The organism is Methylomonas sp., from assembly GCF_023228165.1.
Taxonomy (GTDB): domain Bacteria; phylum Pseudomonadota; class Gammaproteobacteria; order Methylococcales; family Methylomonadaceae; genus Methylomonas.
This window is the reverse complement of sequence record NZ_JALOBS010000013.1, coordinates 1-57,671: the sequence shown is the minus strand read 5'-3', so window position 1 is coordinate 57,671 and position 57,671 is coordinate 1. Positions and strand designations below refer to the sequence as shown.

Below are 57,671 nucleotides of genomic sequence, written 5' to 3'. Positions count from 1 at the left end.
TGATTTTTAAAATGGCTCTATCCAGCATCTCGTTGACCATGCCGGCAAAACCGATTACTACCATGGGCAGCGAATAGCGCGCCATCGGGCCGAGAATATGCAGCTTGAATTGCACAGGTACAGCCCGAAACTCCGGCAGCAATAAAGCCAGTTTGCAGATACTGGCCAGCAGATTCGATAAAAAGATATAACCGACGCCTACGTCCGGGTTGTAAATTTCCGCAATGGCCGAATCCGGCCACAATGCCAGCCATTTAGGACACAGTAGCAGAAAGAACAGATTTAAACCGATGGTGATAAAAATCTCCGCCATCCGAATGCCGGCAAAACGCCAAGCCTTATTTTCCGCGCGCAGACGGGCGAACGGTAGCGCGGTGATGGCGTCCAGTGCCAGAATGCAGGCAAACCAGAGCAGATATTCAGGATGGTCCGGATAGCGTAAGGCATTGGCTAAAGGCTGTTGCCAATAGAAAGCCGCCCCCACAAATAGCAGATTGAGCAAGAGTAAAAAACTTAAGCCGTTACTGTAAACAGCTTCGCCGGCGTATTCCGGCTTTTGCCTAAAACGGAAAAAGCCGGTTTCCAGACCGCATACCAAGACCACGGCAAAAAAACCGGCATATGCATAAAACTCCGAAACCACGCCATATTCGCTGGCGCTGAAGGTGTAGGTATACAGCGGCACCAGCAGATAATTCAAAAATCGGCCGAGTATGCTGCTCAGTCCGTAAATGGCTGTTTGGGAAATCAGTTGGCGTAAGGGATTCAAGCGGGTGGCTTCCAGTAATTGCGGCTATGAAAAGTCAAAACGCATCGGAGTACAAACCAAGATGTACGCCAGCTAACAGACCGGATTAGCGAGAGCGTAACCTCGACCTGTTTACCGAGGCGATGCAGGGCGTTCCAGTTTAAAGCTTGGTGAAAATCAAATCCCACACACCGTGGCCTAAATTAAGGCCGCGATTTTCGAACTTGGTCAAAGGCCGATAATCCGGGCGCGGACAATAGTCGCCGGTCGGGCTGGTGTTTTTCAGGCCGCTATCGGCGGATAAGGTTTTCAACATGTCCTTGGCATAATCCTGCCAATCGGTAGCTGCATGGAAATAGCCGCCAACCGCCAGCTTTTTGTTCAACAAATCCAGAAAGCTGGGACGTACGATGCGGCGTTTATGATGGCGGCGCTTGTGCCAGGGGTCGGGGAAAAACAAGTGCAGGCCGGCGAGGCTTTGGTCGGGAATTTTCTGCTCTAAAATCTCGACGGCATCGTGGTGAAAAATTCGCACATTGCCGATGCCGCGCTGCTCCAGCAGCATGATTAAATGCCCTACGCCTGGCCGGTGTACTTCAATCCCGAGGTAATTTAACCCGGGATGGGCTTCCGCCATCGCCGCCAGACTGTCGCCGTTGCCGAAACCGATCTCGACTATCAGCGGCGCTTGCCGGCCGAAGGCTAGTCCCGTTTCGAAATCAGCCTGCGGCGACAGGCAATATTTGTCCCAATGGCTCTCAAGCGCCTGCTTCTGTCCGGCCGTGGCGCGACCTTGGCGGCGGATGAAGCTACGGATGCGGGTGGGGTCGATTTTTTTGAGTTCAGTCATGGAAATGGGTTGCTTGCAAGCCGGTATAAATAGACCAGGCCAAAGTTATGGTGATCTATACGCTGCTGTATTATTCTGGCTTAGCTTGTTATTTATGGCATTAGCAATAGTTAATGCTAGAAGATTTCGACCTTCTTCGCTTAAATGGATTAAATCTGAATTAAAAAGATTTTTAGTGCTTTTGTAATCAGTCGAGACATTATTGAACCTAATAATGACATACTCATCTTTTTTGAACTTTTCATGTAATGTTGTTTCCAGAGCTAGCCTATAGTCATTAATTACATCAACTTTTCCTGAGTGATATGCGATTCGCATTAAACGTCTTCTGATATAGCCTATTGGGTTTTTTGATTCGGCTTCTTCAATACCAAATTCAGGAACCTCAAGAATGAACGGAAATATACCGCGTTTTCGTAAGCTCTTGACAATTAACGCCACATGGTATGCATAAAAGTCAGCGCCAATATAAGATGAGCTATCGTTAACGCCTGCAATAACTACACATATATTGATTGGATCACCAAAAAGGACATCGTAACTAGAGTTTATTTGGCTATTGGATTTGAAAAGATTTTGATAAATGAATTTCGATCTGGCTCCTTTTTGGCCGAAGCTAATTATTTCAGTATTCCATCCCCGCTTCGAAAGATGTAAGGCTAGGAAATCATCAAGCTTTTTTTCAGCAACCCAACTATCTCCGATTAGCGCAACCTTAATGTTATTTGAGTTTCTTACGTTAGAAAAATATCTTGTGCTGACTTGATATTCTGTAGAAAATTCGCGGGATTTTAACCAAAAATTAACGAACCAGATAATTGAAAATACAAGAGCTATAAAAAGAACTAAGCTGATAAAATTGAGCCGTTTTTTTGTCATTTTATATCCTGTTGGTTAGTCCGTAGAGGCTAGAATAATTGCTAGTAAGTCGCATGGATGACTGCCTGAGTAATCATCCACCTCTAATTGCATCCGAGCTAAAGGGCTAAAACATCCAAGCGTGCCTTTGCTGCCAACCCAAACGTCGACCCCGGCTCTTTTTGCAGAATCTGTTGCAACACTGGTTTGCTGGGTTTTTCCAGTAAATCGATAGCTTTTAATCTCACTGCGGCATGATGCGCCCGCAACGCCGCCAATTCGGTCAGATAAGCGTTGCTGGTGTTCAACAATTTCAGAATGACCTTTTCCGGGTCTTCGGTAAATAAATCCCGCACCAGATCGCCGTATTGCTCCTGTAAGCGGATCAACTCACGGCGATCCATTCTTGGCAATTCGGTGGGATCGTCACAGCAGCCCATTTCAGTTTTCCGTTGCTTTGTAGTTGTCTACCAAGGCTTGCAAGTCGAATTCACAACCGCCGCAACCGGAAAGTGCGCCGGTAATGCGGGAGATCCGGTCAATATCGACCGTACCTTGTTCCAGCAGTTTTTTGATTTGCCCGGTTGTGGTACCGCTGCAGTAGCACAGCACTTCAGTGTCGTCGTTCATAAGCGACTTTTATCATATTCAGCTAAACCTGATAACGAGAAAAACCAAAAATCCAATCACTATAGCGAAACTTATCCAGCTCAGGCGATTAATGAATTCAGCGCTGCGGGCATCCGAGTAGCCCGAGCGGCGCAATAGCAACGTCAGGCAAGCCCGGACTTTTTCAATTCACAGCTCGGCTAGCGAGATGGCTAAATCCAGGATTATGGTACCGGCTTCAAACACTGGCCCGATTGCTTACAAGAACAACCCGTCGATCGGCGAAGACGCGGATGCAAAACGCTTGCGCGGCATGCGGCCGGCTAAAAACGCTTCGCGACCGGCTTCTATACCTTTTCTCATTGCCGAAGCCATTAATATCGGGTTTTTTGCCGCGGCAATAGCGGTGTTCATTAATACGCCGTCGCAACCCAGTTCCATGGCAATCGCCGCGTCCGAGGCGGTGCCGACGCCGGCGTCGACCAAAATCGGTACTTTGGCGTTTTCGACGATGGTCAAAATGTTGTAAGGATTACGAATCCCCAGGCCTGAACCGATCGGCGCGGCCAATGGCATTACCGCCACGCAACCGATCTCTTCCAAACGTTTGGCAGCAATCGGATCGTCGTTGGTGTATACCATTACGTCGAAGCCATCCTTGACCAGTAATTCGGCGGCGACATAGGTTTCGGCCACGTCGGGGAATAAAGTCAGCTGGTCGGCCAGCACTTCCAGTTTCACCAGCTTATGGCCGCCTAGCAGTTCGCGGGCCAAACGGCAGGTGCGTACCGCATCTTCAGCGCTGTAGCAGCCGGCGGTATTAGGCAAAATGGTGTATTTGTCCGGGGAGATGACATCCAACAAATTGGGTTCGCCGGGGTTTTGGCCGATGTTGGTACGGCGGATGGCTACCGTGACGATTTCCGCGCCGCTGGCCTCTATCGCCAAACGGGTTTCTTCCAAATCGCTGTATTTACCGGTGCCTACCAGCAGGCGAGATCGGTATTGTTTGCCGGCCAGGGTGAAATAATCATCTTGTCCGCCGCCGATAGCCTGCACGATTTCCAGTCTGTCGCCGTCGTTGATCGGCTGGCTGTTGTGCTGGGTAAACGGCAAAATTTCCTTGTTCAATTCCACGGCAATACGTTTGCCGGTCAAGCCCAAATCAGCGATTACATCGGCAACGGTGCAGTTGTCCCCATATTCCCGGCTATCGCCATTAACCTGTATTTTCATGCTGTTAAACCTTGCTTTATCTTATTCCCTGTGTGGGTGTCGGCGGCGCGGCGACGTTGCACGGCGCCGGCCAGATCGTGTAGTAATTTGACGCTATCGTCCCAGCCCAGACAGGCATCGGTGATGCTTTGTCCGTAGTTCAACGGTTTGCAGTCTTCCACATCCTGGCGGCCCGCCACTAAATGGCTTTCCACCATGGCGCCTATGATACGGTGGTCGCCCTGGCGAATTTGTCCCGCCACGTCTTGGGCTACCAGCATTTGCCGTTCGTATTTTTTCATGCTGTTGGCATGGCTGAAGTCGATCATGATATTGGGGCGCAGACGTGCTTCCATCAAGCCTTCGGCTACTTGTTCGACGCTGACCTCATCGTAATTGGGTCTGTCATTGCCGCCGCGCAAAATGATATGGGCGTCTTCGTTACCTTTCGAGGAAAATATCGCGGTGCGGCCTTCCTTGGTAACCGACAGGAAGTGATGTGGGCTCATGGCGGCGTTAATGGCGTCGATAGCGATTTTGACGCCGCCGTCGGTAGCATTCTTAAAACCGACCGGACAGGACAAACCCGAGGCCAGCTCGCGGTGCACCTGGCTTTCGGTGGTTCTGGCGCCGATAGCGCCCCACGAAATCAGATCGGACACGTATTGCGGCGTAATCAAGTCCAGATATTCGGTAGCTGCCGGCACTCCCAGATCGTTGACATCCAATAATACTTGACGAGCCATGTGCAGACCCTTGTTGATATTGAAACTGGCATTTAAATCGGGGTCGTTGATCAGGCCTTTCCAGCCCACGGTGGTGCGCGGCTTTTCAAAGTAGACCCGCATCACAATCACCAGATCGTTTTGCAGTTCATCGATCATGGTTTTAAGTTTGCCGGCGTACTCTACGGCGGCTTTAGGATCGTGTATCGAACAAGGGCCGATTATGACCAGCAAACGGTCGTCCGCACCGATGAGAATATTGTGAATCGCCGCCCTGGCATGCAAAATGGTTTCTGCCGCCTTTTCGGTCATCGGGATTTCTTCATGAACCCGAATCGGCGGGACCACGTCCGTGGTTTCGCAAATTCTTAAATCATCGGTGTTATAGTTAGTTTGCATGGCACAAAGCGATCAGCGTTATTGATAGAATAAAAACCGTTATTTTAACTCTTTTGCCAATCAGAGTTACAAACTAATACCGAAACCCAAACCAGAAAACACTATCATGTCAAACAATAGGGCTATCAAACACTGTCTAACGGTATGCTTGGCACAATCGTTTCAGTTTGCAACGCTGCGTGAAAAACTGCTGGACAGTGCCCGCACTCAAGTCTTCAGAAACGCCTTAATTGTCGACTACAAAACCGGTGTTTCAGCGGTGTTTTCCTATGGCGTGGTGGTGCACTGGAATGTCAATCTGGATGATCGGCAAAGTTTGCGCGAAAATTTGCTGGATTATGCTAACAATCCCTATGCCGACCCGCAGGAAGACAACTTCAGCTACGAGATAGGCTGCGAACAAGACCGATTTCAACATGATCACATCGAATTGCAGTCCGGTGACGTTAAAGTGTTGCTGGCGCTGTCGCATGCGATGGCCCAATCCATTAAATTGGCCGCGTTTGAAGGGCACGCCATAGATACTATTCGCGCCACCAGCTATTTACCGCGGGCGCTGGCGCGGGAAGGCATTATCAAACTAAATCGCAAAGCCATGGCCAAAATACGCGGCCAGCTGTTTTTGACTAAGAGCGATATTATTTTGAATTACGATTTGCTGGATATTCCGGAGTTTTTTTGGGAGCATCCCGAATACCAGCAGATCTATTCCATGGCCGCCAACTATCTGGAAATTCGCCAACGCACCGATGTGCTGTCGAAAAAACTGGAAACCATCCATGAGCTGTTGGAAATGCTGGCCGACGAACAAAAACACCAGCATTCATCGGCATTGGAATGGATCATCATCTGGTTGATTGCCGTGGAGATTGTGATGTCGCTGGTGGATAAGTTGTTTTGACTGCGTTCGGTCTAAATCAATTGATGCATCACTTGCCATCCGGCAAATATATTCGTACCAAATTAACCCAAGTTAGATCGCGTTCTCTAATTAATCGCGCTACTTTGATTGCCTGTCTGCAGTCAATTGCGACATTCAAAGATTTCAGGGTATGGCAGGACCAAAACCGAAAACGGCGTTGTCGATGGTTGACTCAAGTCGCGGCTCAAGGCGTGTCATGGGACGTCTAGGCTGCAGTTAGCCTTCAATCATTCGGCGTATTACGCTGTTGCTAATCAGGTAGTTTATTGTCGCAACTGAATTTAAAAGCTTACGCGCTAAAATGAATATGGAATCGGACAAGCAGCAGGTAACGGTCCCTATACTACAGCCATCATCGAACCCCACCCCTAAACGACCGGCGGCAACAGGCTAAGGCATTTACCCAGCACCATGCCGGCTTTAATCTAGAGCAAACGTTGAATCAGGCGCTGCGGATGATAGAAGCGCTATTGCCGGAAACTAAAGCAAGCGAGCAAACCGATGCGCCGTAATATCAGTCATAGCGCTACCCGGATAGTCAGCCGGCGACCTGAATCACCCCGCCTCGACAGAATAAAATCGCAGAAAAACAGGATAAGCTTCACAAAATTGTGGTCGGCGGAAAAAATCGTAAGGCAGAATCACGCCCAATTTCACCTCATAACCGCACGTAACCGACGATCGACAGGGGGGATGCCGCACTATCGGTGGAATTAACCAGCCGCATCGGCTCCATTCAAGACAGTGGGATACTGACAGTGATTGTCATGCCGTGATTCGGCGTAGATTGCAATGTTAACTCGCCCGCCAGGGACTGTATGCGTTCTTTCATGCCGAGTAAGCCAAAACCCCTGGTAATGCTGCTCAGATCGCAGCCTAGGCCGTCATCCTGTACTTGAATCTGCAAGGTATTTTCCGGATCATCGGCCATCTCCAAGGCTATATTCACTCGCCGCGCCTGTGCATGACGCACTACATTGGTCAAACATTCCTGGATCACCCGAAAAATCTGTATCGTGACATTTTTTTCCAGGTAATCCACTTCGTCGCAGCACCGCAAAGACAGACACAGGTCCGGGTTGCGCTCGGACCAGTGATTAACCATATCCTCCAAGGTCGCTTTCAGGCCTAGCTCAGTTAAGATCAAAGGATGCAATTGCTGCATCATGGACCGCACCACGCCCATCAGATGGTCGCAAATATCGGTTATGGATACCGAAATCTTACCCGGATCGGCTTTTTTATGAGTGGCGGCAACTGCCATTACTTTAATCGCAGTGAGCGATTGTCCTAACTCGTCATGCAGTTCCTGCGATAGGCGTTGTCTCTCATCTTCCTGAATTGCCAGGGAGTTCTGAGCGAGCGAACGGTTCTGGTCTTGCGCTTTTTCCAGTTCGCTGGTCATTTGATTGATGGCTTTGGCGATGATGTCGAACTCGGGGGTTTCGAAACACGGCAACTGTTGCCGGTATTGACCTGTTTCTATCATGCGCAAGGCATCGACAATCAACCCGATCGCTTGAAACGATTTGTTCAATACCAAGTTCACCGCCAAGAAACTGAGGACGGTCAATAGCGAAATCGACAGAAAAAAAGCCACGCTTTCTTCCCATACTTCGGTGATTTCATCCAGGGGTTGCGCTTTTATCAGCAAAGTGACTGTTTGCCCGTCGCTGGTATGAATTTGCTTTTTTACTTCCGGATACTGATCTAGAACAAAACGAATAAACCACGTCGGCGGCATAGCCTCGGGTTCTCTAGTTGTCTGATCCTCAGTCAGTTGCCGCAAATCGCCATTGGATTTCTGCAATTCGATCGTCAGGTGGCGGGTTTGACGCAAAGCCCCTAAAGGGCTGAGATCGTCTAGCTTCAATGAGGTGTTTTCCGAACCGCCCAGCGTAATGAATTGCAAAGCAGAGCTGATCGAGGCATCCACTTCTTTATTCACCGCTTGGCGCGCCTGCCAAATGGCAATCGCCCCGCCTAAAATCAGAATGCAAAGCGATGACAACAAGATACGAATGCTGATTTGGTAGCGAATACTCATACCAGCCGGCTTCCTGGCGTAGAAAATGCGTTAGGGTTTAACCGCAACACCCCAGGGATAACGCCCCACAGCAATCGATTTTGTGACTTGCTGTTTGTCCAGATCGATGATGGAAATGTCGTTACTGGCGCCGTTAGTGGTGTACAAGCGTTTTTGATCCGGAGAAAAAGCCAGATTCCAAACCCGTTCTCCCACTAGAAAATACTTTTCCACCTCTAACGTCTGCGCATTGATCATCGCCACCCGATTTGCGGGACCCAAAGCCACATAGGCTTTTTGGCGCTGCTGATCGATGATCACGCCGACTGGCTGAATCAGGTCTGTCGTAATGCCGGGAATTTCGAATTTAATCGTTTTGATAATCTGCCGCGTATTGGCATCCAGCACCATCGTGGTCCCTGCCATCTCCGAGCTTACCCAAAGTTGTTGATTATCAGCCGTGAAGCTTAAGGCGCGCGGCCTGGGATCGACCAGCGTGTTATCAACCACTTCCAGGGTTTTGCGATCAATCCAATGCAGCATATTGGTAGCTTCGGTCGCGCTCACCAGCCAGCGATCATCCGGGCTCACGGTAATGCCTTCCGGCTCCACGCCCACCTGCACCGTTTTACTGACCTCACCTTTTTTCAAATCAATCGCAGTGACCATACTGTCGTCCTCATTGGATACGAACAGCGCTGTGCCGTCAGGACTCAAGGCAAACGTTTCCGGGTCTTCTCCGGATGGTAATTTGCTAGTGATTTTTAGCGTTTCGCTGTCGATGACCTGAATAGTGTCGTCGTCACTGGTAGCTACATACAAGGTTTTGCCATCGGGGCTGATAGCAATGCCGCGCGGCCGCTGTCCAACCGGTACAGTGGACAATAATTTCCCCGTCAGCGGATCGACCACAGCCAGAGCGTTATCTTTTTCCAAGGTCACAAACAAGGTTTCGGCGCTGGCTGTCACCGTATGGCAAATAAGCAGTGCAGTAAGGATGGATGATTTCATTGGCTTAGAAGAGAAAGATCAAAAACCAAACCTTACCATGAGCCTTCCGAGCCTCAGCCGCTGCCCGTCAAAATAAGAATTTTTCCTATAGTCTGCTTGTTCAGGCAGTCTCGCAAGGAATTGTTCGTCTATGCAAACGGGCTTTATTCCCAATGTTTAAAAATGTTTTCAATCGATAATATGACTCTTTTGACGATACTAGGTTAACGTTATGCGAAATATGATACTCATGATAGGTCTTTCTCTGGTGAGCATATCCACATTGGCCCATGGCCCTACACCGCAAAAGGCCAAAGAATCCATTATCATAAATGTCGCGCCGGATAAGGTTTGGGATTTAGCGAAACGATTCGGCGATATTGCCGAATGGCATCCCGACCTCAGCAAGAGCGAAGGCGACGGCCTTAGCCAATCGGGTGGTAAACGTACTTTGACTTTCCAAAGCGGTCAGACTTTATTGGAAGAGTTGGACTATTTCAGCGAGCAAGATCGTGAATACAGTTATCGATTGAAATCCGAGAATACCCAAGCCTTTCCGGCCAGTTCCTATACTATCGAGTTGAAAGTAACGGCAGGCGAACAAGCTAGTCAAAGCGTAGTCACTTTAAAAAGCCGGTTTTATCGTGGCGATACGGGTAATTCCCCCGCCGATTCCTTAAGTGACGCAGCGGCCGTCAAAGCCATGAACCAATTCCTCATCAACGGGCTGACCGGTTTAAAAAACAAATTGGAGCCCTGAGCTTTAAAGGCAATGACCGTCTATCGTCTGTGGCTGCTAGTCATGCCGACCGCGATTCGCAAACAAAATTCAATCCCTCAGGAGCAGATATGACAAATATAAAATTTATCACCGGTTCTATCGCTGCACTATCCTTGCTAGCAAATTGCGCGCTTGCCGAAACGGTATACGAACCGGCTGAATATCAACCCCAGAACAGCTACGCCGCTTCAGAATTTAAAATCACTCCCGCAAACCGGCCGCAGAATTCTCCGGCTGCGTCAGCGACATCAATAACACAGGTTGAGCCGTCATCTCCCCAAATACGCCCATCAGCCACAGGCGACAAAGGTAAGTCGAACAGGCCCGGCATTGCTGTGGAAACCATGGATCAACAGCCAGAGTTGGCAACCAGCAAAGCAAGTGCTCCAGCGAGCACTTCGTCCAATTCGCCCAGCTATGATCTTCTCTACCCGGGTATTGTGCTGTTGGGCGTTTTGATGTTGTGGCTGGTTAGTAAAAAACGCTTACGGAATGCCAGTTTTTTTACCACCGGCAAGCCCGCCACGCCTGAATCCAGCGCAACTGTCTTAACAGGGGTGGAAAGATACCTGCGGATGTCGAATGCCGAGAAAACCGGTGTGGAAAAATACTTGGAAAAACATACCAAGGCTACAAAACCGACCGGTGTTGCAAAGTATCTGGCAAAACAGGTGATTCGAGACAAAGTCGCCGCAAAAGTCTGAGCGGGTTGGTGCCGGGCTGGCTGTTGCCGCGCCCGGCCTGTTCAACGGGAATACCGTCTTTACCGGTCACGGTTGACTACGATTAACGATTCCGTGCCTGTTCGCCAGTAAAGCTAATTCAGACAAGGTTTTGATGCCTAATTTTTCCTTAACCGAGGTGTTGTGGTTACAAACCGTCTTATAACTTAAGCACAAACTCTCCGCCGCTTCCCGCGTACTCATGCCGGTGGCCAGCAAGCGAAAAATATCAAACTCGCGCGGCGACAAGGATTTTATTCTGGCTGATTCGTCCATCTCCGTTGCCACACTGACCGCCAATTGCTGCGCTATGCTAGGCTCCACAAACGTACCGCCCTCCGCAATCAGGCAAACGGCTGAAATCAAGGTTTCCGGCGCACTGCTCTTAGTAATGTAACCTTTGGCGCCGGCTTTTATGGCTCGAGTGACATAGACCGGCTCGTTATGGATGCTAAATACCAAAATCTTGCAATGCGGATGTCTATTTATCAGTCTGCGTATGCTTTCCAAGCCGCCAAAACCCGGCATGGAAAGGTCCATAACCACCAAGTCCGGCTCCAGTTGAGCATAGAGCTGACAAGCAATTTCACCACGCTCTGCCTCGAATATGTCGCTTATACGTTCCGAAAGCGATAAATAGGTTTTGTAGCCGGCTCTGACTACCGCGTGGTCATCGACCAATAACACTGATATTTTTTTGGACACTTGAAGTATTAAAAGCAAGAAATATTAACGTGTAATGCAATGTATTCGGCATTGCATTGCCCCTGCGTAAGCTATTCCATTGTCCTTGCTTTATGCCGGCTTAACCACGGGATATTTTCCTTTATTTCATTTCAAATATTTGATCTTTAACGGGAAAGTTTCCTTGTGCTTTTCTTGTAGAATTCCCGAAGCCTTCGTGATTTCTTCCGTAACTGTCGTGACGAGTGTTTCTATAACATGCTGATCAGCGTGGCCTGAGCGGTTGCTTACCTGTGATGCGGTTATGATCAAGAAAGCTGATTTGCAATTAATGCTTTCAATCGGCAGTGCCACGCCTCTTTTAAAGAATAAAAATCCTGGAGGAAACATGCAACAACTCGATTTGCGCATAGTGGGGAAAGCTGCTGCTTTAGTGGCGGGAGGCGTCTTAAGTATGGCTCAGCCAGCGCAGGCCAACAAAGAACTGGAACAGCTCGCCAAGCAGAATACCAACTGGGTGATGCAGACCAAAGATTACAGTTCGACTCATTTCAGCGAAATGATCGACATCAATGCCAACAACGTGAAGAACCTGAAAGTGGCTTGGTCATTCTCAACCGGCGTCTTGAATGGCCATGAAGGCGGACCGTTAGTGATTGATGGCATTATGTATGTGCACACGCCTTATCCAAATAATGTATTTGCCATCAGCCTGGATGAGCCAGACAAAATCATGTGGCAGTACAAGCCTAAGCAGAATCCGGCAGCGCGTGCTGTAGCGTGCTGTGATGTCGTCAATCGCGGCCTGGCTTATGCGCCCGCTGGCAAAGACTACCCGGCAACCATTTTTATCAATCAATTGGACGGCCATGTGGTCGCCGTTAATGCTAAAACCGGCGAATTGCTATGGAAAATGGAAAACTCGGATATTGCCATGGGTTCCACATTGACCATGGCGCCGTTCGTGGTTAAAGACAAAGTCATCGTGGGTTCGGCGGGTGCCGAGCTGGGGGTGCGTGGTTATGCGACGGCTTACAACATTAAGGACGGTAAGCAAGCCTGGCGGGTTTATGCCACAGGTCCGGATGAAGACATCAAGCTGGCAAAAGATTTCAACAGCGCCAATCCGCACTACGGACAGTTTGGCTTGGGCTTAAAAACGTGGGAAGGCGATGCCTGGAAAATAGGCGGCGGCACCAACTGGGGTTGGTATGCCTATGATAGCGACTTGGAAATGCTCTACTACGGCTCCGGCAATCCGGCGCCCTGGAATGAAACCATGCGTCCAGGCGACAACAAATGGACTATGACCATCTGGGGTCGTGACGTCAATACCGGTGAAGCCAAGTTCGGCTACCAAAAAACCCCGCATGACGAGTGGGACTACGCCGGTGTTAACTACATGGGGCTGTCCGAGCAAATGGTCGACGGCAAAATGACCAAGCTATTGACGCATCCTGATCGTAATGGCTTGGTGTATACCCTCAACCGTGAAAACGGCGATCTGGTTAATGCTTTCAAAATTGACGACACCGTCAATTGGGTGAAAAAAGTTGACCTGAAAACCGGTTTGCCGGTGCGCGATCCCGAGTATTCAACCCACATGGATCACCAAGCCACCGGGATCTGCCCGTCGGCGATGGGTTATCACAACCAAGGTATCGAATCCTACGATCCGAACAAGCAACTGTTCTTCATGGGTACCAACCATATCTGTATGGACTGGGAACCGTTTATGTTGCCATACCGCGCCGGTCAATTTTTCGTCGGTGCGACTTTGAACATGTATCCAGGGCCTAAAGGCACTTTGGGGCAAGTAAAAGCCATGAATTCAGTCACCGGAAAAATGGAATGGGAAGTTCAGGAAAAATTTGCGGTTTGGGGTGGCACCATGGCCACTGCGGGCGACCTGGTGTTCTACGGTACCCTGGACGGTTATATCAAGGCTCGCCATTCCAAAACCGGCGAAGAGTTGTGGAAGTTCAAATTGCCATCCGGCGTTATTGGTCATCCAATCACCTATAAACACAATAACAAGCAATATGTGGCGATTTATTACGGTGTCGGCGGCTGGCCCGGCGTAGGACTAGTGTTCGATTTGGCGGATCCAACAGCAGGTTTGGGCGCTGTAGGTGCGTTTAAAGAGCTGGCGCATCATACCCAAATGGGCGGCGGTGTCATGGTGTTCTCTTTATAAAAACGTAGGTCGGGTTAGCGATAGCGTAACCCGACATTGATGATCAATTGTTGGGTTACGGCATCGCCTAACCCAACCTACAAATTAATTCAAAAAAATACCCATGAAAACAACGACGCGCATTTTTACCGCTTTAACGCTGGGCTTGGGCATGGCATCCGTGCACGCCGAACAGCCAACTCTGAAAGTTTGTACGGCCGAAAACGAAATGCCGTATTCCAATCAGGCCGGCGAGGGTTTTGAAAACAAACTGGCGCACTATGTTGCCGAGCAATTGGGGCGCAAGCTGGAATCTATTGCCTGGAAGGATCCGCGCTATTTCATTCGCGATTACCTCGATAAAGGTTTGTGCGACGTGGTAATGGGCGTCGATTACGGCGATACCAGGCTGTACACCACGGTGCCTTATTACCGCTCCGGCTACGTATTTATCAGCCGGGAACAGGACGAACTGGATCTGCAAAACTGGAATAGTGACGCCTTGCAAACAGCCAAGCGCATTGCCTTTATCCCCGGAACACCGGCGGAAACCATGCTGCGGGCCATAGGTCGTTACAGCGACATGTTCAACTACCAGCAAGAGTTGGTCGGCTTTAAGTCTAAACGTAACCAATACATCAAGTACGACACTGAAAAGCTGGTTAACGAGGTGGCGTCTGGCAAAGCCGAAGTGGCTGTGTTGTGGGGGCCGGCTGCGGCGCGTTATGTTCAGTCATCCACAACGCCGCTGACCATGACGGTCATTCCGGACAACAATCAACGGGCAGATGGTGAAAAAGTCGGTTTCCATTACAGCACCTCAATGGGTGTACGTAAGGGAGACGTAGCCTTACTGGAACAGCTGAATACGTTGATCAGAAATGCAGAAGACGATTTCGCCGAAATCTTGGAAGCGGAAGGTATTCCTCTCTTGGATGAACCCGATACCGCCCTCTCCATGAACTAACAGGAAAGACAAAAATGACATTTAAATCTTTTATAAACGCTGCAACCCTCGGCATTGGAGTGCTGGCGATGTCTACGGCTCATGCCGACATTACCTTGCGCAATTCCATCACCGGGGAAGTACTCGATTTAAGCTTCGCCAAAAAAGGCGGTAATACCGAGGTCTTCAAGCAGTTTATGCAGACCGGTAAAAACCCCTACAACGGCAACGAAGAGGCAATCAAAAAAGGTGAAAGCCTGTATATGACCGGCTGTTCCGGCTGCCACGGTCATGAGGCGGAAGGCAAACTCGGGCCGGGGCTGGCTGATGACTATTGGACCTATCCGCGTAACGCTACCGACCAGGGCTTATTCGAGATTTTGTTTGGCGGGGCCAACGGCATGATGGGGCCGCAATACGTCAACTTTAGTACCGATGAACTGTTACACATCATGGCTTTTATTCGGCATATCTACACAGGCGACCCTAAAAAAGCCGATTGGTTGAAATAATTTACCAGGAGATCAACATGAAACAAATATTGACAGTAGGTGTAGCCATATTAGTGGCTGGATTGTCCTTTTCGGCTGCCGCTTATGACGGCACCAAGTGCAAAGAACCCGGCAACTGCTGGGAACCCAAACCCGGCTATCCCGATAAGGTGGCCGGTAGCAAATATGACCCCAAGCACGACTCTAACGAGTTGAACAAACAAGCACAATCGATTAAGGAAATGGAAGCGCGGAACGCCAAACGCTCGGCTATGTTGAGTAAAACCGGCAAGTTTGTCTACGACGTGGACTCGGAATAACCCGAGCAGCGTGGTTAGTTTTTAGCTTTCAACTGGGATGATAAAAGCTAAATTTAAGCCGAAATTAGATGGCTTATGTTTCTACCGGTAGTTCTAATAACGGAGCTTGTTATAGCTACCAACCGTTAAGACTAATAACCCTCACAACTCCGACAAAGCGATGCGTCGGAGTTTTTTTCTGCATATGAATATAGAACATCATCTTAATGATTGGCGCGACAAGGCGTTGCAATTTGAACAGCACATCAACTGTACTGTGATCGGTCAAAACCAGGCTGTACGTGAATTATTATTAACGGTATTTGCTCGCGGTCATGTGCTGCTGGAAGGTCAGGTTGGTGTCGGAAAAACCACACTGTTGCGTGCAATGGCGCAAGGCTTGGGTGGACACTATCAACGCATAGAAGGCACCATCGATCTGATGCCATCCGACTTGATTTATTACACCTATTTGAACAACGAAGGCAGACCTTGCGTCGATCCGGGGCCCTTATTGAAACAGGGCGAACAGTTGTCGATTTTTTTCTTCAATGAAATCAATCGTGCCCGCCCGCAAGTACATTCCTTATTGCTCAGGGTCATGGCGGAACGCAGCGTTAGCGCTTTCAACCGCGAATATCAAATGCCGCATGTGCAAGTATTTGCCGATCGTAATCGGGTGGAGCGCGAGGAAACTTTCGAATTACCGGCAGCGGCTCGCGACCGTTTCATGATGGAAATCAGCATCGACACGCCGACTGAAGACGCGGTGCTGGATACCTTGATGTTCGATCCCAGATTTCATGATGTCGATACGCTGGTATCGGGCATCGACAATAGCATTGCCTATTACCAGCTCAACCAGTTGGCCATGCAAATCCAGCAAAGCATACAGACCAGCCCGACCTTGCATCGTTATGCCTTGGCCTTGTGGAAAGCCAGCAGTAATCCAGGGCAATTCGGCGTTCAGCTCAGCGATGTGGATATGAGTCAGCTGGTTCAGGCAGGCTCCAGCCCCAGAGGTATGAGCTATTTCATCCGGGCCGCTAAAGTAAGAGCCTGGTTGGAAGGCAGGGAGATGTTGTTACCGGAGGATATGCAGTCGATATTTAAGGTGACGATGGCACACAGGATTTTCTTGAATCCAATTTATGGCTATAGGCGAGAGGAATTGATGCCGGATTTGCTTAACGGGATTTTGCAGGGGATTGCAGCGCCCTGATAGCCATTTCAAGCTCTCGACAAACACCGACTACAACATCTCGTTGATATAGCCCTGTACTGATGAACCTAAAAACTCTATTTGCGCAAATCATCCCCAAATCCGGCTTAAACCACTTCGCCGAAACCTATTTGATCTGGTGTGGCGTCGGTCTGATCGGCTCATTTATCGCCACAACCTTGGATAGCCAGGCCGATCTGGCCTACGCGGCCTATTACACCAATGCCGTCAACGACGCCGTCGGTTACAACTTCTGGGTATTACTGGCCGCCATCGGCCTGCTGCTGTTCTGTTTCAGCTTGCCGGTACTTTATTTATCGCGCTATTTTGCGCAGGCTTCGATGCTGGCAAATCCGCTTAGACGCTTAAGTTACACATTTTTTTTGGTCGCTTTCGATGAGGGCGGCTTGATGATAGGTATTCTGTTCGCAAACTTACTGCATACCAGCGACAAGACGGCGTTGCTGGCAGACAAATCGTTCTTATTCAGCGATGTCGGCTTGCTGCCTATTCTGGCTTTGGCCCTCGTGAACTCTTGCTTGTGGCTGCTGGGGGAATCCATTTATCACCGCGACGACAGAACCTATTCGGGAATAGTCAGCCTGTTAATGGCTGCACCAATCAAATATCTGGCACCCGCTTACCTTGGTATGGCAACGCTGATCATTTATCTGATAGTTGCGCAGTAAAATCATGAGTCACGCAATAACCACTTTTCAGTACCACTTGACGCATCCTGGCTATAGCGTTTTTCCGGGCGCCCATCCCGGGCAAATGGCTGGAAGCGGGCATTTGTTCAAACGACACCAACTGCTGTTGGCGAGTCCCGATCCGCGCCGTATCGATTTACGCGCCAGCTTGCTGGATCCGTTTCAGCAATATCGGGTGCGGGTGTTTCAGCAGCACAGTAAGCTGACTGTGTATGTGGTAGCCGATATGTCAGCCTCAATGCATGGTCAACTGCCAGCGGTTAGCGAATTTGTGCTGTCGGCTGCGCAATCGGCAGTTCAAATGGGTGATAGCTTCGGCTTTATAGGCGGTGGCCGTAGGCTGGAGCATCGCTGGCTACTGCCGGCAGGCAATACCCTGCAGCCGGTTAGGGAATTAGCAGACAGATTGGCACGGTTTCGAACTGAAAACAGCGCAGAGAGTTTGCCGAAAATTGCGCCTCTTTTACCCAATAAACGTTGCTTGGTGTTCCTGGTATCGGATTATCATTTTTCGCTCGTACAATTACAGACGATTTTGCAACCATTGACATCCCACGCTGTAGTGCCGATGGTATGGTGGAATACCGCCGAATATAGCAGTCTGCCGGATTGGGGTTTGCTGCGTTTTAAGGACGCTGAGAGTCGCCACAGCAAAACCTTGTTGATGCGGCCGGCGCTGAAGCAACGCATCATTCATGCGTATGCGAATCGCCGGGCTCAATTGCGGCAGGGTTTCCGCGCTTTCGGCATGGAACCGCTTTTCTTGACTGACGGATATCGGGCTGAAACCGTGAACAACTATTTTCAACGGCAAGCGCTATGAAACGCTGGATACTGCTATGCCTATTCTCACAGTTTGTGAGCGGTTGTAGTGCGCTGTTGCCGTCTCCCATCACTCGCTTCGAACAGCAAACTCCACGGCCTTTTGGTTATGTGATCGGTGATGAAATCCAACATCGGATTGTCATCGAAACCCGTCAGGACGTAAAACTTATTCTCGACAGCCTGCCAAAACAAGGCGAACTGAATCGCTGGCTGAATCTAAATCGGGTAAGCGTTGTATCCGATGCTAACCCTGGTGAGACGGTGGTCGAGTTGTTGTATCAAGTCTTTTATGCCCCGAATGAAGTCAAAATGCTTAGCGTGCCTGCTTTTACTTTACGCTTCGATCAGGCTGGTAAAACCTTAGAGAAGTCTGTACCGCCATGGCATTTTACCTTGTCGCCGCTTAAAGAGTTGGCGGTCAGAAAAGACGAGAGCGGCCTGGATTACATGCGACCGGATGCCCTGCCGACACCGTTGTCGACTCGTCAGCAATGGCTGGCAGTGTATGTCGGCCTGAGTCTGGCGCTTTGCATCAGCCTCTATCTGGCTTATTTGCACGGTTTATTCCCGGTCTGGCCAAAGCAGCGAATATTCAAACGTGCGCTGCGCGAATTGTCAGATCACTCGCAACAGGATATGGGTCGCGGTTTGGCGGTTGTTCATCACGCGTTTAATGTGCTGAATGATCAACCCTTATTCAAGCACCGCTTGCAGACGTTTTATCAAGCTCATGCAGAATATAGAGTAGCTGCCGAACAGATCGAGCGTTTTTTCGAGTTCTCCGATAAAGTATTGTTTGCCGGCAAGCAGGATGTAGACGCTGACGATTGGCATAATTTGCTTGAATTATGCCGCGTGTGCAGAGAAATTGAGTGCGGCAGGCGATGAATAATCTGGCCTTCGAAACACCTTGGGCTCTGATGGGTTTGATCCTGCTGCTGGTGCCAATATTTCGCAGCAACATGCGCGCTACGACCTACCCCTGGCTGGATATGTTGCCGAACGATCCCTGGTCGGAACTGCTTAATCTCTTGATTCGTCTGTTGAGCATGGCCGCTTTGGCAGCCTTGTTTTTGGGATTATCCGGCATCCATCTCAAGGAGCAGCAAGTCGAACGTATCGGCCGCGGCGCACACATCGTCATGCTGCTGGATCGCAGTAACAGTATGGACAACAGTTTTGCCGGCAGAGCACCCGACAGCAACGAACAGTCCAAGGCCGATGCCGCCCGCCGTTTGCTAAGCCAATTCGTTGATCAGCGGCCGCAAGATTTAATCGGCGTCGCCACCTACAGTACATCGCCTCTATTCGTCATACCGCTGACCGACAACCGCGCAGCTATCCATGCCGCTATCGAGGCTACCAATGCGCCGGCCCTGGCCTATACCAACATCAGCAAAGGCCTTGGTATGGCCTTATCGTTTTTCGACCATCAGCCGATTAGTGGTTCTCGCATCATATTACTGGTTTCCGACGGCGCGGCAGTGATCGATCCTGACAGCGAAGCTGCGTTGCGGGTGTTGTTCAAACAGCAGCAAGTGCGATTGTATTGGTTGTTTCTGCGTACCGATAACAGCCCGGGCATTCTCGCCGAGCCGGAACACCCGCGCGACGATAATGCCCAGGCCATGCCGGAACTTTACCTGCATCGCTTTTTTTCCAGTTTGAAGATTCCCTACCATGCCTACGAAGCCGAAAATCCCGACGCCATGCAAAAAGCCATTGCTGATATCGATCGCTTGGAGAAATTGCCGTTGCATTATCGGCAAGCCATTCCGAAACAGGATTTGTCAGGCGCGTTCTACGGTTGGGCAAGTTTTTTCATGCTGTTGCTGGTAGGCGTGAAGATATGCGAGGCGCGAACAGCATGAGAGCATTAAGACATAAATTAATTTGGGCCGCATTGCTGGCCAGTGTGTTAATGGCGGTTACGCAACTGTGGCGTGTTTACGCTATACACCACGAAAACCAATGGCTAAGCCGATTGCAACAGGGGCATGAGATCAGTATCGAAAAGGTCATGACTGCGGCGCCGGAGATTCGCTTGGCGCGTGCGGTGTATCTGCACAACAAGCAGCGTTTCAGTGAGGCAATCGATACTCTGAGTCTAATTGTCGAACAGGGTGATCGCGAGTTTCAGGCCAAAAGCCGTTACAATCTGGGCAACACCTATCTAAGCCAGGCGCTGGCCGAGCTGGAGGCGGGACGCATCAACCAAGCCATGCCGCTGTTAATGCTAGCCAAACAAGCTTTTCGGCAGGCGCTACGCTTGGATAGCGGATTCTGGGATGCCAAATATAATCTGGAACTGGCAATGCGTTTGTTGCCGGAATTCGACCGTATCAGCCAGAGCCAACCTGACGATGACGCAGTCAAACCCTCGCAGCTTTGGACTACGGTGCCGGGATTTCCGCGAGGTTTGCCATGATGCGTTTCAATAGCCATGGTTTGAAAACGGTTTACTTAAAGGACTACCGCACCTGGTGCCTGCTTCTGTCGCTGTTGGCCATGGCGGCCTTATTTGTCTTTCCGACCCATAAGCGAAACGCCGAGATCTATAATCTGACCTTTGTTATCGACATCACCCGCAGCATGAATGCAGAGGACTACCGCATTGCAGGGCAACCGGTCAGCCGGCTGACGTTTGTCAAACTCCGTTTGCGCGAATTTGTCCGCAGCCTGCCGTGCCAGTCTAAAGTCGGATTGGGCGTATTTACCGAACGCCGTTCTACAATTTTGTTCGAACCGATAGAGGTTTGCAACGGCTATCCGGAATTGAACAAAAGCATAGCGGCCTTGGATTGGCGTATGGCATGGGCGGCGGACAGCCGCATCGCCGGCGGATTACTCGATGCAATGCAGTTACTAAAGGCCAAGGAAACCGCGCTGGTATTTGTCAGCGACGGACAGGAAGCGCCACCGCTCAATCCACGCTACCGCACGGATTTTTCTGCGCTGAACGGTAAATTAAAAGGGCTGATTCTGGGGATCGGCGGCCTGCAGCCGGTGCCGATTCCTAAATTCGATCCTAAAGGACAGCGTATCGGGGTTTATGGGCCGGACGACGTCCCGCACCGCTCCTATTTTGGCGACTCCGCCCTCAATCCTGAAAAAATCGAAGGCTACGATGCCCGCAACGCGCCTTTTGGGAAACACGCCGCAGTTGGCGACGAGCACATGAGCGCATTACGGGAAAGTTATTTGCAGCAATTGGCAGCGGAAACCGGACTATCGTACCAACGCCTAAAAAACGAACAACCGATTATCGAATTTTTCGAAACTGTGTCGCTTGGTGCGCAGCAAACTATCGATGCGGATCGACGCTATGTGTTTGCGCTGTGCGCACTTGCTTTTTTTCTGGCGATCTTCCTGCTTTAATTTCATCTCGAGCAGGAATATTTCGGCTGTAAAGTCATGAGCCAATTCAAAGCAATCTAGCCGGGACAGACAGTAATAGTCTAATAAAAATAGACACTCGACTAGGTTGGTAAACACCACTTATCAAAATGGCGGGTAAAAATTCATGGGTTGAGTAAGAGATAAATTCGACGCCAGCTTCAAGTTACAAGTGGTCAAAATGAACCAGGTACAAGGGCTGACGGTTGCGCAAGCCTGCATAGACTGGAGTTAGGCAAAACAGCGGTATGGCTGGTTAAAGCAAGCACAAGCAAAACAAAGCGGACAATTAGGTATCGGCAAGCCGTTGGCGCCGGAACAGCAACGGATACGGCAGCTTGAAGCCGAGAACCGGCACTTAACACAGGATGTTGATTTACACGCCTCACCGTTTCGGGAAATATGCACCGCTATCCGTAATCCAGTTGGGCTTGCGGAAGATATGCCGCGGCATCCAGCGCCGTTTTCTCTAGCCGTTCGATCAGCAACACGATTTGCTGGTCCAGCATGAAGCGCATCTCCCATTCCATGGCCAGATCATCCGGCAAGTTTTTGATGTCGTGGTATTCGGTATAGCTTTGTTGCAGGCGCGCCTGGCTGTCTGCGATATCCACGCGCATCTCGGGCCGATTGCCTTGCAGGATGCCGGCTATATGTTCCAAAGCGGTAGTTAACGCCTTGTCGAAAGCGCCGCTGTGTTGTTGCAGATCATCCGGAAAACCGCCGAATTGCTGGCCGCTCAGCAAGCGGTAACGCTTTCTTACTTGCAGTAAACCGGATAAATGGCCGGCGTTTTTGATGATCACCCTTAACGCAGCTCTTTCGTGCGTTTTATCGGCTAGGCGCGCATCCGGTTCCAATATGGCGTGAGCGATCAAATCCTGGGCCGTCGCCAGGTCTTTTTCCGCCGATAGGCGCAACGGCAAAGTGAATTCAAGCAGCTGGCGGGGGTCCGGTAGCCGAGTGGTGAATTTGGACAGCATGCGCAATGCCGATATGCTGTGGTGGCGGGCAAGCACTATCGAGCGCCGCGGCCACAGCGCGTAATCGAGCACCCCCATGACCGCCAGTCCGAGCAGAATACCGATCACCCGGTCGCGCGACAGATAGAGGTCGGTGACGGCGCCGAAATCGTGCAATACGAACAAGGCAAAGGAAAAACCAAGCTGGCGGCCCAGATAGGCGATGCGTTCGCTACCCGCGGTTATCCAGGCAGCCAGGGCCCAGAACGGGGTTGTCGCCACTGCGAAGCCGATGATCGTATCGAGTTGGGATTGGAATACCAACACATAAAAATAGGCGCAGACTCCGCCCAAGGCTGCTCCCGACACGCGCAACAGCGACAAACGGTAATCCGCGCCCAGGCTGGTTTGCGCGGCTACCAGGCAGGTTGGGATCGCGGTATTGATGCCGGGCCATTCCAAGCTGTCCACGATCAGCATGCAGAGTATGGCCCCCAGGGAAAATTTGATCCCGAATTGCAGGCTGTCGGCGTGGGTGGCCCAATAGTCGTAGCCGAGCCAGGCCGGCAGCCAACTGCCCGATTCGGGATTATCGGTATTCGCCGCGGGCTTGTTGTTTTCGGTTGCCGTTACCGGCTGATGCAAGTCATGCATCAAATCGGCGATGCGCCGCAATGCACGCCAGAGGGCGGTTAACAGCGTGGGGTTGGTGTGCCCGGAATAGTCGTGCAGCACCTCGTCGTCCAACAAGCTGTTGATTAGCGGGGAGACGTCGCGGGATTGTTCGATGCCTTCCCGCAACGTGGCGCAGGCGTTTTGCATGGCCAGGTAGACATTCAGTTTTTCCCGAGTCATCGGTTGCGCACGGTACTCCGCGGCCAAAACCTGATCCAGCCAGTCGGTCAATTGGCGTAAACCGTCGATTTCCGATAATAGTGCCTGGTAACTCCGATGGCGCTTGTGCAGGTCGGGATGAATCAGTTCCGCATTTGCCTGCAACAATAACAATTTGCCGAAGCTGCCCACGTTTGGGGGCTTAATGGCTTCCTGTTTGTGGCTGTGTACGCCGCTGTCGGCCATGCGGACATGGAAGGTGTGCTCCACGGCGGCCAGCTGTTCGGCAATGCTGGCTTTAAGCAGTTTCAGCGGATCGCGCGGTTTGATGGTCAGGTGCACTACGGTCCACGAGCATAGCGCCAGTACCCCGATGATGGGGATGGTCCATAGCGCGTTGTGGATAGCCTCGTCCGGGTTGCCCGGGGTATACATTACCGATACCGAATACCAGAGGGCGACGCCGGTAGGCCAGGCAATCAGCCTGGCGTGAAACAGGGCCAGGGCCAATATGACAATGGAAAGGGTGAGCAACAACCAGGCGTCGTTGCCGGCAAACATTAGCGTCAACACTGATATCAGGGTGGTGACGAGCAGATAGCCGAGCTGGCGCAGGCCGAATGCCAGCGATTGGCCCGCGTTGGCATAGGCGTCGTAACTCAAGCTGACCAGCAGGGCAATCGCACCAAGCGGCGGTACGTGCAGGGTTTGGCTGACCAGGGCGATAATCAGCGATACCGCGAACAATCGGGCCGCGGCGATCCGCCGTTCCGGAAAGTCTCTGAGTTCGGCTATCAGGAATTGCGTCAGGCCGCGCCCGAACCAGAACCTGCCGTGGCTTTGATGCGGCGCCGGGCTCCGGATGTCGGCATTTTTCATTGCGGCGGCAAGGAATTGTTGGCTTTTTCGCCGCCGGCTGGCGGGTATCCGGGGATATCTGCCGGACGGTCCAGCACGGTGACGAAAGCGGTCATGCCCATCCGGAGCGGATGCTCGGGGTCGCGTTCCGGTATCTCGATACGTACCGGAAAGCGGGAGGCCAGTACCACCCAGTTCAAGGTGCGCTGAACTTCCGGCAAAACGCCTTGTTGCTTGATATTGTCGGGAGAGTTGGCCCAGCCTATGCCGGTGACCACGCCGCGGAATCGCTTGCCCGGATAGCCGATCAGAAACACCTCGGCTTCCTGGCCGGGTTTGATGGACTTCAGATAGGTTTCCTTAAAGTCGGCGATTACATACCAATGTCGGTCGTCGACCAGGGCGAACATTTGACTGCCGGCTTTGGCATATTCGCCTTCCCGCGTATTCAGATTGGTCACAAAGGCGTCGAAGGGGGCTCGCACGTAGCAGTATTCCAGGTCGAGTTCGGCGCTGGTAACCTCCGCTTTGGCGGCTTCGATGCGGGCGTTGACATTGCCGACTTGGGCGATCGAAGATTCCGCGCGCATGCTTTCGCTTTTGGCTTCGTCGATCGCGCTGCGGGCGGAAAGCTGCTTGGCTTGAGCGTCAGCCAGCGTCGCGCGCGAGGCCGCATATCTGGAGCGAGCCTGCTTGAGCTGGTCAGCGGTGACGTATTGCTGCTCTGCCAGCGGCTCTATGCGTTGCAGATAATTGTGCAGATAAGTGTCTTCGGCCTCTATCCTGGAAACTTCCGCGCTGGCGGCGGCGTACTGGTGACCCAAGCGCTTGATGGCGATATCGGCCGAATCGCTGGATGCGCGCCGTGAATCCACGTCCTTTTCGGCCAGCATCAAGTCGGCCTTGGCCTTGTCGAGTTTGGCTTGATAGGGGCGGGGATCTATGACATACAGCAGGGTGCCCTGTTTGACGTATTGGTTGTCTTCGACATGCAGTTCTACGATGCGGCCGCTGACTTCCGGAGCGATGCCGACGATATTTGCCCGCACCATTGCATCGTTGGTTCGCGGTTCTTTGTAGTTGATGTGCCAGACCATGGCGCCGCTCAGCACCGCGCCCAGCACGATAGAAAGGCCGATGATGCGTCCTATTATTTCGCGACGTTGGAGACTGACGGCAGGGTTATCGAGTTGATTGTTTTCCATGGGAGGGTGTGCCTGCGGTTATATTGAATAAAACAACAACCAAATGACAAAGGTGCATAAGGCCCACAGACTGGGAGCAATCAACAGCGGCGGTCCCAAATGCGGCGCCAGGCGGTAACGCACCAATTGCCACATCAATACCATGCTGGTCGCCAGCCCCGCCAGGATGCAGATAATCCAGGCCGGCCAGAACGAGCCTTCGATGCTGAGCATGGGGTCGCAGGCGGCCAAGAAAACGGCGGCAAGCGCCAATATTAAAGTATTGCGTAATCTGGCTATGGACATCATGTTCGTTGCAGTATTGTCGAGTTTAAACGTACGGCTATCATTATGCGGTCCGCCGCTATCAATCATCGGCGGATTCTCCGCCGCTATCGCCGCGCGCGGCGTTTACCGCTTGGTACAACCTTACCAAATCCGCCTCCAGCTTGGCGACATCCTCGGCGGTGTAATCATCGAACAAACGGCTGATATAGGCTAAATGTTCCGGGAAAGTTTGCTGGTATACCGCGCGACCCGCCTCGGTCAGGCGGATGATCTGGCTGCGGCCGTCATTTTTCGAGGCTCGCCTTTCCACCAGCCCTTTATCCTCCAGCCGACCGATAACGCCTGTAAGCGTGCCTTTGGTAATCAGGGTTTCTTCGCCGAGCTTCTTCGGCTGCATGCCGTCGGTATTGCCCAAAGTGATGATTACGTCGTATTGCGGCAAGGTTAAATCAAGCCTGTGAACGTGTCTGGCCGCATAAGACAAGAACATCTGGTGCGTGCGCAATAATTGCCGCAGTACTGTTGGAAACGTAGCTGGAGATGACATAATTTAAAGTGTTTGTTCTAGTTAGGACATGATCATAGCCGCAAGCCGTCTGTTCATCAATGCGCGGGACCGCTGCCGTATGTTTGGTTATCGGTGTTTGAATCCGTCTGGTTTTGCCCGCCGGCAACATAAACCAGCGTTGTCGCGGATTGTAATAAGGCGGCCCGGCTTTCGATTTCGGTAAAACGCGCCCGAGCTAAATCCTTTTGCGCCGATAGCAACTCTATCACCGTGGAAAAGCCGTGGCTGTAGGATTCCTGAGTAGCGGCATAGGATTCTTCGGCGGCTTGCAATAAAGCCAGAGCAAACGAGCGTTTTTCCAGCGCGGTTTTGGTGTCGGCATAGGCTTTCCAGATATCGCGTATGATTTCCAGGCGCAGGGCTTCGAGCTGGGCTTCGGAGCTCGCTTTTTTTGCCTCCGCTTCACGCACGGCATTGTTGCGCTCAAAGCCGTCGAACAAGGTCCATTCCACGTTCAGCATAGCGGTATCGACCAGATTGCTTGCCGAGTAATGCTCGTTACCGGGTGGATTGGTATGCACACCTCCCCAGTATTGGTTGCCGATCATGCCGCGCAAGGAGACTTTGGGCCAGAACTCGGCCCTGGCTTTTTTTACCTCGGCTTCTCGAGCGCGTAATTCGGCCAGGCGCGCCATCAAATCCGGGCGCTGCTCCAGGGCCTGGTCGGCAATCGTTTCGACCGATTGTTCCAGCCCGGCCGGTAAAGGTAGTTTGCTGAGATCTATCAGATGCAGGGAATAAGCCGGAGAAATACCCAAATTCGCGGTCAGGTCGGCCCGGGTCTGAGTGACGGAACCACGGGTGTCTTGCAGGTCGTAACTGGCTTTGGCCTGCTCTTGAATCGCCAACAGCAAATCGGGCTTAGTTGCCAACCCATGCGCAAGTTTCGCTTTTACCGAAGCCGCGTTGGCCTTGGCCGCTTCCAATGTTTGTTCCGCGGCGGTGACTTTGGCCAAGGTGGTTTGGTAGCTGAAAAAGCTGCTGGCGACCCGGTAGGCGATTTCCTGGTGTTTACGGTCGAAGGCGAAATTCGCCGCGTTGAGACGTTTCTCGCCCGCGTCGACCAAGGCTTCGCGGCGGCCGAAATCGAACAGCGTCCAGGCCAGATTCAAGCTGCCAAACGCGCCGTAACCGTTGCTGACCAACGCACTGCCGGGAATGGGAATGCTGGTTTTAAAGTGTTGTCCAAAAGCCATCGCAGTCAAAGTTGGATACCAGGTGCTGCGATCCCTTTCCAGTCGGGCCGCGGCGGCTTTTGCCTCCTCCCAGCTGATTGCCGTTTCCGGATGCGTGCGCAAAGCCAGATCCACCAAGGCGGGCAAGTCGTAGGTTTGTACGGTATCGATTGCCTCGGTTACAGTTGTATTGGATACGGCCATTGGCTGGGTCGCGGCCTTGGCCCGAGAATTATGCCCATAAACGGCATATTGAGCTGAGGCCGAATAGATTTGTTCGCGCGGTATCCGGTTCTGCGACGCGCAGGCAGTCAATATTATCGAGCATGATAGAAGCAATAAGTTGCCATCACGCGGGTATCGCAATGCCGGTAAGTTTAAAAAAAACTTTTTCAAAATTGGATTGAGTTGTGGAATCGCACGGTTTCGGAAAAAAGTAAGCGCCGTAACGCCAACATCGTTGGATAGTTTAAACCAGTGAGGTCTTGAAAAAGAGAGATTAATTCGAAATTTACCATTTACTGCAATAGATGTCGGAAAGCGTTATCCGCCTAGCGGATGGGACAAACGCGCGGCATTGTCAAGATTTTCCGTGCAGAGGTTTACAGACCGGTAATCAATAATGCATTGCTGATATTTACCCCGCAGTAGGCTATGACGGCCAAAGCCAGCGCAACGGTGCCCCAATCTCTTTTAATCGTGCGGCGGGTGGTAAATATAGCCGTAATCACGCCCAGAATCGCCAGCTTGAGTAGCGTGATCGAAACTCCCAACCCCAGTAACCCGGTAACGTAGTTGAGGAGCGGATTGACTTCGGTTAGCTCGGCAAAGCGGAGTCCCAAGTAAGTCAAGATACCGTCGGCAACCTGCAATCCGCCAAACAGCGTCAGCAATGCCGTATTTAGTTTCTGTCGCAGTGTGGTCGGCGCATGAACGCGCCAGGTTAAAAAGCCGCTTGCTTGGGTTGTTATACGCATCACTGCAAGGCGGGTATCCTGTTTCTCGCCTATATAATCGGCTTTCAGTCGGTCATGGAACGCTTGAATCAAGTCGTGGCATTCTCTGCCGGCTTGATCGATGCACTGTTCGATGGACGTTTCGGATGCGGACATACGGTGCCCCACGTGTGTGTATTGCCGAGGCGCCGGTCGATAAATTCATCGACCGGCGGATATGGCTACGGCTTAATGGCTGGAGATATAAATTTTTTGCATTTCTTCATAGCGGGTTAAAGCCTCTTTCAGCGACTCGCCGGCTAACTGTAAGTCGCCGTTACGCGCGGCTTTCCAGGCGGTACTCAAGCGTTTGCCGGCGTGTTGACGTTTGACTTCGAGATTATTGTTCTCGATGTCTTTTTGCTGCTGTTTGGCTTCGCCGATCATATTGGCCACCTTATCCTTGTCCGCTCGACTTTCGACCGCGGCAATGGATTCTTTGACTTTTAAAATGGTGTTTTCCAGCGCGGCTCTAACTTCTTCGTGACTAAAAGTGGTTGCGAAAGCGGAGCTAGAGAATGCGCTGATTAATGCGGTAGCCGTAAGCAATGATAAGAATTTTTTAATGGATGTCATGGGATAAACCTCGTTAAGCAAAAAGATAACTCGATGGAGTTTTGGGGGTGCACGTCAGGATCGAAACAGATGCGGTGTTTGCATGCGGATTAATCTGTCGGTGTGGGTAAATTCTACGGACATATGGTTTTAATTAGAACTAGTTTGTTCTAATTAAAACCAGTTTTGTGAGGCGTGTCACGCTTTTGGGGGCTTTAAACGGTTTTCGGTCTACAAAATTGCGGATCGGGCGGACTGGGGCTTGGCGCGAGAAGTTAACTTCGGCGCGGTTGCCGCAAAAATATTTTTTCGGTTTTTATGAGGATGTTGGTGGCAGCCGGTCTTAACGGAATTGTGGTTTCGGCGTTTGCCAGGCAGGCTAGATGATTGCCAGCGGTGTCGTGCCCAAGCTGCGATATCGCCGTTGTTGCGGCGCTATCGCAGCTAAATGGGTGATTTAGCGATGCTCGATTTGCGGCATCGCCTTCGGAAAGGGGGCCGTTACCCGATGCTATTAATGAATCAAACCGCGATTCTTCAATGCTGCATAGATTTCGTCGACCGTGTATTCGTCGCTGTTAAACGACACGTCAGCCTGGGCCGGCTTGCTATCCAGGCACAGACACAGCAGGCCCGCGTGTTTGATGGCGCCGACCAACGCATCGTTGCTGGTTTCCAAAATGGTTGCGGCATGGCCGGTGTCGAATAATTTACGTTCCAGTTGATAAGCTGTTTGTAGCACGTTGCCGCCGCTTAGGCCGATCACCGAGGCAATTTGTCCGAATCGGGTGGCGCGTTCTTCGGCGCTGACCGGCGACCAGTCTTCTTCGCTGGCGTCGCCGCTAATCATGCCGGCTCCGACGGTGATATTGGTCAGTCGGTCGATGACGATGAACGAACCGGTATATTTGCCGCGTTTGTAGGGGTCGAAAACCACCGGCGCATTGACCGCCACCGTGCAATGGCCGATTTCGTTCAGTTTCAGCTCGTTGGCGTCGTGATGTTCCAGGGTGTTGACGTCGATACGGTGATGGATCAGCGACACCGAACCCGATACGCTGCGGGTGGCCAGCTTGATCAGGTATTGGCGGCCCGGCGTCATGGCTCGTTCGGCCATCCAGACGATGTCGGCTTTAAATTTATCGGCTACCGTCGGCGCATGTTGATGTTGGCCGATGATGATGTCACCGCGGCTGATGTCAATTTCGTCGGTCAGGGTCAAGGTCACCGCCATGGCGGCAAAAGCCTCATCCAGCTCGCCGTCGAAGGTGACGATGGATTTGATCTGGCTGGTTTTACCGGACGGCAGCGCGGTGATCGCGTCGCCCTTGTGGAACACGCCGGAGGCTACGGTGCCGCAGAAGCCGCGAAAGTCCAGGTTCGGACGGTTGACGTACTGCACCGGAAAACGGGCGTCGTCAAAGTTGTGGTCGCTGGCAATTTCGATGGTGTTGAGTAACTCCATCATCGGTTTGCCTGTATACCAAGGCATGTTTTCGCTGGGGTTCACCACGTTGTCGCCATCCAGCGCAGACATTGGGATGAAATGGATGTCGTGTTGACCCAAAGTCTTTACGAAGGCCAGATAATCGGCTTTGATTTTGTTAAAGGTGTCTTCACTGTAAGCCATCAAATCCATTTTATTGATGGCCACAATGATGTGTTTCAAGCCCAGCAAGGAGGCGATAAAACTGTGTCGTTTGGTTTGGGTTTGTACCCCATAACGGGCATCGATCAGGATTACCGCCAAATCGCAGGTGGATGCGCCGGTGGCCATATTGCGAGTGTACTGTTCGTGGCCCGGTGTGTCGGCAATGATGAATTTGCGGGTGGAAGTAGAAAAATAACGATAGGCCACGTCGATGGTGATGCCTTGCTCACGCTCGGCCTGCAAGCCGTCGACCAACAAAGCCAAGTCGATCTTGCCGGCGCCGGTGGTGCCGGACTTAACGCTGTCAGCCTGTACGGCAGCTAACTGATCTTCATAGATCATTTTCGAGTCGTGCAACAGACGACCGATCAAGGTACTTTTACCGTCGTCGACGTTACCACAGGTTAGAAAACGCAATAATTCTTTGCGTTCGTGTTGCGCCAGATAGGCGTTGATGTCGGTGCTGATTAAGTCGGATTGGTGGGACATGTTTTTCTCTGAATTCGTTGCTGATCGGAATGACGCGTATTAGAAGTAGCCTTCGCGTTTTTTCTGTTCCATGGAGCCGGATTGGTCATGATCGATCAAGCGACCCTGGCGTTCCGAGGTGGTGGTCAGCAGCATTTCCTGAATAATTTCCGGCAAGGTGGTGGCGGTGGATTCGACGGCGCCCGTCAATGGATAACAGCCCAGGGTACGGAAACGCACCATTTTCATTTCGATTTTATCCTCTGGGCCGATAGGCATACGCTCGTCGTCAACCATGATCAACATGCCGTCTTTATTCACCACAGGACGTTCTTTGGCAAAATACAGCGGCACGATGGGGATGTTTTCCAGATGAATGTATTGCCAGATGTCCAGCTCGGTCCAGTTGGATAGTGGGAATACCCGGATGCTTTCGCCCTTTTCGACCTTGCCGTTGTATATATTCCACAGTTCCGGGCGCTGGTTTTTCGGGTCCCAGCGGTGGTTCTTGTCCCGGAAGGAATAGACACGTTCCTTGGCGCGGGATTTTTCCTCGTCGCGGCGGGCGCCGCCGAAGGCGGCATCGAATTGGTGTTTGTTCAAGGCCTGTTTTAAGCCGTCTGTTTTCATCACGTCGGTGTGTTTCTTACTGCCGTGGCTGAAGGGGCCAATGCCTTGTTCGACGCCGTCCTGATTGATGTGCACCATCAAATCCCAGCCCAGTTCTTTAGTCATGCGGTCGCGGAACTCGATCATTTCCTTGAACTTCCAGGTGGTGTCGACATGCAGCAACGGAAACGGCGGTTTGCCCGGAAAGAAGGCTTTGCGGGTTAAGTGCAGCATCACTGCCGAATCTTTACCAATGGAATACAACATGACCGGTTTATCGAATTCCGCCGCCACTTCGCGGATGATGTGAATACTTTCAGCTTCAAGCTGCTTAAGGTGAGTCAATTTATAATCGGTCATGAACGTTCCGGGGCGCGCGGCCATATTTGCAAAAGGGTGTAAGGCCGCTATTTTAAAGGTAAATCGCCTTTCGACGCTATCGGCAACTCAGATTATCTCCTGAATGGGATATCGATTTGGCTTAGTGCCCGGCGCTGGGTACCTGACAATAGGCATTAAACCCCTGAATTTCCACCTTGATGCCACGGTCGGGCGCCGCCAGTAAGAAGTCGGCAATGGTTTCCAGGATGTCCTGATCGATAAACAAGGCTTTGTTGCCGTCGATCAGCAGTTCGCTGTCGTTGGGGATGGTGCTTAAGTATTTACGCAACAAGGCTTTGTTCAGGAACGACACGTCTTTGTGCAGGCGCAGCAGATAATGCGAACCGTGTTCGGTCAAGGTCATGGCCGCGTGGAAATTGGCCTTCAATACAAAGAAGATGCCGATTGCCATACCGATGCAGATGCCTTGCAACAGATCGGTGGCTAGAATGGCGATCACGGTGATCGCAAAAGGTAAAAATTGATTCCAGCCTTTGCGATAAAACTCAACGAATAACTTGGGTTTAGCCAGCTTGTAACCGGTTTGCAGCAAGATGGCGGCCAGACAGGCCAAGGGAATTTCGTTTAATAACCCGCCAAAAAACACTACGCTGATCAGCAATAACACGCCATGAAAAAAACTGGACAGGCGGGTCTGGCCGCCGGCATTGATATTGGCCGAGCTACGCACTATAACCGCGGTAATGGGAATGCCGCCTATTAAACCGCTGATGATATTGCCTAAGCCTTGCGCCTTTAGCTCCCGATTGGTGGGAGCGATGCGTTTGTGCGGATCCAGTTTGTCGACCGCTTCGATACTTAATAAGGTTTCCAAGCTGGCGATAATGGCCAGGGTAACGGCAATGCTATAGATTTTAAAATTCAGCAGGTGGCTAAAGTCCGGCATGCGCAGCTCATCGATGAAATTTCCGACACTGCCAAGTTCCGGTAACGATACCAAATGTTTCTGACTGATGGCCCACTCGGGAGCGTATTGTAATGTCAGGCTGTTATAGGCCATCCCCCACATCACCGCCACCAGCGGTCCGGGGATTAATTGCAGTAAATTGAAGCGTTTAAAGAGATCGGTTTCCCACAAAATTAATATCAGCAGCGCTATGCCACTGACCAATGTGGCACCGGGAGAAATGCCTTCCAAAGCATCGACTAATTCAAAAAAACTGGTTTTGGCGGTTTCCTGCATATAGCTTTCGTCACCGTCAAAACTAGTGTCGTAACCAGTGGCATGCGGAATTTGTTTGATAATCAAAATCAAGCCTATCGCCGCCAGCATGCCTTTAATCACCGATACCGGAAAAAATGCTCCGATCAAACCGGCTTTCATATACCCCAGTAACAGTTGGAAAACCCCCGCTACCAACACGCTCAGTAAAAACGCATTGAAACTGCCTAAGGTTTCAATGGCGTTAAATACGATCACGGTCAAACCGGCGGCAGGACCGGACACGCTCAAGTGCGAACCGCTGGCCCAGGCCACCACAATACCGCCGATGATGCCGGCAATCACGCCGGCAAACAAAGGTGCTCCGGAGGCCAAGGCAATGCCCAAGCACAAGGGTAGCGCCACCAAAAATACCACGATACTGGCCGGCAAATCGTGGCGTAAATTACTCAAATAATAGTGTAAATGGGTTTTCATGAGAGTATGCTCAGCAAGTTCAAAATAACAACAGGTTAATCGGTGTAACGGTAAATGGGGTGGATTTGGGTGTTGTGATCCAGTTTGATCAACTCGTCGATTAAGCCATCTTCCAAACCATACACCCAGCCGTGCAAGGTCGGTTTATGTCCTTGTTTCCAAGCGGATTGAATGATAGAGGTATGCGCCAAGCGATACACCTGTTCGATTATATTAATCTCGATCAAGCGTGACAGTTTTTTGGCCGGATCGATAGCCTCCAGCTCGTCCTGATGCAACCGATAAACATCCTTGATATGCAGCAACCACTTGTTGACGATGACCAAATCGGATTTTTGCGGCTGCAATGCCGCTTTAACGCCTCCGCAGCCGTAGTGACCGCAGACAATGACATGCTTGACCTTGAGCACCGAGATGGCGTATTGCAAAACGCTTAGGCAGTTAAAATCGGTGGTAATCACTTGATTGGCAATATTACGGTGCACGAATATTTCGCCTGGTTGGGCATTCACGACGGTCTCCGCCGGCACCCGGCTATCCGCGCAACCTATCCATAAAAAATCCGGCTTTTGTTCTTTTGCCAGCAGTTTAAAATATTCGGGGTCTTTCCTGCTGACTTCTTGCGACCAGGCACGGTTTTCAAGCAATAATTTATCGGGGGTATGCATATTGAGCTTCCTTAATCAGGTAAAGTGTTTTGAGTGGATGTTAAGAAATTGCGTTTGTTCAAAAGCTAAATGACGGCATTACAATATCGAATCGAAATTATATGGCTGATTTCCCGGCCATGTGCGTTTAATTAACGGGGGGCGGCTCAAACACACGCTCGGCAAAAAAGCCGTCCGCCATCCATACCGTCGGTTGATATACACGCTGTAACCACAAGGTCAAGGTATTCTCCTGTTGATTGAGCAACCATTGCGGATAAAACCCCAGCCATAACACCAGTAAGGCCGGAATCGCCAAAATGAATATCTCGCGAGGGCGCAGATCCTGTAAGCGGGCAACCGTTTGCAGCGTGATCGGGCCGAACAGGCCTCGCCTCGCAAAGCCCAATACGTAGGCCGCCGCAACGATTGCGGTAAATAACACCACCGGCGCCAGGGCCGGAAAGCTTTGTAACGTGCCCAGCAAAATTAATAATTCAGCCGGGAAACCGTTGGTCAGCGGTACGCCGATACTGGACAAGGCAAATAGAAAAAATAATACCGTTAATCGCGGCATGGGTTTGGCCAAACCTCCCAGGTGCACTAACTCGGTACTACCCAGGCGTTGTTGCAGCATGCCGGCTAGCAGCATTAAACTGCCGGCCACCACGCTGAAATTCAATAATTGCATGATCGCCCCCTGCAAACCTTGCAGGGTCAGTGAAGCAACGCCCACCAACACCAAGCCTACATGACTGATGCTGGAATAGGCCAGCAAACGGCGCAGATTGGTTTGTTGCAAGGCAATCAGCCCGGCGTAAACCAAGGTAATGCTGCCTATAATGGCCATTAACCAGCGATGTTCGGTGGCCGCGACCGGCGCCAAGGGAATGGCGAAGCGCACCATGCCGTACACCCCCAGTTTCAAGGCCGTTAAAAGGGCAGTGATTTGGGCCGGTGCTTCCATGGCTAGCGTGGGCAGCCAGGTATGAAACGGCATCAGCGGCGCTTTCACCGCAAACCCCAACATCAATAAAAAGAAGATCAGGTTTTGCAAATCGTTGGCTAACGGTGTCTGCAACAAGATCGGCAAGCTAAAAGTCAGCGCTTGCGGCATGGTACCACCGGTCAGCTGGGCGTGATTAAGCGCCAGCAGAATAATCCCGAACAGCAGCGGTACGCCGCCGAACAGCATATATAAAGTATATTTCATCGCCGCGTAACGACGTTCGGCACCCATGCCCCATAAACCGATCAAAAAAAACAACGGCGGCAAGGTCAATTCCCAGAACAGGAAAAACAACAGCAGATCCAAGGCGGTAAACACGCCGATGGTGATGCTTTCCAGCACCAGCAGCAAGGCCAGATGAAAGCGGTTGAGCTGCTGTACGCTATTCCAGCCGGCCAGTATAGCCATCAGGGTCACCCAGGCGGTCATCGGTAAAAACAATACCGAAATGCCGTCCACACCCAGCAGATAATGCACATTCAGGTTCGGTATCCACAAGTAATCTTCCTGGAATTGGAAACCGCCGAAATCCGGATTAAAGCCTAGTACTACCAGCAGGCTGAATACCAATTCGGCGCCGGCTACCAGCAAGCACAGCCGTTTGGCCTGCAGCGGGTTATTTACCAATCCCAACAGTAAGGCACCCAGCAAGGGCCAGATCAGACACAGAGATAACAACGGAAAATGCTCAGTCATGGCCTGGTTCGTTAGCATGGTGGCTGTGATGTTCGGGGTAGTGTTCGCCGATTTCGCTGGCTTCCTGGTCGATGAATTTCAGCCAGGGGGTGGTATAAAAGCCGGTAGCCATCAGCAAACCGCAAATCGCCAGCGCAATGATGCGTTCCTGAAACACCGGATGATGGATGCTGCTGTAGGGTTGCACCTTTCGCCTGGGATAAGCGATGAACAACCGTTGAAAAGCCCAGAGCAAAAATCCGGCGGCCATGACGTTGCCGATCAAAATGGCAATGGCGATCAACCAGCCGTGTTCCTCAATGGCGCCTTCGATGAGCAAATGGGCGGCATCGAAACCCGGCGTGCCCGGCATGACCATGGTGCTGAGCGCGGAAATTAAAAATAATAAGCCAATTGCCGAATTGTTCTCGAACAAGCCGCCCAGACGCGGCAAATACGACGTGCGGGTGCGCTCGTAAATCAGGCCTATGCTGAACAACATGCCGGCCGTGGCCAAACCGTAAGCCACCGACAGCAAAATACTGCCTTCCAAGGCAAAATCGTTGAACGAGAATACCCCAATCACCAGCATGCCGGTATGGCTGATTACCGCAAAGGCCAGCAAGCGGCGCATGTTGATTTGCATCAACGCCAACAGGGCGCCGTAAAAAATCCCCAGCAAGCCCAGACTCACCACGAAACTCGCCCAATGTTCGGCCGCCCCCGGCACCAGCGGCAGGATAAAACGGATCAGCGCGTAAACGCCTAGTTTCAGGCCGTGTAAAAAAATCGCCGCACTGGCCGCGGTGCCGTGTTCGGCCAGTAACGGTAGCCAGGCGTGAAACGGAAACAAGGGCATGCGTACCGCAAAACCGAAAAACAACAGGATGAAAATCAGCGTTTCATGTGGAATGGCCAGATTATGGTGCTTTAAAGTCAGCCAGTCGAAGCTAAAATCCAAGCCGCTCTGCATTAATCCCATGCTCAGCAGTAAAAATCCGGCCAAGCTCATTCCCAGCCCGGATAGCCAGTATTGCAATACGGTTTTGATCACCTGATTACGCCGCTCGCCGGTGCCGGCAGACACTGTCAGTGATACCACCGGCAGCAGTTCCAGCAAACACCAAAACCAGAACTGCATGGCGTTCAAGGCCACGAAGGCGCCGATCAAAATGCCCTGATAAGCCAGCAAGCAGGCCACGAACAGTCTGTCGTTACGGTGGCGGGTAATCGTGGTGTAGACCAAGGCCAGCAAGCCTAAAACGGCCGTTAAGGGTACGAACAAAATATTGGTACCGTCCACGCCGACCCGATAACCCAGGCCCAGAAAGTCGACACTTTCGGCCAAATGAATGCCGGGGGCTTGCGAATCGAACACCCGTAACAAATAAATGCTCAGCGCCAAATTCAACAGTGCGCCGCTTAGGCCCAGATTCAGACTATAGGAGGGTTTATTGAAAAGCACCAGGCCCATCGTCAACAGCGGCACCAGGGTCAGCACCGTTAATAACGGAAAGAAAATGGTTGCGTGCCAGTATACGATATCGGTCATGGCGCGTATCCCAAGGCTACCATCAGGGTGATCAATACAAACAAGATCAGATAGCGCGGACTCAATAATAAATGCTCGAAGCGGTTGGCGTGCCGTCCCAGTCGTCGCCCCCAGCTGATGGAGTCCCGACCGATACCGCGCAAAATAAAGCGGTATTCGAACCAGCTCATCAGGGCCGCGGTCCATTGCGCCAATTTTCCGGCCAGTCCGCTGCCGCGGGCGAAGCTATCCATGTCGTTGTCCAGCTTAGCCCCCAACTTTTGCTCCTCCCATTGCGCCAAGGAAGAAATGCTTTTGATGGCAGGGGCCGGTATCCCCATTATCGGATCGATAATGCGGTCGTCGATGTTGCGCATATCCTTGGCTAATTGCTGAACCGGTTTTACCAGCATCCAATCCAGCGCCGGCTCCAGCCAACCGCGTTGCAATGAAATCACGAATGCCCAGCGGCAATCGGCCCAGCCCTGCGGCACAGGTCGAATGGGCTGGCCGTGGGTGGCGTGCAAAATCGACGGAGCAGTTAGCAATAAATAGCAGCGCACCACGGCGTGCGCGCACAAATGCCAAGCGGCCAGTTGCCAATAACCCAAGCCGCATTCCAAAAACATCAAACCCAACTGGGCCGAGCAGGCGTAAACCTGCGAACTTTTAATGTCGGTTTGGCTTAAGCCTGCCCAATAGCTGTAAACGGCGGTAACGCCGCCCATCGCCGTTAACAACAGCATAACCAGCGGGGCTTGCGTAAATAACGCTTGCAATTGAATCAGCAAAAACACCCCGCCATGTACCATCACGCCGCCGTAAAAAATGGCGCTGGATGGGGTCGGCCCTTCCATGGCGCGCGCCAGCCAGGGCGTAAACGGAACCTGCGCCGACTTGGCAAAGGCCGCCAGCGCAAAACACAACGCTAACAGAGTGGCGTCGCCTGGAGTCAAATCGGTTGCGCTTTGATTGATGATTTGCCAATCGGCGCTTTCCAGCCAGATCAGGGATAAGGCGATGCCGAGCAGAAATCCGCCGTCGCCCACCCGGTTGGTGACAAAACCCCGGGTGGCGTTATGCGCAGCAATCGGCCTGTCGTATGCATAGGCGATTAGCCAATAGGAACAAACCCCAGCCAGTTCCCAACCGGCAAAGGTCAATACTGCGTTACCGGCTAACACCAGCAACAACATGGCCGCCGCGAAGAGATTGAGAATGAAAAAGAAGCGATGAAAACCGGCTTCGCGGTGCAGGTAATTGACCGAAAACCGCATCACGATCAGCAAGAGCACGGAAAACAAGGCTGCCAGGCTGAGATTAAACCCGGAACTGCGAAATGAAACAGTGATGTTGAAGCGACCGCTATTAAGCCAATTGCCTAAAACATGTTGTTCCGCTAATTGGCCGTAAAAACCGGCGATCTGCAGGGCAATGGCCAATAGTGCCGCCAAACCGATAGCGGTCAAACTGATTCGGCTAGTAACGGCTTCATCCGGTTCGCCACTGATGAAATTGAAAAAATGCAGCCCGCCTATCAACACGGCGGCCAGCAAGGGTAACAAGGGCAGCAGGGCAATCCAGCAGGCATCCATCAACTGGTTACTCCTACGGATTGCGGCTGCTTGATCAACATAGGCGACACGGCCGCGGTGGTGTCGCGATAGCAATCCGGAGAATGGTCGCGTAACGGCAGCGGTTTGTCTTGCGGCTGCCAGCGCACAAAGCCGGTGCCGCGTTGAAATACAAAAATATGCTCGCTGTCCGGGTCTTTGGCGGAAAGGTGCACCCAGCCGCCGCCGATCAATTCCTGCAAGTCGGGTTGGCGGGCATAGATTTGTTCCAACACCGCGGTTTTGGCTTCCACCACGATCTGCAAACGCATGGCTTCGTGTATCTCCACCATTTGCCAGGGCAAGCCGGTGCGTAAATCGCTGCCGGTGCCTTCCATAACGCCGAACAGACCAGTGACATTGTGCGGAATCTTGGTACCGCAACCGAGCTTTTCATTATTCACGCTGGAAAAATAATATTCCAGATTAATCCCGGCACCGACCGGGCCGGCGGTCAGCAAGATGTTTTCCAGAATCGTCCCCTCGGGGTCTTGACTGGGGTCGTAGGAAATCAAAAACAACCGCCTGTCGAAAAACACCCCTTGAGTTGCCGAGCGTCGGCCGATGAAGGCCGCTGCATTGGTGGCGTGGCCGAATTCAGGCCTGACTTGGCTTAAATCCATGGCTCTGTTTTGTACATGCCGGATGGCCGCTTTTGCGGACGCCGGTTGCCCGGCCGAGGCAAACCGCCGGCAGCGTTCGGCGGCGGCCAACCTGTTTGCTTGTTCGAGGCTGGTCTTGAATTGGCTAAATTCATCCAGGCGGTGATCCGGAATCCTGTCCAAATCGTACCAGGTAAGGCTGTCGCTGCAGGTATCGTGCTGGCCGCCGACAAACCAGGTATCATCCGGAATCGCAATGCCGAGTTCGGTCAATAATTGCCTTACTTGTGGTCGATTGGCCATGGCCGCGAATGCCCGTGCATTCGGGCCGCCCTGGCGGCCGCCGCAGGCGCCGCAATCGTGGGCCGCTTCGTGCGGATTATTTTGGCTGGTGGAGCCGTGTCCCATCAGCGCCACGATACCGGCAAAGCTATGGGTTAGGCCGGTGGTTTTCAAGAATCCCGCCACTCGTTCGGTCTGTTCCCGGTCGGTAAAGCCCAGTTTTGGCGCGGCTGGCGCGGTCGGCCCTGTGTCGGCGGCGGTAAAGTGCAGTTGCGTGGCCACCCTGGGTACCAGCCAGCGTTGCCAGGCCTGTTCGAGCAACCGTTGCCCGGTTGGCCACAATGACTTGCCCAGCAAACGCAGTAATTGCACTGGCGCCAGGGCATAAACCAACGGATAGGCCCGGATCAGGCTGCCGCGCATATTTTGGTAAAGCTGATAGGATAGGCCTTCCGCCCGTTGCGTACCTTTGCGGTGAGCAGCCAATTGTTTTTGTTGTTCGGGCTGAACCACTTCGTTAATTTGATGGGCAGGCGTCACCACTACCGGACAAAGCGGTGTGACATTGTGGGCATCCAAGCCTTTATAATTCATGGCGATGCCGAAAAATCCCGCCACGCCCAGGGTTTCGATAGCCGGATTTAATTCTTCCAGATGCCGGCGAAAGCTTTCCTCGCGTTCATCCATGCAAAAATAAATTTGCGCCTGCGGCCGGCTGTCCCGGTTCAGCCAGCGGCCGCGGCCGTGATTGGTATGCACGGCTTGTAACAGTTCGTACTGATAATGTCTTTCGTAGGCATTTAACCAGACCGTGTTGCGTTGCAGTGCGGAAAAGCCATCGATGGCGGTCAGCCAGGCCAGCAGTTGCTGCTTGCCGACATGCTGCAAATCGGCCGTAGACAAGTCCAACTTTTGACAGATATGAAATAATCGCCAGCCGTGATTGCCCGCGCTGATATGGCCGGCATGATCGGCCAGCGGGCTTTGCCGCCAGATCCACATGCGTTCGGCTAAGAGCCGCCAATCACGTGGATTATCCGAATTGTCGGCCAACAAGGTTTGCGTGGCTTGGGCTAAATATTCCGGCAAATCCGCCGCAAAATGCGCTTGCCTGACCAGGCATTCAGCGCTGTGTTTGTGGAAATAGGCTTGTAACTTGTCCAACTTTACCGGACAGCGCCAGTGGGTATGGCAAATGGGTTGTAAATACAGCCGATCCAGAACCAGGCGAATGGCCAGATAATCCGCCAGTAAGGGCCGGCTTGCCCGCTCCGTCCGGTAGTCGGTATGGGTTTGCCGCCAGTTGATCAGTCCGGCCCAACCCGGGAGCTCCAAGGCCAGGCGTTGTAAATAACCCGCCCAGCGTTGTTCGGGGATGGCCACGGCCTCCAGTTGCTGAATGATGGCGTCGAGCGAATCTTCGGGCAGCGCGGCCAGTACCGATTGCCAGCCGGCCAGTTCCTGAAATACCGGCAACAGATCGTATCTCGCGGTTTGTCGCCAGGTGGCATATAACCCCAGGTTCTGCCGATCCGGCAAGCGCCAAGCCGCCAGTCCTTCATCGAGCAAGGACCCGCACCAGCGTATCAATTGCGACCTCACGCTGTCCAAAGTGTCGATGCCCGTCAAGGCCTGAATTAAACCGCGCAAGCTCAGGTTTTCACCGACTTGGGCAAATAATGCCCGCACCTCGTCCTGGGTTTGTTGCCGCATGCGCTGGCTGGCAGCGTACTTCCCGGTCTTTTCGTCGCCCAATAGCCAGGCTTCGGCTTGTTCGCTGCTTAAATCGAGCGCTTGTTCGGGATGGGTATCGGGACCGCTCAATTCGAGTTTACCTAGTATGGTCGTCCATAATTCGCTGGTTTGCAGCGTCGGGGTTTCCTGAAGTTGCCATTGCAATTGAGCCGGGTTGAGGATGGGTAGGTCGTGCAGCAAGGCTAGTCGGTAAAGTTGTTTTAAACCGATGCCTGTGTGGCCCGCGCCGGCGGGTTCCGGCCAACCGTCCAAACCAAACTGCTGTTCTAATGTCGCATCGATATCCTCATCGGTGATGCGGCCCTGCTGGTAAAACGCCCGAAATTGTTCGGCGGGCAAATAACACGCGATGCCGGTCAGCGCGGTAAATTCGGCCAAGGCCCGCTCAAATGGCAAATGCTGAAAACCATGCAGGGTATTATGGTGCACAAAATCGTGTATCGGCCCTTGCCCAGGCAAAACATGGTCCAAATGTTCAATGGCAGCCAGGATAATTTGGCGGGGCGAGGGGCTGTTCGCTGCCGGTGAGTGGATGCTCATGGCAAGCGCTCTCCAATCACTACCATCATTCGGCTTACCGTGGCAGTAGACAATTCAATCAACGGCGCAGGCAATAGACCGAACAAAACAATGCAGCCCACTAAAAGCCCGGATGCCATCATTTCGACCGGTTTCAGATCGGCAATGCGTTGCATCTGCGGTTTGACCGGGCCGGTAAACAGTAAGCCGATGGTGCGCATGGCATAGGCTGCGCTGATCAGGATGCTCAGGCTAAAAAACACCATGAGTCCACCCCATTGTTGAAAGCCGCCGATCAAGGTGTGCAGTTCAGAGATGAAACCCACCGAGCCCGGCAAACCCATCGCCGCCAACAGCGTTAGGGTAGTAAAGGTGGCAAAGCGCGGCATGACTTGCACCAGTGAGCTGTAATCCAGAATATTGCGGGTATGGGTGCGTTCATATAACAGGCCGACCAGCAAAAATAGTCCGCCGGCAATCAGGCCGTGGGCGGTCATTTGTAAAATGGCCCCGCTGAAGCCGGTTTGATTCAGAGTGGCGATACCCAGTAATACCAAACCCATGTGGCTCAAGGATGCATAGGCCACCATGGCTTTTAAATCCCGCTGCCGCCAGGCCAGCAGTCCGCCGTAAATCATGCCGAACAGTGCCAAGAATAATAAAACCGGTTGCAGTAATTGCGCCGCCACCGGCAGCATGACCACCGTGCGCAGCAAGCCGTAAGCCCCCATTTTCAACAAGATGCCCGATAGTAAAATACTGATGGGGCTGGGTGCTTCCACGTGCGCTAGCGGCAGCCAGCCATGCAGCGGAAAAATCGGCATTTTTACCCCGAAACCGAGTAAAAAACCCAGCAATACCAATACCTGTTCCAGCACCGGCATGCTCTGTGCGGCTTGGCCCATGGAAGCCATCATCGAACCTTGATGCTCCAGGTCGTATTGGCTGATGGCCAATAAACTCAGCAACATAAACACCGAACCGCCCATGGTGTAGAGTACAAAATTCAGACTGGCCGCATGCCGACGCTTGCCGCCCCAGCGGTCTATTAGAAAAAACAGTGGGATCAGGGTGACTTCCCAGAAAATGTAAAACAAGGCCCAATCCTGAGCCATGAATACGCCCAGCATGCCGAATTCCAGTAACAGTACGCAGATGTGGTAACCCTTGACGCCTTCACGGATAGAAAACGAAGCCAGCAAGGCAATGGAACTCAGCAGAGTGGCCAACACCAGCATAGGCATGGACAAGCCGTCGACGCCCAAGGCGTAAGCGCTACCCAACTTCGGGTTGAGCGGATAAAACTCGCTGAACTGCATGGCGCTGTCGGCGGCGTTGAAGCTGAATAGTAAATAACATGCAAGCAGAAACGCGCCTGCCGTCGCCGCCAAGCTGATTTGCCTGATTAAGCCATGTCTCTGCCCGGAAATCGGGGCCAGCAGCAGTACCCCCAATGCCGGGGTCCAAAGCAGAGCGCTTAATATTGCCATGGTTAAAAGAAGTTGAAGTCGTGTTGGGTGTATTTTAATGGCATTTGGTTGAAATAGGCCAATTTTGCAAAAAACGGTTTATTTGAACCGATTTATTTAAGCCGATCTTTTTTTATAACGTTGTTATAGCTGGGAATGGGCCCGAAAATATTACGGGTTTGATTTCGCAAAGCTCCGCGCATCGTGTACTCTAACCGCCCATAAAATTAGACTTATAAGGCAGGGGCCAACAAGCTTTCCATGACAGCATCGATTTCAGGATTTGAACATACCCGTCTCCAGCATGCTGGTTAAACCATGCAAATTCATCTGATCGCCGTCGGCAACAAAATGCCGGACTGGGTGAAGCAAGGCTATAATGAATACGCGAAACGGTTGCCGCGCGAATGCGAACTGGTGTTGAAAGAAGTTGCCCCGGATAAGCGCCGCGGCGGCGACATTGCCCGGATTACCAAGGAAGAAGGCGAGCGCATGCTGAGCGCCTTGCCGTCCCGGGCCCATGTGGTAACCCTGGATATACCCGGCAAACCATGGACTACCGCCGATTTGGCTAAAGCCCTGCAACGTTGGCTGGGTAATGGTCAGCCGGTGGCCTTGATGGTGGGCGGACCGGAAGGCTTATCGCAACAAGTCCGGGATATGGCGCAAGAATCCTGGAGCCTGTCGCCGTTGACATTTCCTCACCCGCTGGTGCGTATCATCGTGGCTGAACAAATCTATCGGGCCTGGAGTCTGATGAATAATCACCCTTATCACCGTTAAGCGTATGAAGCCACAACTTGTGCTTGCCTCCGCCTCGCCGCGCCGTAGCGAATTATTGCAACAAATCGGCATTTGCCATGTCATTCAAGCAGTGGATATCGACGAAACGCCATGGTCGCACGAATCGCCGTTGGCTTACGTGGAGCGGGTGGCAACTGAAAAATCCGTCGTCTGCCGGGCCTTACGTAACGACGAGCTGCCGGTACTGGCAGCCGATACCAGCGTGGTTTGCGATGGACGAATCATGGGGAAACCGGAAGATAAACAGCATGCCGTAGCGATGTTGATGCAACTATCCGGCCGTTCGCACCAAGTGTATAGCGCAGTTTCATTGCGTGGAGACAATCATTGGCAGGCCGTCAGCGTCAGCGAGGTGACTTTCCGGCCCTTGAGTCTGGCGGAAATCGCCGCCTACTGGGAGACCGGCGAGCCGCGGGATAAGGCCGGTAGCTATGCCATTCAGGGCGTGGCCAGTATTTTTATCGAATCAATTACAGGCAGTTTTTCCGGCGTGATGGGCTTACCGCTGTTTGAAACCGCACAATTATTAGCCAAACAAGGGATTAAAGTCATCGCATGAGTGAGGAAATCTTAATAAACGTCACCCCCCCGGAAACCCGGGTAGCGGTGATTGAAAACGGCGTGTTGCAGGAACTGATTATCGAACGGCTGCGCCAAAAAGGCCTGGTCGGTAATATCTATAAGGGCGAGGTGTGCCGGGTGTTACCCGGCATGCAGGCCGCTTTTGTGGATATCGGTTTGGACAAGGCCGCGTTTCTGCACTTGTCTGACTTTAACAGTCAGGAACTGGCCGACGGTTCGGAAAACATCGAACACTATCTGAAAGAAGGTCAGAAAATCGTAGTGCAGGTCACCAAGGACCCTTTGGGTAATAAAGGTGCGCGACTGACCACCGATATTTCCATCCCGTCGCGGTTTCAGGTTTATATGCCTTATGCGGCTAATTCCGGAGTCTCGCAGCGTATCGAATGCGAGGATGAACGGCTACGCCTGCGGACTTGTATCGAAAGTTATTTGCAAAAACACACGGTGCCCGGCGGCTTTATTGCCCGCACGGCGGCCGAATGCGTGGAAGATGTGATCTTGTTTTCAGACATGACATTTTTACACAAGTTGTGGGAATCCATTCTGGATAAGAGCAAGAAAGCCAAGGTCAAATCCCTGATCCACGAAGATTTACCGCTGAGTGTACGCACCCTGCGCGATTTATATAAGGAAGGCATCGAGAAGGTTCGGGTCGATTCCAGGGAAACCTTTTTGCGCTTGGTGGAATTTGCCGAGACATTCGTGCCGGAGGTGGTGCCGGTGATAGAGCATTATTCCGGCGAGCGGCCGGTATTCGATATTTATAATGTCGAAGACGAGATCACCAAAGCGCTGGACCGCAAAGTTAAACTCAAATCCGGCGGACACCTGGTCTTCGATCAGACCGAGTCGATGACCACGGTGGACGTCAACACCGGCGGCTATGTCGGTGGCCGCAATCTGGAAGAAACCATTTTCAAAACCAACTTGGAAGCGGCCCAGACGATTTCCCGCCAACTGCGGTTACGCAATTTGGGCGGCATCATTATCATCGATTTCATCGACATGCAGAGCGAAGACCATAAAAAACAGGTGTTGACCGCATTGCAACGTAATCTGGACAAAGACCACGCTAAAACCAAAATTACCGAGGTTTCCGCGCTGGGTTTGGTGGAAATGACCCGTAAACGCACTCGGGAAAGCCTGGAGCACATCTTGTGCGAACCCTGCTCGACTTGCGGCGGTCGCGGCGTACTGAAAACCTCCGAATCGATTTGTCTGGAAATATTCCGTGAAATCATCCGGGTGGTAAGGCAATATAGCGTACAGCAAATTTTGGTGTTGGCGTCCGAACAGGTGGTGGAAATGTTGCTGGACGAGGAAGCCGATATGTTGGCCGAATTGGAGGTGTTTCTGAAGGTAGCGATTAAGATACGCGCCGAAACCGAATATAATCAGGAACATTATGACGTGGTATTGCTGTAGCCTCTAAATTTTGTGATCGTTCATATTACCCGCGCTACTCGCCATTTATTTTTTTGGTCGCTGATTGCAGTGGCCATGTTGATGAGCTTTGCCCGAATTTTTCTGGCCGACATCGATGATTATCAGGTGGAACTGGAGCAAAAAATTCGCCAGATTACCGACATTCCAGTACATATCGGCTCATTGGAAGCCGGTATGCGCGGCTTTAATCCGGAAGTTATTTTAAAGGGCATCAGTATCGAGGCGGAAGATCCATTAAGCAAGCCGGATATTCAGCTCAGAGAAATTCGCTTGGGGATTGATTTTCTGGATTTACTGCTTAGCCGGGATTGGTTGTCGGCCTGCCGGGTAACCTTGGTGGGCGCCAATATCAGCATCATCCGCAAGGTAGACGGCAGCTTCATTCTCAAAGGCCTGCAGGCCAGCGACGAACCGCCGTTTTGGCTATTGCAGGGCGGAAAATACGAAATTCTGGACAGTCAAATCACTTGGCAGGATTTGAAACGCCATGGCACGCCGGTACATTTCGACCGCTTCGATTTGGTGCTGAAAAACCATTATTTCGACCAAAGCCACGAAGTGCACCTGCTCAGCAAGCTTCCGGAGCAATACGGAGACAGCTTGCGTATTTCAGCGCATATCACCGGCAATATTTTCGTGCCGGATAATTTTGCCGGCCAAATCTACCTGGAGGGTACCGACCTGCAGGCGGCGGCCCTGGTTACCGGCGATTTACCGCTGGGTTTCAATCTGCAATCCGGAGCCGGGGATATTCGGGTCTGGAGTTTATGGCGTAATGCCAGTCCTTATCAGATAGACGGGTACCTGCAGGCCCAACAGGTCAAAATCAGCAAAAACCAAGCTAAACCTTTGGCCATGGATACCTTCGAAGGTAGTTTTAGTTGGAGCGACAACGACGGCCAGTGGCGCTTGGCCGGCTATGATGTGAATGTGTTTGCCAATCAGCAACGCTGGCCGGATGGGGCTTTTTATCTGCAACAGGATCCGCGGGGTAATTTGTCGGCCGTCATCAAGCAACTGGATTTGCCGGCCGCGATGTATCTGGCACCGTTATTGATACCGATCGACCATGATTATGCCGATTACCTGGCCCTCAATCCTAAAGGCCGTTTGCAGGATGTCAGCGTGTTTGTCGGCAGCGATTTCCTGCGCTATGCCGTCCGCGGTAGTTTTACCGATTTGGGTGTGGAACATTTCGGCGCTATCCCGCAAATCAAGCATGTCAGCGGCGAAATCAGCTTGACCGACCAGTACGGGCAAATCATGCTGGATACCCGGAGCGCCCAATTCGATGCGTCGGACTGGTTTAGAAATCCGTTGGATGTCAAACGGCTACGTGGAACCCTGTACTGGTGGCAAACCGCTCAAGCTTGGCAATTCCGCAGCCGCAATCTGGAAGTCGATAGCGCCGACTTTACCGGTGTTGCCCAGCTGGATTTATGGTTACCCAAAGGCGAAGCGTCGCCTATTCTGGATTTTACGCTGGCCTTTGGCCAATTTAACGACATCAGCCAAGTACCCAAATATCTACCCGCCAAAATCATGGGGGAGGGGGCTGTCGAGTGGCTGGACGATGCATTTATCGGCGGGCAAATCAAGCGCGGCGAGCTGGTCGTGAAAGGTGCGTTGGATCAATTTCCGTTTCTAAATGGCCAAGGCCTGTTTGAAACCGTGTTTGCCATCGAAAACGGCGAAATTCAATTCAATGAAGACTGGCCGCATCTGCAGGATGTCTACGCCGATGTACAGTTTTTGGGTGAAGATTTGCAGGTGGCGATACTGGAAGGTCGCAGCGAGAAAGTCGACATCGATCAAGCCGTGGTGACGATTCCCGCGCTGGCCGACAGTGAACATGTGTATGTCCGCGGACAGGTGGAGGCCAAATTCATGGACAGCCTGGCTTTTCTGCAAAAATCACCCTTGAAGCCTAAAATAGACCCTGTCGTGGATCTGATCAACGGCGCCGGGAAGGCTAGAGTGGATCTGGATTTAAAGATTCCTTATTACGAAACCGATCCGGTCAAAGTCAAGGTCGATGCGCACCTGGATGGTGCTCAATTGACCGTAAAACCCATTGCTCTAAATGTGGATGCCATAAAAGGTGTTTTGACGTTTACCGAGGATCGCATTAGCAGCAGCCGATTAGACGCCCGCAGCTTGGGCTATCCGATTCAAGGCCGGCTGAGTAGCGATGCGCAAGCCACCTATCTGGACATTGACGGCGTTACCAGTATCGAAAAACTGGAAAAGCAATTTAGTTTTTTGCAAAACGATGCTGCCAAAGGTAAATTTGCCTATACCGGCAAACTGATCCTGCCGTACCAGCCGTCCTTGCCCGGTTCTTTGCGTATCGGCACTAATCTGAAAGGCGTCAGTATCGATAGTCAGCCGCAACTCAGTAAAGCGGCCAATGAAGAACGGCCGCTAAGTTTGAATTTTCAATTTGAAGAAGGCCCTGACTTACCGTTGGAACTGCGCTACGCTAGCGAACTTAGCGGCTATTTCCTAATCGATAAAAAGCAGGAAAAATTACAGTCGGGGCACATCGTTTTCGGCCAGGGTCAGGCCAGCCGGTTTGAGGCGGCAGGTCTGAAACTGCATATTCGGCAACCCAGTTTTAACTTATCGCAGGCCGTCGGTGCATATAGCGAGAATGCCGCCAGCCGTTTTCCGGCGGTAAAGGAAGTCTCTATTGATACCGAACAATTGATTTGGCAAGGCCAGGAACTGGGGGCCTTTCAATGTCAAATGCAATTTGCCGACAAGCAGTGGCAGGGCAGTATCGACAGCAATATGGCCAAGGGGCGATTTAGCGTACCCGAACAACTCAGCGGGAATAACCGTATCAAGCTGAATATGGATTTCCTGAACCTGTCGGCCATGGACAAGTTTAATCTGGACAGTGCCGATGAGGTGGTTACCGAGTTGCCTTTGATCGATATCGATAGCGTTCGGTTATTATGGCGCGGAGTAGATTTGGGCGCGCTAATGTTGCAGACCGAACGGGTGAGCAATGGCATTCACTTCAAGACCATTCAATTACAAGGCGGTAAACGTAAAATCAATCTGAGCGCCGACTGGTTAAAGCAACCGACCGGTACCGTTACCCAAATCAAGGGCACGCTGCAGGCCGACAAGTTTGGCGACTTGTTGTCTCGGTTGGCCTTTAGCGACGATTTCAAGGAGACCACGGCCGATATCGGCTTCAAGGGCGGCTGGCGCGGCGGGCCGCACCAGTTCTCTCTGTCCCGTCTAAATGGCTTGTTGCAACTTGATTTAAAAGACGGCCGAATTTCCAGTATAGAGCCCGGTTTCGGCCGTTTGCTGGGTTTAATCGCCATGGAACAGTGGGTGAAACGGCTGAGCCTGGATTTCCGCGACGTTTACCGGCAGGGTTTGGCTTTCGATGAAATCAAGGGACACATCAAAATCAAGGATGGGCTGGCATATACCGAGGATTTGACCGTGGATGCCGTGGCGGCCAATTTTTATCTGGCCGGCTACGCTAATCTGGCCGATAAGACGCTGGATCAGCGCGTGGCGGTCGTGCCCAAGAGTTCCGACGCCGTGCCCATTGCTGGTACAATCGTCGGCGGTATCGCCAGCATCATTACCCAGGTTGTGACCGACGATTATAGGGAAGGCTATTTCTTCGGTTCGCAGTATCAATTATCGGGGGCCTGGGGCAATATCGAAGTAACGCCGTTACATGATGAAGATGGTTTATTGAAAAAAACCTGGCGGGGCCTGACCGATTTCGGCTGGCTGAATTCCATCACGGAATAAGACGATGGCCGGTTGCGGCTTCGGTCCTGGCACGTGAAATAATAATAACTAGCAAAAGGATCAACTATGACAATCTGCGCAGCGATTCAAATGGCGTCAGGCCCGCAAGTCAACGCCAATCTTTTGGAAGCTGAAAAACAAATCGCCGACGCTGCAAACGCGGGCGCCAAGTTGGTAGCCCTGCCGGAAAATTTTGCCATCATGGGCATGAACGAATACGACAAAGTCAACGTTCGAGAGACCGATGGTCAGGGGCCTATTCAGGAATTTTTGTCCGCCGTGGCTAAAAAATACGCATTATGGGTGATCGGCGGCACCATGCCGATGGCGGCTCGGGCGGACAACAAAGTGCGCGCGGCCTGCCTGGTGTACGACGACCAAGGCCAGCGGATGGCGCGTTACGACAAGGTACACTTGTTCGATGTCAGTGTGCCGGATACCGCCGAAGAGTATCGGGAGTCGGATTCAGTGGAAGCCGGCGACGGCTCCTGCGTCATCGACACGCCTTTCGGCCGAGTGGGCATCGCGGTTTGTTACGACTTACGTTTTCCGGAGTTTTTTCGTCCCATGGCCAGTAAAGGACTGGATATCATCGTGATACCGTCGGCATTTACTTCCAAAACCGGCGCCGCGCATTGGGAAGTGTTATTACGAGCTCGTGCTATCGAGAACCTGTGCTATGTGATTGCGCCCAATCAGGGCGGTTTTCATATCAACGGCAGGCAGACTTACGGACATAGCATGATCGTTGATCCTTGGGGGGTAGTATTGGATTGCTATAAAACCGGGCCCGGCTATGTATCCGCCGATATCGATAAAAACCGCCTGGAAAAAATGCGCGCCGCTTTCCCCGCTCTTGAACACCGACGCTTTTTTTGCGAGTAACAAATATGTCGAAACACCTGATAGTCGGTTTGCCTATGCTGCTTTTGTTTGGTTGCGCGGACACCTCGGACAGGTATCGCGACACGCACCATTTGGAATTACCGCCGGAGCTGCCGATTGAGCATACTCATGCGCAACCGGCGGTAGCGCCTGATGATTTACACCCCAAAGCCGCCAGCACATCGCCGCTGGAAAATCTGATGGATTTTAAGGACGATGGCGAAAAACCGCTGTTGACCCTGAAAACCCGCCCGGATCGGGCCTGGGAAATGGTGGTGGTGGCACTGAAAATCAGCAATATCGAAGTATTGGATAAAAACCGCGAGGAAAACCGGCTTCAGGTTCGTTACGATCCGGACACCAATGGTCGGGAACCAAGGGTATTGGACGTGTTCTTTAATAACGATTATGCGGAAGCCGAATATACCGTGCGCTTAAAAGAAGACATTTTGGGCATAGTAGTTAACGTTGCGCTGAGTAAGCCGGAGCAGCTGGAATTCGGCGAAGACGGTTCCGCGAATTTGTTGCGCCTGTTGCATAAAACCATCGATGAAAAAATTATTCATCGGGAGCAGAATAAAAGCGAGGAATAAATTGCTTGGTTAATTTTCGCCGCGTTGCCAATGACCTGATTTGCCGCCGCTTTTTTCCAGTAGGCGCACCGATTGTATAACCATGCCGCGATCCACCGCTTTGCACATGTCATAAACCGTCAGCAGGGCAATTTGGGTTGCGGTGAGCGCCTCCATTTCCACCCCGGTTTGGCCATTGGTTTTTACGGTGGTCAGGCAATGTACCCGGTTAAACTCAGGTTGCGGCAGCAGCTGAATTTCCACGTGGGTCAGCGGCAGGGGATGGCAAAGCGGAATCAAGTCCGCGGTTCTTTTACTGGCCATGATGCCGGCAATCCTGGCAATGCCCAGTACATCGCCTTTTTTGTGATCGCCCGTCATAATCAATGCTAAAGTGTCCGGCAACATTTCAATCATACCTTCGCACACCGCCACCCGTTGTGTGACGGCCTTTGCGCCGACATCCACCATGTGGGCTTCCCCCGCGTTGTTAAAATGAGTGAGATGTGATTGGGACATGATCTTAGCTTATGATGAAAAATTTACATTGTATTATCGGGTAAACAACCATGTCGATTAAAGTCCGCTATTTTGCCAGTTTGAAAGAAAGTGTCGGCCGTAGCGAAGATGAATTACAAATAACTTATCCTTTGACGGTTCACGCCGTTTGGCAACAACTGAATCCGGATTTTGCTATGCCCGACGCAGTGTTGGCCGCGGTGAATATGGATTACGTAGCCTTGGATGTCTTGGTGCTGGATGGCGATGTACTGGCATTTTTTCCGCCGGTTACCGGAGGTTGATGTGTTGATCAGGCTTTGCGAGGCTGCCGTCGATCCCTGGCAAGAAATAGCCTCATATCAGGCCGGCTTGGCGAAGCTGGCCGGCAAATACGGCGCCACCAGTGTATTTGTGGGTAGCATGCGCGATTTCAATCAAGGCGATGATGTCCGTAGTATGTTTCTGGAGCATTATCCGGGCATGACCGAAAAACAGTTGCAACACATCGTCGAGCAAGCCCAAGAACAATGGCCCATTCTGGAAAGCTTGGTGATACATCGGGTGGGCTTGGTCAAGCCGGAAGATGTGCTGGTGGTCGTGGCGGTGTGGTCCGCGCAGCGTGGCGATGCTTTCGACGCCAGCCGTTTTATCATGGAAAACCTGAAAAGCCGTGCGCCATTCTGGAAAAAGGAAGTGCTGGCTTCCGGCGCGGAGCGCTGGGTGGAAAAAAATACCGATGGCTACCAGCATCAACCCAGTTAAAGTGCCGCCTTGCAACTAGGCGTTCAACAGGGGCGTGGCTAGCGCGCATGATAGCCGGTTAAAGTCCTCTCGACATCTTGTTAATGACCTGAATGCGAGGGTGGCTCCGAGCTTACATCCTGGCGACGTAAAACATAGCGACTGGCCTGTTCGCCCGAGACAAGGTTGCCGTCTTTATCCAGCTCGGTCAGGGTATCGTTGCCGATCAAGTATTGTCTTACGGTGTTGCCTTTGCGTGGGGTCAGGATAATCGTATCCTGCTTTTCACCCCAGGTAAATTTGCCTTTTTCCACGTAGTCCCTTGGCGACTTGCCGGCGTATTGGTAAATCATGATATAGGTATTATTTTTGTTCAGCGCCAGCGAAGTTTTTATGCCGTAACAATCCGCGCAGGGTAACAGGCCCTTATAAATGCCCGGCCAGTCTAGGCTTTTGTGGCCATGGTGAGTGTCGGCGTCCGCCTTGCCGGTTTCGGCAAACGCCGGGTGATAGCCTGAAAGGGCGGCAAGGAAGAGAGAAAGGGTTAGAATTCGTTTGAACGGTTGTCTGATTGTGCGCATATTGACTCCTCTGCAAAACCACAAAATAGTAAACCATGATGGGTAGCATGTTACCTACCCATACAGGACTAGAGGTTCGTTTGTATTCAATTTAGCGGCTTTCTCTTGTGGAGCGCGCGCTACGGGTTTACAAACGAATCTCTAGCCCGGTGCTTATTGTGGCATAGCCGGGACGGTGTTGACCGACTAAATGCGTTTCCCTGCTACAGGGCGGTTTAAAACAAGGCAGCAAAATAATCAACGGATTAGATTCGAGCGCTGCCTGGCTGATTGCCGATCAACTTTGACCGGTTTGATGGCTGATATAGCTTCGGGCGATTTTGCGTAAGCCGTTAGCGGAAATTTCCAGGCCAAAAGGCGAGCCTATCGACTCCAGTTCGTACATCAGGTCGGTAGCGGCGATCAAGGTCAGGTAACGCAGGCCTTCGGCGCCAGGAAGCTGTTTGGACACGGCGCGCAATAACGGGGCCAGTTCATCCCAGGATTCGTTGATAAAAAGCCGCACCGGGTCGTTGCCTTCCGCGTGGTCGCTACTCAAGCCTTGCTCGAACGCCAGACCGGCTTTTTGTAAAACGGCATGCAGGGTGTCGCGATTTTCGGCTAAATCGCCGCTTAACGGAAGCTGGTCTATGCTTTTGTCCAGGGACGTTTGCCAGTTTTGCCAGATGGTTTGCCATTGCTGTAACTCGCTGGCGTTCAAGGTGGCCACGGGGGCGGTATTGGCGGGTTTGACGTTAGCTATAAAGCCCAAGCTGAGAACTATGGCCTTGCTGTCGACCTTAACGCTGTTAAACCGCAAGCTGTTGACCGAGTCATGCAGCTGTTCGCTATCTTCCACGGGCACATAGGGCAACAGCGTTTTAATGATATCGTCGCGGGAGTCGTTCAGATCGATCTTTAAATCGGCCAGACGCGGGGCGACTACTTGCTGCAGCAAGTCTTGCAGTTGATTGATGTTGAGCTTTTGGCCGTTACTGTCGAATGCGTTGGTGCTGGTAACCGGAAAACTCAACACATTGCCGGATTTATCCAGGGTGGGTTTCTGGAAGGTTTCCAGAATGCCGCTCCACTTCACCAGCGTCATGCATTTACCGCCCATTTTGGCGCCGAATTGAGCCTGTACGTTGTTGTCTATTTTTACTTGGCCATTCTCCCCGGCAATTTGCGGATTGGATAAATCCAGAAAACTGCAGTCCTTGCCGTCCTTCCATAAACGGGCGGTTTGACCGGGGCCGGTAAATAATTGCGTGATCAGCACATTGCGGATCAAGCGGTAATCCATGGGGACCGGCACGTTGATTTCACGGGCCAGACTCGTACCGGACAGTAGCAGACCGACGGCAATGCATAGCGGGCGTATTAAAGGCATGATTTACTCCTCGATAAGGGTGGCGGCACCGCGATAAGCCGAAGATATCGGGTAACGGCCGTCGCGGCCAAAGGCTCTGTGGGTGATGCGAATGCCGGGGGGCGATTGGCGGCGTTTGTATTCGTTGCGATCGACCAGGCTGATAGCACGTTTCACCGCCGCTACGGGATAGCCCAAGGCCACGATCTCGTCGGCGGATTTATCCTGTTCAATGTATAAAGCCAAAATCGGATCCAGTACTGCATACGGTGGTAAAGAATCTTCGTCTTTCTGATCCGGCGCAAGTTCCGCGGAAGGCGGTCGGGTGATGACGCGTTCCGGAATCGCCGCGGAAATCGTGTTGCGAAACTCGGCTATCTTGTACACCGATAACTTCGACACGTCCTTTAACGGGGCAAAGCCACCGGCCATGTCACCGTATAGGGTGGCGTAGCCGACGCTCATTTCGCTCTTGTTGCCGGTAGTCAGCAATAATTTGCCTTGTTTGTTGGATAGCGCCATGAGTAACACGCCACGGCAGCGGGCCTGGATATTTTCCTCGGTAGTGTCTTTTTTACTGCCGGTAAATAGTGGCGCCAACATATCGTTAAAGGCATTCACGGCCGGTTCGATAGGAATGATGTGATGCTTGACGCCCAAGGCTTCGGCTTCCAGTTTGGCGTCTTCGTTGCTCATGTCCTGGGTATAGCGGGACGGCATCAGCACCGCTTCCACCTTATCGGACCCCAGCGCATCCACGGCCAAAGCCAGTACCAAGGCGGAATCGATGCCGCCGGACAAGCCTAAAATCGCGCCATGAAAGCCGTTCTTGCGCACATAATCCCGGATACCCAGCACCAAGGCCTTGTACTCGCTGATCACGGGTTGATAGAGCGGCGCGATGCCGGTCGGTTGCGGGACGTTATCGCTAAACGCCACGATGCCGAGCTGTTCGGCGAATTCCTCGGCACGAAACACTATCTCGCCCCGGCTATCGGCAACAAACGAGGCGCCATCGAATATCAGTTCGTCCTGGCCGCCGATTTGGTTGACGTAAACCAACGGTACGCCGGCTGCTTTGACTTGGGCGCAAACGACGTCTTCGCGCTGCTGCATTTTGCCGGCATGAAACGGCGAGGCATTTAAGGTCAGAATGATGTCGGCGCCGGCGTCGCGATTTTTGGCGATGATGCCGGGTTGCCAGATGTCTTCGCAAACCGTTAGTGCCAGCCGGGTGTTCCCGTTGCTGAACAAACAGGTTTGCTGGCCGGCCGTAAAGTAGCGTTGTTCGTCGAATACGCCGTAGTTGGGCAGTACGTTCTTATGATATTCGGCGATTATTTGGCCGTTACGCAATACAGCCGCGGTATTGTAAAGATACTGTCCGATTCGCCGGGGATACCCAATCACCACGTCGATACCGTGCAGTTGCTTGGTTAACGAATCGACGGCCCGCTGTGTTTGTCGGATAAAGTCTTGCCGGAGTAATAAATCTTCCGGCGGATAGCCGGTGACGCATAGCTCCGGAAACACGATGATATCGGCAAATTGCTGTTTAGCCTGTTCGGCGGCGGCAATGATCTTTGCGCTGTTGGCCGCAATGTCTGCAACGCTGAAATTCAGTTGGGCGAGAGCGATTTTTAAGGACATTAGGAAGTCGGAGATAGAATTTTTTTGTGCCAGTTTGGACTGCGGCGGCAGTCCACTACCGCATAGATGCGAATAATCCGGCTGTCAACGCGATAATAATCCGCAAAAGGAAAGCGCCGGGACAGTAGTCGAAGGTATTTGCCGAAATGGATAGAATGGGCACCCGCATTGATCAACAATGATTCGATAACCGAAAACAAACTATCCAAAAAGTCATCGCCTATGCCTTGCGCTTGTGTTTTATAAAAACGTCGCCCCGCAGCCAAGTCATCCCGGACGGAACGAAGTATTTCTATTCTCATATCAATTGATTACGAAGCGTTTCTTTGGCGATTATCCATGATTCGAAGTGGTCTGTGCCGTTGCTGACGCCTTGTTCTCGCTCGGCCAAAACCTCGCCGTGCCAGTTCAGTGAGTCGATGGCACTAGTCAGGTTTAATAAACTATCCCAAAGAGACTCCATCATCTGGAGTTTTTCTTCCACGCTCAATGATTCTAATGCTACGTTAATCATCTATTCACCTCTTCATTTTGTTTGGCGGGAGTCGTCCGTTAAAAACAATCCCGCATCGCGACGCCGATGTCCGATGGCGAACTAACCATATGCACGCCCGCCGCCTCCATCGCGGCGATCTTGCCTGCTGCAGTACCGGTGCCGCCAGTGACGATAGCGCCGGCGTGGCCCATACGTTTGCCCGGCGGAGCGGTTTGGCCGGCGATATAGCCGACCACCGGTTTGGTGACATGGGCTTTGATAAATTCGGCGGCCTGTTCTTCGTCGCTGCCGCCGATTTCGCCGACCATCACCATGCCGCAGGTGTCCGGGTCGTCCTGGAATCGGCTGAGTACGTCAATGAAATTCATGCCGTGAATCGGGTCGCCGCCTAT

54 protein-coding genes and 1 pseudogene (1 of these 55 running past the window's edge) are annotated in these 57,671 nt (G+C 52.0%); 22 read left to right on the top strand and 33 right to left on the bottom strand.

The window, feature by feature from the left end; all coding sequences use genetic code 11:
* The 7 genes from M0R33_RS11465 to aroG all read right to left on the bottom strand — a co-directional run.
* A protein-coding gene (locus M0R33_RS11465; RefSeq protein ID WP_292568901.1) for an oligosaccharide flippase family protein crosses the window boundary here: on the bottom strand, positions 1 to 769 show its 5' portion. Its footprint begins 707 nt before the window's first position; 769 of the gene's 1,476 nt are visible here — the first part of the coding sequence; it begins with the start codon at positions 767 to 769; the stop codon falls past the left edge of the window.
* Positions 770 to 908: 139 nt separating this feature from the next.
* On the bottom strand, positions 909 to 1,598 hold the full coding sequence (trmB, locus tag M0R33_RS11460) for a tRNA (guanosine(46)-N7)-methyltransferase TrmB (protein WP_292568899.1): 690 nt from the start codon (positions 1,596 to 1,598) through the stop codon (positions 909 to 911).
* Positions 1,599 to 1,643: 45 nt separating this feature from the next.
* Complete coding sequence (locus tag M0R33_RS11455; RefSeq protein WP_292568897.1) at positions 1,644 to 2,477, bottom strand: SGNH/GDSL hydrolase family protein; 834 nt, start codon at positions 2,475 to 2,477, stop codon at positions 1,644 to 1,646.
* Positions 2,478 to 2,575: 98 nt separating this feature from the next.
* Complete coding sequence (locus M0R33_RS11450; RefSeq protein ID WP_292568895.1) at positions 2,576 to 2,896, bottom strand: hypothetical protein; 321 nt, start codon at positions 2,894 to 2,896, stop codon at positions 2,576 to 2,578.
* Between the two features lies 1 nt (position 2,897).
* Positions 2,898 to 3,086 carry a (2Fe-2S)-binding protein gene (locus M0R33_RS11445; protein ID WP_292568893.1) on the bottom strand — a complete coding sequence of 63 codons (189 nt, stop codon included), beginning with the start codon at positions 3,084 to 3,086 and terminating at the stop codon, positions 2,898 to 2,900.
* Positions 3,087 to 3,323: 237 nt separating this feature from the next.
* A complete protein-coding gene (gene thiS, locus M0R33_RS11440) occupies positions 3,324 to 4,301 on the bottom strand; it encodes a sulfur carrier protein ThiS (protein ID WP_292568892.1) in 978 nt (325 codons plus the stop codon).
* Positions 4,298 to 5,404 (bottom strand): 3-deoxy-7-phosphoheptulonate synthase AroG, encoded by a 1,107-nt coding sequence (aroG, locus tag M0R33_RS11435; protein WP_292568890.1) that lies wholly within the window; start codon positions 5,402 to 5,404, stop codon positions 4,298 to 4,300. The genes thiS and aroG overlap by 4 nt, the downstream gene beginning before the upstream one ends.
* A gap of 106 nt (positions 5,405 to 5,510) precedes the next feature.
* Between aroG and M0R33_RS11430 the strand changes: the two genes are divergently transcribed.
* Positions 5,511 to 6,305 carry an RMD1 family protein gene (locus M0R33_RS11430; protein WP_292568888.1) on the top strand — a complete coding sequence of 265 codons (795 nt, stop codon included), beginning with the start codon at positions 5,511 to 5,513 and terminating at the stop codon, positions 6,303 to 6,305.
* 757 nt (positions 6,306 to 7,062) lie between these two features.
* Here M0R33_RS11430 and M0R33_RS11425 read toward each other — a convergent pair.
* Positions 7,063 to 8,373, bottom strand: a complete 1,311-nt coding sequence (locus M0R33_RS11425; RefSeq protein WP_292568886.1) for an ATP-binding protein — start codon at positions 8,371 to 8,373, stop codon at positions 7,063 to 7,065.
* 30 nt (positions 8,374 to 8,403) lie between these two features.
* Complete coding sequence (locus M0R33_RS11420; protein WP_292568884.1) at positions 8,404 to 9,363, bottom strand: PQQ-dependent catabolism-associated beta-propeller protein; 960 nt, start codon at positions 9,361 to 9,363, stop codon at positions 8,404 to 8,406.
* A 211-nt stretch (positions 9,364 to 9,574) separates the two neighbouring features.
* Here M0R33_RS11420 and M0R33_RS11415 point away from each other — a divergent pair, with 211 nt between their 5' ends.
* Together M0R33_RS11415 and M0R33_RS11410 are read left to right on the top strand one after the other, a co-directional pair.
* Positions 9,575 to 10,102: an SRPBCC family protein gene (locus tag M0R33_RS11415; protein WP_292568882.1), complete on the top strand. Its 528-nt coding sequence runs from the start codon at positions 9,575 to 9,577 to the stop codon at positions 10,100 to 10,102.
* Positions 10,103 to 10,131: 29 nt separating this feature from the next.
* A complete protein-coding gene (locus M0R33_RS11410) occupies positions 10,132 to 10,827 on the top strand; it encodes a hypothetical protein (RefSeq protein WP_292568880.1) in 696 nt (231 codons plus the stop codon).
* Positions 10,828 to 10,893: 66 nt separating this feature from the next.
* On the opposite strand, the gene M0R33_RS11405 is transcribed toward M0R33_RS11410, so the two are convergent.
* On the bottom strand, positions 10,894 to 11,550 hold the full coding sequence (locus M0R33_RS11405) for a response regulator transcription factor (RefSeq protein WP_292568877.1): 657 nt from the start codon (positions 11,548 to 11,550) through the stop codon (positions 10,894 to 10,896).
* 367 nt (positions 11,551 to 11,917) lie between these two features.
* On the opposite strand from M0R33_RS11405, the gene M0R33_RS11400 reads away from it, so the two are divergent.
* The 11 genes from M0R33_RS11400 (at position 11,918) to M0R33_RS11350 (ending at position 21,576) form a co-directional block, all read left to right on the top strand.
* A complete protein-coding gene (locus M0R33_RS11400; protein WP_292568875.1) occupies positions 11,918 to 13,726 on the top strand; it encodes a methanol/ethanol family PQQ-dependent dehydrogenase in 1,809 nt (602 codons plus the stop codon).
* A gap of 103 nt (positions 13,727 to 13,829) precedes the next feature.
* A complete protein-coding gene (gene moxJ / locus M0R33_RS11395) occupies positions 13,830 to 14,672 on the top strand; it encodes a methanol oxidation system protein MoxJ (RefSeq protein WP_292568873.1) in 843 nt (280 codons plus the stop codon).
* A 14-nt stretch (positions 14,673 to 14,686) separates the two neighbouring features.
* On the top strand, positions 14,687 to 15,163 hold the full coding sequence (gene moxG / locus M0R33_RS11390) for a cytochrome c(L), periplasmic (RefSeq protein WP_292568871.1): 477 nt from the start codon (positions 14,687 to 14,689) through the stop codon (positions 15,161 to 15,163).
* A gap of 17 nt (positions 15,164 to 15,180) precedes the next feature.
* On the top strand, positions 15,181 to 15,462 hold the full coding sequence (locus M0R33_RS11385; protein ID WP_292568869.1) for a methanol dehydrogenase [cytochrome c] subunit: 282 nt from the start codon (positions 15,181 to 15,183) through the stop codon (positions 15,460 to 15,462).
* A gap of 184 nt (positions 15,463 to 15,646) precedes the next feature.
* A complete protein-coding gene (locus tag M0R33_RS11380; RefSeq protein ID WP_292568867.1) occupies positions 15,647 to 16,663 on the top strand; it encodes a MoxR family ATPase in 1,017 nt (338 codons plus the stop codon).
* 62 nt (positions 16,664 to 16,725) lie between these two features.
* The gene (locus M0R33_RS11375; RefSeq protein WP_292568865.1) at positions 16,726 to 17,352 is read left to right on the top strand and encodes an MxaP protein; all 627 of its coding nucleotides are present in this window, start codon (positions 16,726 to 16,728) and stop codon (positions 17,350 to 17,352) included.
* A 4-nt stretch (positions 17,353 to 17,356) separates the two neighbouring features.
* Positions 17,357 to 18,196, top strand: a complete 840-nt coding sequence (locus M0R33_RS11370; RefSeq protein WP_292568863.1) for an MxaS protein — start codon at positions 17,357 to 17,359, stop codon at positions 18,194 to 18,196.
* Positions 18,193 to 19,086 carry a nonribosomal peptide synthetase MxaA gene (locus M0R33_RS11365; protein WP_292568861.1) on the top strand — a complete coding sequence of 298 codons (894 nt, stop codon included), beginning with the start codon at positions 18,193 to 18,195 and terminating at the stop codon, positions 19,084 to 19,086. Before M0R33_RS11370 ends, M0R33_RS11365 begins: the two co-directional genes overlap by 4 nt.
* Positions 19,083 to 20,069 (top strand): vWA domain-containing protein, encoded by a 987-nt coding sequence (locus M0R33_RS11360; RefSeq protein ID WP_292568859.1) that lies wholly within the window; start codon positions 19,083 to 19,085, stop codon positions 20,067 to 20,069. Before M0R33_RS11365 ends, M0R33_RS11360 begins: the two co-directional genes overlap by 4 nt.
* Positions 20,066 to 20,626, top strand: coding sequence for an MxaK protein (locus M0R33_RS11355; protein ID WP_292568857.1), 561 nt, complete (start codon positions 20,066 to 20,068; stop codon positions 20,624 to 20,626). The genes M0R33_RS11360 and M0R33_RS11355 overlap by 4 nt, the downstream gene beginning before the upstream one ends.
* A complete protein-coding gene (locus tag M0R33_RS11350; RefSeq protein ID WP_292568855.1) occupies positions 20,623 to 21,576 on the top strand; it encodes a vWA domain-containing protein in 954 nt (317 codons plus the stop codon). The genes M0R33_RS11355 and M0R33_RS11350 overlap by 4 nt, the downstream gene beginning before the upstream one ends.
* 428 nt (positions 21,577 to 22,004) lie before the next feature.
* Here the strand turns inward: M0R33_RS11350 and M0R33_RS11345 are convergent, their stop codons facing one another.
* The 16 genes from M0R33_RS11345 to M0R33_RS11270 form a co-directional block, all read right to left on the bottom strand.
* Complete coding sequence (locus M0R33_RS11345; protein ID WP_292568853.1) at positions 22,005 to 24,269, bottom strand: FUSC family protein; 2,265 nt, start codon at positions 24,267 to 24,269, stop codon at positions 22,005 to 22,007.
* Positions 24,266 to 25,453, bottom strand: a complete 1,188-nt coding sequence (locus M0R33_RS11340; RefSeq protein ID WP_292568851.1) for an efflux RND transporter periplasmic adaptor subunit — start codon at positions 25,451 to 25,453, stop codon at positions 24,266 to 24,268. The genes M0R33_RS11345 and M0R33_RS11340 overlap by 4 nt, the downstream gene beginning before the upstream one ends.
* 18 nt (positions 25,454 to 25,471) lie before the next feature.
* On the bottom strand, positions 25,472 to 25,738 hold the full coding sequence (locus tag M0R33_RS11335) for a YtcA family lipoprotein (protein WP_292568849.1): 267 nt from the start codon (positions 25,736 to 25,738) through the stop codon (positions 25,472 to 25,474).
* 61 nt (positions 25,739 to 25,799) lie between these two features.
* Positions 25,800 to 26,267, bottom strand: a complete 468-nt coding sequence (locus tag M0R33_RS11330; RefSeq protein WP_292568847.1) for a MarR family transcriptional regulator — start codon at positions 26,265 to 26,267, stop codon at positions 25,800 to 25,802.
* 56 nt (positions 26,268 to 26,323) lie between these two features.
* Positions 26,324 to 27,667, bottom strand: a complete 1,344-nt coding sequence (locus M0R33_RS11325) for a TolC family protein (protein ID WP_292568845.1) — start codon at positions 27,665 to 27,667, stop codon at positions 26,324 to 26,326.
* A gap of 398 nt (positions 27,668 to 28,065) precedes the next feature.
* Complete coding sequence (locus M0R33_RS11320; protein ID WP_292568843.1) at positions 28,066 to 28,575, bottom strand: DUF5658 family protein; 510 nt, start codon at positions 28,573 to 28,575, stop codon at positions 28,066 to 28,068.
* A 72-nt stretch (positions 28,576 to 28,647) separates the two neighbouring features.
* Positions 28,648 to 29,034: a hypothetical protein gene (locus tag M0R33_RS11315; protein ID WP_292568841.1), complete on the bottom strand. Its 387-nt coding sequence runs from the start codon at positions 29,032 to 29,034 to the stop codon at positions 28,648 to 28,650.
* A 493-nt stretch (positions 29,035 to 29,527) separates the two neighbouring features.
* Positions 29,528 to 31,153 carry a sulfate adenylyltransferase subunit CysN gene (gene cysN / locus M0R33_RS11310; RefSeq protein WP_292568839.1) on the bottom strand — a complete coding sequence of 542 codons (1,626 nt, stop codon included), beginning with the start codon at positions 31,151 to 31,153 and terminating at the stop codon, positions 29,528 to 29,530.
* A gap of 39 nt (positions 31,154 to 31,192) precedes the next feature.
* Positions 31,193 to 32,101 carry a sulfate adenylyltransferase subunit CysD gene (gene cysD / locus M0R33_RS11305; RefSeq protein WP_292568837.1) on the bottom strand — a complete coding sequence of 303 codons (909 nt, stop codon included), beginning with the start codon at positions 32,099 to 32,101 and terminating at the stop codon, positions 31,193 to 31,195.
* A 121-nt stretch (positions 32,102 to 32,222) separates the two neighbouring features.
* Positions 32,223 to 33,782, bottom strand: coding sequence for a SulP family inorganic anion transporter (locus tag M0R33_RS11300; protein WP_292568835.1), 1,560 nt, complete (start codon positions 33,780 to 33,782; stop codon positions 32,223 to 32,225).
* Between the two features lie 35 nt (positions 33,783 to 33,817).
* Positions 33,818 to 34,450, bottom strand: a complete 633-nt coding sequence (can, locus tag M0R33_RS11295; protein ID WP_292568833.1) for a carbonate dehydratase — start codon at positions 34,448 to 34,450, stop codon at positions 33,818 to 33,820.
* Between the two features lie 127 nt (positions 34,451 to 34,577).
* The gene (locus tag M0R33_RS11290; RefSeq protein WP_292568831.1) at positions 34,578 to 36,134 is read right to left on the bottom strand and encodes an NADH-quinone oxidoreductase subunit M; all 1,557 of its coding nucleotides are present in this window, start codon (positions 36,132 to 36,134) and stop codon (positions 34,578 to 34,580) included.
* Positions 36,127 to 37,665 carry an NADH-quinone oxidoreductase subunit M gene (locus M0R33_RS11285; RefSeq protein ID WP_292568829.1) on the bottom strand — a complete coding sequence of 513 codons (1,539 nt, stop codon included), beginning with the start codon at positions 37,663 to 37,665 and terminating at the stop codon, positions 36,127 to 36,129. Before M0R33_RS11285 ends, M0R33_RS11290 begins: the two co-directional genes overlap by 8 nt.
* Positions 37,662 to 39,239 carry a proton-conducting transporter membrane subunit gene (locus M0R33_RS11280; RefSeq protein ID WP_292569086.1) on the bottom strand — a complete coding sequence of 526 codons (1,578 nt, stop codon included), beginning with the start codon at positions 39,237 to 39,239 and terminating at the stop codon, positions 37,662 to 37,664. Before M0R33_RS11280 ends, M0R33_RS11285 begins: the two co-directional genes overlap by 4 nt.
* Positions 39,239 to 42,436, bottom strand: coding sequence for a DUF2309 domain-containing protein (locus M0R33_RS11275; protein WP_292568827.1), 3,198 nt, complete (start codon positions 42,434 to 42,436; stop codon positions 39,239 to 39,241). Before M0R33_RS11275 ends, M0R33_RS11280 begins: the two co-directional genes overlap by 1 nt.
* Positions 42,433 to 43,905, bottom strand: a complete 1,473-nt coding sequence (locus tag M0R33_RS11270; protein WP_292568825.1) for an NADH-quinone oxidoreductase subunit M — start codon at positions 43,903 to 43,905, stop codon at positions 42,433 to 42,435. The genes M0R33_RS11275 and M0R33_RS11270 overlap by 4 nt, the downstream gene beginning before the upstream one ends.
* Before the next feature lie 297 nt (positions 43,906 to 44,202).
* Between M0R33_RS11270 and rlmH the strand changes: the two genes are divergently transcribed.
* From rlmH to M0R33_RS11240, 6 genes are all read left to right on the top strand, one after another.
* Positions 44,203 to 44,667: a 23S rRNA (pseudouridine(1915)-N(3))-methyltransferase RlmH gene (rlmH, locus tag M0R33_RS11265; protein ID WP_292568823.1), complete on the top strand. Its 465-nt coding sequence runs from the start codon at positions 44,203 to 44,205 to the stop codon at positions 44,665 to 44,667.
* 4 nt (positions 44,668 to 44,671) lie between these two features.
* Positions 44,672 to 45,247 carry a nucleoside triphosphate pyrophosphatase gene (locus M0R33_RS11260; RefSeq protein WP_292568821.1) on the top strand — a complete coding sequence of 192 codons (576 nt, stop codon included), beginning with the start codon at positions 44,672 to 44,674 and terminating at the stop codon, positions 45,245 to 45,247.
* On the top strand, positions 45,244 to 46,698 hold the full coding sequence (gene rng / locus M0R33_RS11255; protein ID WP_292568819.1) for a ribonuclease G: 1,455 nt from the start codon (positions 45,244 to 45,246) through the stop codon (positions 46,696 to 46,698). The genes M0R33_RS11260 and rng overlap by 4 nt, the downstream gene beginning before the upstream one ends.
* 12 nt (positions 46,699 to 46,710) lie before the next feature.
* Positions 46,711 to 50,505, top strand: a complete 3,795-nt coding sequence (locus tag M0R33_RS11250) for a YhdP family protein (RefSeq protein WP_292568817.1) — start codon at positions 46,711 to 46,713, stop codon at positions 50,503 to 50,505.
* 66 nt (positions 50,506 to 50,571) lie between these two features.
* Entirely contained in the window at positions 50,572 to 51,390 is an 819-nt protein-coding gene (locus tag M0R33_RS11245; RefSeq protein ID WP_292568816.1) for a carbon-nitrogen hydrolase family protein, read from the top strand.
* Positions 51,391 to 51,395: 5 nt separating this feature from the next.
* A complete protein-coding gene (locus M0R33_RS11240) occupies positions 51,396 to 51,983 on the top strand; it encodes a hypothetical protein (protein ID WP_292568814.1) in 588 nt (195 codons plus the stop codon).
* A gap of 9 nt (positions 51,984 to 51,992) precedes the next feature.
* Here M0R33_RS11240 and moaC read toward each other — a convergent pair whose 3' ends face one another.
* A complete protein-coding gene (moaC, locus tag M0R33_RS11235) occupies positions 51,993 to 52,481 on the bottom strand; it encodes a cyclic pyranopterin monophosphate synthase MoaC (protein ID WP_292568812.1) in 489 nt (162 codons plus the stop codon).
* A 50-nt stretch (positions 52,482 to 52,531) separates the two neighbouring features.
* On the opposite strand from moaC, the gene M0R33_RS11230 reads away from it, so the two are divergent.
* Complete coding sequence (locus M0R33_RS11230; protein WP_292568810.1) at positions 52,532 to 52,765, top strand: MoaD/ThiS family protein; 234 nt, start codon at positions 52,532 to 52,534, stop codon at positions 52,763 to 52,765.
* Between the two features lies 1 nt (position 52,766).
* Positions 52,767 to 53,225 (top strand): molybdenum cofactor biosynthesis protein MoaE, encoded by a 459-nt coding sequence (locus tag M0R33_RS11225; protein WP_292568808.1) that lies wholly within the window; start codon positions 52,767 to 52,769, stop codon positions 53,223 to 53,225.
* Between the two features lie 80 nt (positions 53,226 to 53,305).
* On the opposite strand, the gene M0R33_RS11220 is transcribed toward M0R33_RS11225, so the two are convergent.
* The 6 genes and pseudogenes from M0R33_RS11220 to M0R33_RS11195 form a co-directional block, all read right to left on the bottom strand.
* Entirely contained in the window at positions 53,306 to 53,785 is a 480-nt protein-coding gene (locus M0R33_RS11220; protein WP_292568806.1) for a copper resistance protein NlpE, read from the bottom strand.
* A 277-nt stretch (positions 53,786 to 54,062) separates the two neighbouring features.
* Positions 54,063 to 55,154: a hypothetical protein gene (locus M0R33_RS11215; RefSeq protein ID WP_292568804.1), complete on the bottom strand. Its 1,092-nt coding sequence runs from the start codon at positions 55,152 to 55,154 to the stop codon at positions 54,063 to 54,065.
* A gap of 3 nt (positions 55,155 to 55,157) precedes the next feature.
* Positions 55,158 to 56,783 (bottom strand): NAD+ synthase, encoded by a 1,626-nt coding sequence (locus M0R33_RS11210; protein ID WP_292568802.1) that lies wholly within the window; start codon positions 56,781 to 56,783, stop codon positions 55,158 to 55,160.
* Positions 56,783 to 57,085 (bottom strand): type II toxin-antitoxin system RelE/ParE family toxin, encoded by a 303-nt coding sequence (locus M0R33_RS11205; RefSeq protein ID WP_292568801.1) that lies wholly within the window; start codon positions 57,083 to 57,085, stop codon positions 56,783 to 56,785. The genes M0R33_RS11210 and M0R33_RS11205 overlap by 1 nt, the downstream gene beginning before the upstream one ends.
* Complete coding sequence (locus tag M0R33_RS11200) at positions 57,082 to 57,297, bottom strand: addiction module protein (protein ID WP_292568799.1); 216 nt, start codon at positions 57,295 to 57,297, stop codon at positions 57,082 to 57,084. Before M0R33_RS11200 ends, M0R33_RS11205 begins: the two co-directional genes overlap by 4 nt.
* Before the next feature lie 38 nt (positions 57,298 to 57,335).
* Positions 57,336 to 57,671: pseudogene (locus tag M0R33_RS11195) on the bottom strand (succinate--CoA ligase subunit alpha); the annotation flags it as partial.

Bases quoted from the DNA above. Each gene is read 5' to 3' on its own strand.
- trmB (WP_292568899.1), bottom strand. From the start codon at position 1,598: ATGACTGAACTCAAAAAAATCGACCCCACCCGCATCCGTAGCTTCATC.
- M0R33_RS11455 (WP_292568897.1), bottom strand. From the start codon at position 2,477: ATGACAAAAAAACGGCTCAATTTTATCAGCTTAGTTCTTTTTATAGCT.
- M0R33_RS11450 (WP_292568895.1), bottom strand. From the start codon at position 2,896: ATGGGCTGCTGTGACGATCCCACCGAATTGCCAAGAATGGATCGCCGT.
- M0R33_RS11445 (WP_292568893.1), bottom strand. From the start codon at position 3,086: ATGAACGACGACACTGAAGTGCTGTGCTACTGCAGCGGTACCACAACC.
- thiS (WP_292568892.1), bottom strand. From the start codon at position 4,301: ATGAAAATACAGGTTAATGGCGATAGCCGGGAATATGGGGACAACTGC.
- aroG (WP_292568890.1), bottom strand. From the start codon at position 5,404: ATGCAAACTAACTATAACACCGATGATTTAAGAATTTGCGAAACCACG.
- M0R33_RS11430 (WP_292568888.1), top strand. From the start codon at position 5,511: ATGTCAAACAATAGGGCTATCAAACACTGTCTAACGGTATGCTTGGCA.
- M0R33_RS11425 (WP_292568886.1), bottom strand. From the start codon at position 8,373: ATGAGTATTCGCTACCAAATCAGCATTCGTATCTTGTTGTCATCGCTT.
- M0R33_RS11420 (WP_292568884.1), bottom strand. From the start codon at position 9,363: ATGAAATCATCCATCCTTACTGCACTGCTTATTTGCCATACGGTGACA.
- M0R33_RS11415 (WP_292568882.1), top strand. From the start codon at position 9,575: ATGCGAAATATGATACTCATGATAGGTCTTTCTCTGGTGAGCATATCC.
- M0R33_RS11400 (WP_292568875.1), top strand. From the start codon at position 11,918: ATGCAACAACTCGATTTGCGCATAGTGGGGAAAGCTGCTGCTTTAGTG.
- moxJ (WP_292568873.1), top strand. From the start codon at position 13,830: ATGAAAACAACGACGCGCATTTTTACCGCTTTAACGCTGGGCTTGGGC.
- moxG (WP_292568871.1), top strand. From the start codon at position 14,687: ATGACATTTAAATCTTTTATAAACGCTGCAACCCTCGGCATTGGAGTG.
- M0R33_RS11385 (WP_292568869.1), top strand. From the start codon at position 15,181: ATGAAACAAATATTGACAGTAGGTGTAGCCATATTAGTGGCTGGATTG.
- M0R33_RS11380 (WP_292568867.1), top strand. From the start codon at position 15,647: ATGAATATAGAACATCATCTTAATGATTGGCGCGACAAGGCGTTGCAA.
- M0R33_RS11375 (WP_292568865.1), top strand. From the start codon at position 16,726: ATGAACCTAAAAACTCTATTTGCGCAAATCATCCCCAAATCCGGCTTA.
- M0R33_RS11370 (WP_292568863.1), top strand. From the start codon at position 17,357: ATGAGTCACGCAATAACCACTTTTCAGTACCACTTGACGCATCCTGGC.
- M0R33_RS11365 (WP_292568861.1), top strand. From the start codon at position 18,193: ATGAAACGCTGGATACTGCTATGCCTATTCTCACAGTTTGTGAGCGGT.
- M0R33_RS11360 (WP_292568859.1), top strand. From the start codon at position 19,083: ATGAATAATCTGGCCTTCGAAACACCTTGGGCTCTGATGGGTTTGATC.
- M0R33_RS11355 (WP_292568857.1), top strand. From the start codon at position 20,066: ATGAGAGCATTAAGACATAAATTAATTTGGGCCGCATTGCTGGCCAGT.
- M0R33_RS11350 (WP_292568855.1), top strand. From the start codon at position 20,623: ATGATGCGTTTCAATAGCCATGGTTTGAAAACGGTTTACTTAAAGGAC.
- M0R33_RS11345 (WP_292568853.1), bottom strand. From the start codon at position 24,269: ATGAAAAATGCCGACATCCGGAGCCCGGCGCCGCATCAAAGCCACGGC.
- M0R33_RS11340 (WP_292568851.1), bottom strand. From the start codon at position 25,453: ATGGAAAACAATCAACTCGATAACCCTGCCGTCAGTCTCCAACGTCGC.
- M0R33_RS11335 (WP_292568849.1), bottom strand. From the start codon at position 25,738: ATGTCCATAGCCAGATTACGCAATACTTTAATATTGGCGCTTGCCGCC.
- M0R33_RS11330 (WP_292568847.1), bottom strand. From the start codon at position 26,267: ATGTCATCTCCAGCTACGTTTCCAACAGTACTGCGGCAATTATTGCGC.
- M0R33_RS11325 (WP_292568845.1), bottom strand. From the start codon at position 27,667: ATGGCCGTATCCAATACAACTGTAACCGAGGCAATCGATACCGTACAA.
- M0R33_RS11320 (WP_292568843.1), bottom strand. From the start codon at position 28,575: ATGTCCGCATCCGAAACGTCCATCGAACAGTGCATCGATCAAGCCGGC.
- M0R33_RS11315 (WP_292568841.1), bottom strand. From the start codon at position 29,034: ATGACATCCATTAAAAAATTCTTATCATTGCTTACGGCTACCGCATTA.
- cysN (WP_292568839.1), bottom strand. From the start codon at position 31,153: ATGTCCCACCAATCCGACTTAATCAGCACCGACATCAACGCCTATCTG.
- cysD (WP_292568837.1), bottom strand. From the start codon at position 32,101: ATGACCGATTATAAATTGACTCACCTTAAGCAGCTTGAAGCTGAAAGT.
- M0R33_RS11300 (WP_292568835.1), bottom strand. From the start codon at position 33,782: ATGAAAACCCATTTACACTATTATTTGAGTAATTTACGCCACGATTTG.
- can (WP_292568833.1), bottom strand. From the start codon at position 34,450: ATGCATACCCCCGATAAATTATTGCTTGAAAACCGTGCCTGGTCGCAA.
- M0R33_RS11290 (WP_292568831.1), bottom strand. From the start codon at position 36,134: ATGACTGAGCATTTTCCGTTGTTATCTCTGTGTCTGATCTGGCCCTTG.
- M0R33_RS11285 (WP_292568829.1), bottom strand. From the start codon at position 37,665: ATGACCGATATCGTATACTGGCACGCAACCATTTTCTTTCCGTTATTA.
- M0R33_RS11280 (WP_292569086.1), bottom strand. From the start codon at position 39,239: ATGGATGCCTGCTGGATTGCCCTGCTGCCCTTGTTACCCTTGCTGGCC.
- M0R33_RS11275 (WP_292568827.1), bottom strand. From the start codon at position 42,436: ATGAGCATCCACTCACCGGCAGCGAACAGCCCCTCGCCCCGCCAAATT.
- M0R33_RS11270 (WP_292568825.1), bottom strand. From the start codon at position 43,905: ATGGCAATATTAAGCGCTCTGCTTTGGACCCCGGCATTGGGGGTACTG.
- rlmH (WP_292568823.1), top strand. From the start codon at position 44,203: ATGCAAATTCATCTGATCGCCGTCGGCAACAAAATGCCGGACTGGGTG.
- M0R33_RS11260 (WP_292568821.1), top strand. From the start codon at position 44,672: ATGAAGCCACAACTTGTGCTTGCCTCCGCCTCGCCGCGCCGTAGCGAA.
- rng (WP_292568819.1), top strand. From the start codon at position 45,244: ATGAGTGAGGAAATCTTAATAAACGTCACCCCCCCGGAAACCCGGGTA.
- M0R33_RS11245 (WP_292568816.1), top strand. From the start codon at position 50,572: ATGACAATCTGCGCAGCGATTCAAATGGCGTCAGGCCCGCAAGTCAAC.
- M0R33_RS11240 (WP_292568814.1), top strand. From the start codon at position 51,396: ATGTCGAAACACCTGATAGTCGGTTTGCCTATGCTGCTTTTGTTTGGT.
- moaC (WP_292568812.1), bottom strand. From the start codon at position 52,481: ATGTCCCAATCACATCTCACTCATTTTAACAACGCGGGGGAAGCCCAC.
- M0R33_RS11230 (WP_292568810.1), top strand. From the start codon at position 52,532: ATGTCGATTAAAGTCCGCTATTTTGCCAGTTTGAAAGAAAGTGTCGGC.
- M0R33_RS11220 (WP_292568806.1), bottom strand. From the start codon at position 53,785: ATGCGCACAATCAGACAACCGTTCAAACGAATTCTAACCCTTTCTCTC.
- M0R33_RS11215 (WP_292568804.1), bottom strand. From the start codon at position 55,154: ATGCCTTTAATACGCCCGCTATGCATTGCCGTCGGTCTGCTACTGTCC.
- M0R33_RS11210 (WP_292568802.1), bottom strand. From the start codon at position 56,783: ATGTCCTTAAAAATCGCTCTCGCCCAACTGAATTTCAGCGTTGCAGAC.
- M0R33_RS11205 (WP_292568801.1), bottom strand. From the start codon at position 57,085: ATGAGAATAGAAATACTTCGTTCCGTCCGGGATGACTTGGCTGCGGGG.
- M0R33_RS11200 (WP_292568799.1), bottom strand. From the start codon at position 57,297: ATGATTAACGTAGCATTAGAATCATTGAGCGTGGAAGAAAAACTCCAG.